55 protein-coding genes and 1 tRNA gene (2 of these 56 only partly in view) are annotated in these 56193 nt (G+C 70.8%); 24 read left to right on the top strand and 32 right to left on the bottom strand.

The features are described from left to right. Positions 1-1236, bottom strand: the start of a protein-coding gene (locus tag EHO50_RS36140) for a SpoIIE family protein phosphatase (protein WP_128435458.1). The gene continues 1734 nt to the left of window position 1, outside the view; the window shows 1236 of its 2970 coding nt (coding positions 1-1236); the start codon lies at positions 1234-1236; its stop codon lies off the left edge, out of view. 174 nt (positions 1237-1410) lie between these two features. On the opposite strand from EHO50_RS36140, the gene rutA reads away from it, so the two are divergent. Together rutA and EHO50_RS36130 are read left to right on the top strand one after the other, a co-directional pair. Then, positions 1411-2478 (top strand): pyrimidine utilization protein A, encoded by a 1068-nt coding sequence (gene rutA / locus EHO50_RS36135; RefSeq protein ID WP_128435457.1) that lies wholly within the window; start codon positions 1411-1413, stop codon positions 2476-2478. Continuing rightward, on the top strand, positions 2475-3215 hold the full coding sequence (locus tag EHO50_RS36130; protein ID WP_128435456.1) for an isochorismatase family protein: 741 nt from the start codon (positions 2475-2477) through the stop codon (positions 3213-3215). The genes rutA and EHO50_RS36130 overlap by 4 nt, the downstream gene beginning before the upstream one ends. A gap of 74 nt (positions 3216-3289) precedes the next feature. Here the strand turns inward: EHO50_RS36130 and EHO50_RS36125 are convergent, their stop codons facing one another. Further along, a complete protein-coding gene (locus tag EHO50_RS36125) occupies positions 3290-3907 on the bottom strand; it encodes a GtrA family protein (protein ID WP_246101740.1) in 618 nt (205 codons plus the stop codon). 332 nt (positions 3908-4239) lie between these two features. Beyond that, entirely contained in the window at positions 4240-4623 is a 384-nt protein-coding gene (locus tag EHO50_RS36120; protein WP_128435455.1) for a hypothetical protein, read from the bottom strand. Between the two features lie 131 nt (positions 4624-4754). On the opposite strand from EHO50_RS36120, the gene EHO50_RS45430 reads away from it, so the two are divergent. Next, positions 4755-5681, top strand: coding sequence for a hypothetical protein (locus EHO50_RS45430; protein ID WP_246101738.1), 927 nt, complete (start codon positions 4755-4757; stop codon positions 5679-5681). A 9-nt stretch (positions 5682-5690) separates the two neighbouring features. On the opposite strand, the gene EHO50_RS36110 is transcribed toward EHO50_RS45430, so the two are convergent. Further along, entirely contained in the window at positions 5691-6518 is an 828-nt protein-coding gene (locus EHO50_RS36110) for an NAD(P)H-binding protein (protein ID WP_128435601.1), read from the bottom strand. Positions 6519-6647: 129 nt separating this feature from the next. Between EHO50_RS36110 and EHO50_RS36105 the strand changes: the two genes are divergently transcribed. Continuing rightward, complete coding sequence (locus tag EHO50_RS36105) at positions 6648-7040, top strand: winged helix-turn-helix transcriptional regulator (RefSeq protein WP_128435454.1); 393 nt, start codon at positions 6648-6650, stop codon at positions 7038-7040. On the opposite strand, the gene EHO50_RS36100 is transcribed toward EHO50_RS36105, so the two are convergent. After that, entirely contained in the window at positions 7041-7523 is a 483-nt protein-coding gene (locus tag EHO50_RS36100; RefSeq protein WP_128435453.1) for a MarR family transcriptional regulator, read from the bottom strand. Between the two features lie 86 nt (positions 7524-7609). Between EHO50_RS36100 and EHO50_RS36095 the strand changes: the two genes are divergently transcribed. Both EHO50_RS36095 and EHO50_RS36090 read left to right on the top strand, forming a co-directional pair. Then, positions 7610-7990 (top strand): HGxxPAAW family protein, encoded by a 381-nt coding sequence (locus tag EHO50_RS36095; protein WP_128435452.1) that lies wholly within the window; start codon positions 7610-7612, stop codon positions 7988-7990. 126 nt (positions 7991-8116) lie between these two features. Continuing rightward, positions 8117-8995 carry a DUF2797 domain-containing protein gene (locus tag EHO50_RS36090; RefSeq protein ID WP_128435451.1) on the top strand — a complete coding sequence of 293 codons (879 nt, stop codon included), beginning with the start codon at positions 8117-8119 and terminating at the stop codon, positions 8993-8995. Positions 8996-9030: 35 nt separating this feature from the next. Here EHO50_RS36090 and EHO50_RS36085 read toward each other — a convergent pair whose 3' ends face one another. After that, positions 9031-9216: a DUF397 domain-containing protein gene (locus EHO50_RS36085; protein WP_128435450.1), complete on the bottom strand. Its 186-nt coding sequence runs from the start codon at positions 9214-9216 to the stop codon at positions 9031-9033. 5 nt (positions 9217-9221) lie between these two features. After that, positions 9222-9374: a hypothetical protein gene (locus EHO50_RS36080; RefSeq protein WP_246101736.1), complete on the bottom strand. Its 153-nt coding sequence runs from the start codon at positions 9372-9374 to the stop codon at positions 9222-9224. Positions 9375-9657: 283 nt separating this feature from the next. Between EHO50_RS36080 and EHO50_RS36075 the strand changes: the two genes are divergently transcribed. The 6 genes from EHO50_RS36075 to EHO50_RS36050 all read left to right on the top strand — a co-directional run bounded on the left by EHO50_RS36075 (position 9658) and on the right by EHO50_RS36050 (position 18328). Beyond that, a complete protein-coding gene (locus EHO50_RS36075; RefSeq protein ID WP_164905048.1) occupies positions 9658-10398 on the top strand; it encodes a response regulator transcription factor in 741 nt (246 codons plus the stop codon). Beyond that, positions 10395-12050: a sensor histidine kinase gene (locus EHO50_RS36070; RefSeq protein ID WP_128435448.1), complete on the top strand. Its 1656-nt coding sequence runs from the start codon at positions 10395-10397 to the stop codon at positions 12048-12050. The genes EHO50_RS36075 and EHO50_RS36070 overlap by 4 nt, the downstream gene beginning before the upstream one ends. 14 nt (positions 12051-12064) lie before the next feature. Then, complete coding sequence (locus EHO50_RS36065; RefSeq protein ID WP_128435447.1) at positions 12065-13537, top strand: bifunctional glycosyltransferase family 2/GtrA family protein; 1473 nt, start codon at positions 12065-12067, stop codon at positions 13535-13537. Further along, positions 13534-15789: an ArnT family glycosyltransferase gene (locus EHO50_RS36060; RefSeq protein ID WP_128435446.1), complete on the top strand. Its 2256-nt coding sequence runs from the start codon at positions 13534-13536 to the stop codon at positions 15787-15789. The genes EHO50_RS36065 and EHO50_RS36060 overlap by 4 nt, the downstream gene beginning before the upstream one ends. 129 nt (positions 15790-15918) lie before the next feature. Then, the gene (locus EHO50_RS36055; protein ID WP_128435445.1) at positions 15919-17412 is read left to right on the top strand and encodes an MFS transporter; all 1494 of its coding nucleotides are present in this window, start codon (positions 15919-15921) and stop codon (positions 17410-17412) included. A gap of 148 nt (positions 17413-17560) precedes the next feature. Beyond that, positions 17561-18328 (top strand): TetR/AcrR family transcriptional regulator, encoded by a 768-nt coding sequence (locus EHO50_RS36050; protein WP_128435444.1) that lies wholly within the window; start codon positions 17561-17563, stop codon positions 18326-18328. 279 nt (positions 18329-18607) lie between these two features. Here EHO50_RS36050 and EHO50_RS36040 read toward each other — a convergent pair whose 3' ends face one another. The 4 genes from EHO50_RS36040 to EHO50_RS36025 form a co-directional block, all read right to left on the bottom strand. Further along, entirely contained in the window at positions 18608-19078 is a 471-nt protein-coding gene (locus EHO50_RS36040) for a PPOX class F420-dependent oxidoreductase (protein WP_128435443.1), read from the bottom strand. Between the two features lie 97 nt (positions 19079-19175). Continuing rightward, the gene (locus tag EHO50_RS36035; RefSeq protein ID WP_128435442.1) at positions 19176-20009 is read right to left on the bottom strand and encodes a YceI family protein; all 834 of its coding nucleotides are present in this window, start codon (positions 20007-20009) and stop codon (positions 19176-19178) included. Positions 20010-20121: 112 nt separating this feature from the next. Next, entirely contained in the window at positions 20122-22563 is a 2442-nt protein-coding gene (locus EHO50_RS36030) for an MFS transporter (RefSeq protein WP_164905059.1), read from the bottom strand. A 97-nt stretch (positions 22564-22660) separates the two neighbouring features. Continuing rightward, positions 22661-23110 (bottom strand): MarR family winged helix-turn-helix transcriptional regulator, encoded by a 450-nt coding sequence (locus tag EHO50_RS36025; protein ID WP_128435440.1) that lies wholly within the window; start codon positions 23108-23110, stop codon positions 22661-22663. A gap of 206 nt (positions 23111-23316) precedes the next feature. On the opposite strand from EHO50_RS36025, the gene EHO50_RS36020 reads away from it, so the two are divergent. Then, positions 23317-23508, top strand: a complete 192-nt coding sequence (locus EHO50_RS36020) for a hypothetical protein (RefSeq protein ID WP_128435439.1) — start codon at positions 23317-23319, stop codon at positions 23506-23508. 24 nt (positions 23509-23532) lie between these two features. Here EHO50_RS36020 and EHO50_RS36015 read toward each other — a convergent pair whose 3' ends face one another. The 9 genes from EHO50_RS36015 to EHO50_RS35975 all read right to left on the bottom strand — a co-directional run bounded on the left by EHO50_RS36015 (position 23533) and on the right by EHO50_RS35975 (position 28843). Then, a complete protein-coding gene (locus EHO50_RS36015; protein ID WP_128435438.1) occupies positions 23533-24267 on the bottom strand; it encodes a hypothetical protein in 735 nt (244 codons plus the stop codon). A 49-nt stretch (positions 24268-24316) separates the two neighbouring features. Further along, positions 24317-25228, bottom strand: coding sequence for an RNA polymerase sigma factor SigF (locus EHO50_RS36010; RefSeq protein WP_128435437.1), 912 nt, complete (start codon positions 25226-25228; stop codon positions 24317-24319). 268 nt (positions 25229-25496) lie between these two features. Continuing rightward, positions 25497-26363 (bottom strand): RNA polymerase sigma factor SigF, encoded by an 867-nt coding sequence (locus EHO50_RS36005; protein ID WP_164905047.1) that lies wholly within the window; start codon positions 26361-26363, stop codon positions 25497-25499. Positions 26364-26573: 210 nt separating this feature from the next. Further along, a complete protein-coding gene (locus EHO50_RS36000; RefSeq protein ID WP_128435436.1) occupies positions 26574-26867 on the bottom strand; it encodes a Dabb family protein in 294 nt (97 codons plus the stop codon). Between the two features lie 9 nt (positions 26868-26876). Then, positions 26877-27056: a hypothetical protein gene (locus EHO50_RS35995; protein WP_128435435.1), complete on the bottom strand. Its 180-nt coding sequence runs from the start codon at positions 27054-27056 to the stop codon at positions 26877-26879. Positions 27057-27141: 85 nt separating this feature from the next. Further along, positions 27142-27226 (bottom strand) — tRNA-Ser (locus EHO50_RS35990). Positions 27227-27306: 80 nt separating this feature from the next. After that, positions 27307-27738, bottom strand: coding sequence for a tRNA adenosine(34) deaminase TadA (gene tadA / locus EHO50_RS35985; protein WP_246101756.1), 432 nt, complete (start codon positions 27736-27738; stop codon positions 27307-27309). Positions 27739-27803: 65 nt separating this feature from the next. Continuing rightward, positions 27804-28334: a tRNA adenosine deaminase-associated protein gene (locus EHO50_RS35980; RefSeq protein WP_128435597.1), complete on the bottom strand. Its 531-nt coding sequence runs from the start codon at positions 28332-28334 to the stop codon at positions 27804-27806. A 314-nt stretch (positions 28335-28648) separates the two neighbouring features. Continuing rightward, on the bottom strand, positions 28649-28843 hold the full coding sequence (locus tag EHO50_RS35975; RefSeq protein WP_128435433.1) for a hypothetical protein: 195 nt from the start codon (positions 28841-28843) through the stop codon (positions 28649-28651). Between the two features lie 96 nt (positions 28844-28939). Between EHO50_RS35975 and upp the strand changes: the two genes are divergently transcribed. Then, on the top strand, positions 28940-29575 hold the full coding sequence (gene upp / locus EHO50_RS35970) for a uracil phosphoribosyltransferase (RefSeq protein ID WP_128435432.1): 636 nt from the start codon (positions 28940-28942) through the stop codon (positions 29573-29575). Positions 29576-29682: 107 nt separating this feature from the next. Here the strand turns inward: upp and EHO50_RS35965 are convergent, their stop codons facing one another. From EHO50_RS35965 to EHO50_RS35940, 7 genes are all read right to left on the bottom strand, one after another. After that, positions 29683-30306, bottom strand: coding sequence for a LytR C-terminal domain-containing protein (locus EHO50_RS35965; RefSeq protein WP_128435595.1), 624 nt, complete (start codon positions 30304-30306; stop codon positions 29683-29685). A 134-nt stretch (positions 30307-30440) separates the two neighbouring features. Beyond that, positions 30441-30737 (bottom strand): type II toxin-antitoxin system VapB family antitoxin, encoded by a 297-nt coding sequence (locus EHO50_RS35960; protein WP_003999914.1) that lies wholly within the window; start codon positions 30735-30737, stop codon positions 30441-30443. Between the two features lie 478 nt (positions 30738-31215). Then, complete coding sequence (locus tag EHO50_RS44310; protein ID WP_164905046.1) at positions 31216-31359, bottom strand: hypothetical protein; 144 nt, start codon at positions 31357-31359, stop codon at positions 31216-31218. 62 nt (positions 31360-31421) lie between these two features. Further along, the gene (locus EHO50_RS35955) at positions 31422-31760 is read right to left on the bottom strand and encodes a hypothetical protein (RefSeq protein ID WP_128435431.1); all 339 of its coding nucleotides are present in this window, start codon (positions 31758-31760) and stop codon (positions 31422-31424) included. Positions 31761-31846: 86 nt separating this feature from the next. Continuing rightward, the gene (locus EHO50_RS35950) at positions 31847-32527 is read right to left on the bottom strand and encodes an HdeD family acid-resistance protein (RefSeq protein WP_128435430.1); all 681 of its coding nucleotides are present in this window, start codon (positions 32525-32527) and stop codon (positions 31847-31849) included. A gap of 460 nt (positions 32528-32987) precedes the next feature. Next, positions 32988-33581, bottom strand: a complete 594-nt coding sequence (locus EHO50_RS35945) for an HhH-GPD-type base excision DNA repair protein (RefSeq protein WP_128435429.1) — start codon at positions 33579-33581, stop codon at positions 32988-32990. Between the two features lie 57 nt (positions 33582-33638). Continuing rightward, positions 33639-34361, bottom strand: coding sequence for a siderophore-interacting protein (locus tag EHO50_RS35940; RefSeq protein ID WP_128435593.1), 723 nt, complete (start codon positions 34359-34361; stop codon positions 33639-33641). 77 nt (positions 34362-34438) lie between these two features. Here EHO50_RS35940 and EHO50_RS35935 point away from each other — a divergent pair, with 77 nt between their 5' ends. The 10 genes from EHO50_RS35935 to EHO50_RS35885 all read left to right on the top strand — a co-directional run bounded on the left by EHO50_RS35935 (position 34439) and on the right by EHO50_RS35885 (position 47366). Beyond that, entirely contained in the window at positions 34439-36613 is a 2175-nt protein-coding gene (locus EHO50_RS35935) for a penicillin acylase family protein (RefSeq protein ID WP_128435428.1), read from the top strand. Next, positions 36606-37229, top strand: a complete 624-nt coding sequence (locus tag EHO50_RS35930) for a GNAT family N-acetyltransferase (RefSeq protein ID WP_128435427.1) — start codon at positions 36606-36608, stop codon at positions 37227-37229. The genes EHO50_RS35935 and EHO50_RS35930 overlap by 8 nt, the downstream gene beginning before the upstream one ends. Beyond that, positions 37226-37699, top strand: coding sequence for a cupin domain-containing protein (locus EHO50_RS35925; RefSeq protein WP_128435426.1), 474 nt, complete (start codon positions 37226-37228; stop codon positions 37697-37699). The genes EHO50_RS35930 and EHO50_RS35925 overlap by 4 nt, the downstream gene beginning before the upstream one ends. Beyond that, the gene (locus tag EHO50_RS35920; RefSeq protein WP_128435425.1) at positions 37696-38463 is read left to right on the top strand and encodes an SDR family NAD(P)-dependent oxidoreductase; all 768 of its coding nucleotides are present in this window, start codon (positions 37696-37698) and stop codon (positions 38461-38463) included. The genes EHO50_RS35925 and EHO50_RS35920 overlap by 4 nt, the downstream gene beginning before the upstream one ends. A 420-nt stretch (positions 38464-38883) precedes the next feature. Then, entirely contained in the window at positions 38884-40641 is a 1758-nt protein-coding gene (locus tag EHO50_RS35910; protein ID WP_128435423.1) for a copper resistance CopC/CopD family protein, read from the top strand. 213 nt (positions 40642-40854) lie between these two features. Then, on the top strand, positions 40855-42168 hold the full coding sequence (locus EHO50_RS35905; RefSeq protein WP_128435422.1) for an ABC transporter substrate-binding protein: 1314 nt from the start codon (positions 40855-40857) through the stop codon (positions 42166-42168). 5 nt (positions 42169-42173) lie between these two features. Then, on the top strand, positions 42174-43151 hold the full coding sequence (locus EHO50_RS35900) for a carbohydrate ABC transporter permease (protein ID WP_128435421.1): 978 nt from the start codon (positions 42174-42176) through the stop codon (positions 43149-43151). Further along, a complete protein-coding gene (locus EHO50_RS35895) occupies positions 43148-44032 on the top strand; it encodes a carbohydrate ABC transporter permease (protein ID WP_128435420.1) in 885 nt (294 codons plus the stop codon). Before EHO50_RS35900 ends, EHO50_RS35895 begins: the two co-directional genes overlap by 4 nt. A 26-nt stretch (positions 44033-44058) precedes the next feature. Beyond that, positions 44059-45372 carry a glycoside hydrolase family 36 protein gene (locus EHO50_RS35890; RefSeq protein WP_128435419.1) on the top strand — a complete coding sequence of 438 codons (1314 nt, stop codon included), beginning with the start codon at positions 44059-44061 and terminating at the stop codon, positions 45370-45372. Further along, positions 45369-47366, top strand: a complete 1998-nt coding sequence (locus EHO50_RS35885; RefSeq protein WP_128435418.1) for a beta-galactosidase — start codon at positions 45369-45371, stop codon at positions 47364-47366. Before EHO50_RS35890 ends, EHO50_RS35885 begins: the two co-directional genes overlap by 4 nt. Positions 47367-47492: 126 nt before the next feature. Here the strand turns inward: EHO50_RS35885 and EHO50_RS44305 are convergent, their stop codons facing one another. The 5 genes from EHO50_RS44305 to EHO50_RS35865 all read right to left on the bottom strand — a co-directional run. Then, positions 47493-47633: a hypothetical protein gene (locus EHO50_RS44305; RefSeq protein WP_164905045.1), complete on the bottom strand. Its 141-nt coding sequence runs from the start codon at positions 47631-47633 to the stop codon at positions 47493-47495. A gap of 277 nt (positions 47634-47910) precedes the next feature. Beyond that, positions 47911-49845 carry a hypothetical protein gene (locus EHO50_RS35880; RefSeq protein WP_128435417.1) on the bottom strand — a complete coding sequence of 645 codons (1935 nt, stop codon included), beginning with the start codon at positions 49843-49845 and terminating at the stop codon, positions 47911-47913. After that, on the bottom strand, positions 49842-52022 hold the full coding sequence (locus tag EHO50_RS35875) for a serine/threonine-protein kinase (protein ID WP_128435416.1): 2181 nt from the start codon (positions 52020-52022) through the stop codon (positions 49842-49844). The genes EHO50_RS35880 and EHO50_RS35875 overlap by 4 nt, the downstream gene beginning before the upstream one ends. Then, entirely contained in the window at positions 52019-54859 is a 2841-nt protein-coding gene (locus EHO50_RS35870; protein WP_128435415.1) for a hypothetical protein, read from the bottom strand. Before EHO50_RS35870 ends, EHO50_RS35875 begins: the two co-directional genes overlap by 4 nt. Beyond that, positions 54856-56193, bottom strand: the 3' portion of a protein-coding gene (locus tag EHO50_RS35865; RefSeq protein ID WP_246101734.1) for a tubulin-like doman-containing protein. The gene runs 2310 nt beyond the window's last position; only the last 1338 of its 3648 coding nucleotides appear in the window; its start codon lies beyond the right edge, outside the window; its stop codon occupies positions 54856-54858. The genes EHO50_RS35870 and EHO50_RS35865 overlap by 4 nt, the downstream gene beginning before the upstream one ends.

The raw sequence follows: 56193 nt of genomic DNA, 5'->3' as shown, positions 1-56193 counted from the left end.
CACCGCCCGTTCGGTGGCCGCGCGCTCGGCGGACCGGCGGTCCTCCTCCAGGCGCCGCTTCTCGGTGACGTCCGTGAAGTAGATGGTGCGGCCGTCGGGGCCCGGCACCAGCCGCAGGTGGCACAGGCGCCCGTTCGGCAGCCGTACGTCGAAACTGACCGACTTCTCCGCGGCCGCGGCCTGCCGGCAGCGGATCTCCAGCCCCGGCACCTGCTGCGCGGCGGGCAGGTCCCACAGCAGGCAGCCGAAGAGCTGCTCCTCGGAGTAGCCCAGGGTGCGCTCCGCCTCCAGGTTGGCGAAGGTGATCCGCCAGTCGTCGTCCAGCGCGAGGAAGCCGTCGCTCATATGCCGCAGGGCCCGGCTGAGCGCGTCCCGGGCGGAGCGCGGTTCGGCGCTGTCCCAGCCCACGCCGATCATCCGGTGCGGCTCGCCGTTGTCGTCGTACGTCGTCCTGCCGCGGGCCTGGGTCCAGCCCCAGCTGCCGTCCAGTTTCCGTACCCGGTACTCGGCCTCGAAGACGCCGCCTTCGCGGATCGCCCGGTCCGCCGCCGCCAGCGTCGGCGCGAGGTCGTCGGGGTGGACGCACCGCATCCAGTCGTCGACCTTGCCGGTGAAGTCCTGCGGCCGGGTGCCGTAGAGCTCCAGGGCCGCCTCGTCCCAGATCAGCTCGCCGGTGCGGATGTTCCAGTCCCAGGAGCCGACGCTGACCTCCTTCAGCGCCTGGCGCACGCGCTTGCTGCTCGGCGAGTCCATCTGCGAGGGCCCCGTCGGTGGCCGTGCGTGGACCATACGGTCCTCAGCCCAGGCGATGACGGCCCGGAGGAACTCCCAGTGCTCGGGGGCCGGTTCGCCCCGGTCGCCCATCAGGACGCTGAGCGCGCCGGTGGTGCGGTTGCCGCTGTACATCGGTAACGCGACGAGGCCGGTGCCGGGCCAGCAGCTCTCTGCCGTAGTCGTCTCGGCCGGCTTCAGCGGGACCCACACCCCGCTGCCCTCGTGCAGTGCTCGGGCGGGGGCCAGTGGGCCCTCCTGGTCGATGATCTCCCAGGCGCGGGTGAGGGCAGGAGGAAGCCCGGCCGTCGACACCAGGCGCAGCGCGGACATCGGGCCGCGGAGGTGGATCATGCCGCCCAGGGCTCCCAGCTCGCCCACCGCATGCTGCAGGGCCAGCCGGAAGACCTCACTTTCCGCGACACCGGGGGCCACCGTGCTGAGCAGTGTCAGCCGAGCGTTCATGCCGGGGACCTTACCGGCACAGCCGTAACCGATTCGATGGTTCGCAAGATCCTCACGCCTCTCACCCGGCCGCTCGACAGGCCGTCAACAGCCAAGACTTAGCGTCGAGTTGATGTCGACGGCTTAGCATCACCCGGGGCCCGACCCCCCACCCCCGACACGCTGAGGAGCGGCATGGACATCGGTGTCTTCATCCCCATCGGCAACAACGGCTGGCTCATATCGAAAAGTTCACCGCAGTACCTGCCGACCTTCGAGCTGAACAAGGCCATCGTGCAGAAGGCCGAGGAGCACGGTCTCGACTTCGCGCTGTCGATGATCAAGCTCAAGGGGTTCGGGGGCGAGACCGAGTTCTGGGACCACTGTCTGGAGTCGTTCACACTGATGGCGGGCCTGGCCGCGGTGACGGAGCGGATCAAGCTGTACGCCTCCACACCGATCCTCGTCCTGCCCCCGGCGATCGTCGCCCGCATGGCCACGACGGTCGCCTCCATCGCCCCCGGCCGCTTCGGCGTGAACATCGTCACCGGCTGGGCGCCCGGCGAGTACTCCCAGATGGGCCTGTGGCCCGGCGACGAACACTTCGGCAACCGCTACGAGCGGGCCGTCGAGTACGTCACCGTGATGAAGGAGCTGTGGCGCGAGGGCGTCAGCAACTTCAAGGGCGAGTTCTACGAGATGGACGACTGCGTGCTGTCGCCGCGCCCGGCGAACGGGCACATCGACATCGTTGCCGCGGGCCAGAGCAGCACGGGCATGCGGTTCGCCGCCGAGCACGCCGACTACAACTTCATCCTCGGCAGCGGCGTCAACACCCCGCTCGCCTTCTCGGACAGCACGGCCACGCTCGTCGAGGCGGCGCGGGAGAGTGGCCGGGACGTGGGCGCGCTCTCCCTCTTCATGGTCATCGCGGACGAGACCGACGAGGCCGCGCAGGCGAAGTGGCAGGACTACCACGACAACGCCGACCGCGCGGCGCTGGCGTACATGGCGGGCGAATCGGCCTCGGACACCACCGCCGACGACTCCTCGACGGCCCGGACCATCGTGCTGCCCGAGGGCGCGGTGAACTTCAACATGGGCACGCTCGTGGGGTCGTACGAGACCGTCGCGAGGATGCTCGACGAGATCGCCGAAGTCGACGGCACCAAGGGGATCATGCTGGTCTTCGACGACTTCCTGGCGGGCATCGAGAACTTCGGCACGCGCATCCAGCCGCTGATGAAGTGCCGGCGGGCATGAGCGGGTTACGGCGGCGGGAGGAGAACGGTGAGGGGGGCCGTGAGGGGGACCTTGAAGAGGACTACGAGCGGGAAGAGGACTACGAGCGGGAAGAGGACTACGAGCGGGAAGAAGACTACGAGCGGGCCGGCTTAGGTGGCCGACTCACCCCCGGCACCTCCCCTGCCCTGCTCCTGGTGGACCCCGCCCGGGCCTATGTGGACCCCGACAGCCCGCTCTACGCCGGGGTCGAACCGGCCGTGGCGGCGATGAAGGCGCTGCTGGCGGGCGCACGCCGAGCGGGCATCCCGGTGGTCGTCACGCGGGTGCGGTTCCGGGCCGACGGCCGCGACGGCGGCGTCTTCTTCCGCAAGGTGCCGACGCTGAAGGTGTTCGCCGAGGGCAGCCCGTACGGCGACTTCATCGACGGACTGGCCCCGGCGGCGGACGAGTTGACGGTCACGAAGCAGTACCCGAGCGCCTTCTTCGGCACGTCCCTGGCGGCGTACCTCACGGCCCACCGCATCGACACCCTCCTCATCGGCGGCCTGTCCACGAGCGGTTGCGTGCGCGCCACCGCGCTCGACGCGATGCAGCACGGCTACGTGCCGGTCGTCGTGGAGGAGGCGGTGGGCGACCGGGCTCCGGACGTGCACGCGGCGAACCTCTTCGACATCCGGCACAAGATCGGCGAGGTGTGGCCGATGGCCAGGGTCGAGGAGTACCTCGACGCGGTGCGGGCAGGTGAACGCCATTGACACCGGCGGTGGTTGCGGGCTGATGGAGCTCGGCGCGATCGCTCCCGCACCGGGCTGCACCCGAGGGACAGCTGCTATACGAGCGACGGGAGCATCGCGGAGTGCGCGGGACGCTGGGCACCGGTGCTGAGGACGCCGGCGGCGGTGGACAGGACGCCTCGGGACTGAACCGGGACCGCCGGTGCCTCGATGGCCTCCGGGGCCCCCGGCGACTGCGGGGACCGCGGTGCCGCCTCCTTCCTCCGCTCGGCGAACACGAACAGCCGCAGGACCAGGAACCTGCCGATGCCGGCCAGCCCCGAGGCGGTGAGGTAGACGGCCTGCTCCCAGAGCACGGTGGGCGACGGCTGCACGGCGTGCAGTACGAGCATCGCGGCGGTCGTGGCCAGGTACGCGGCGACCGCCGACCCCGAGGACTGCAGGTGCTGCCGCCGGCCGGGACGTCGTCCGGTGCCGAAGGTGAACAGGGCGTGCAGCTCGGTGCACAGGAGGGTGGAGGCGACGGTGATCAGGGCGTTGGCAAGGGCCCAGGGCATCGCCGCGGCCAGCAGCGGTACGGCCGCGCTGGAGAGCAGCCCGACACCGCCGCCGCACACCACGAACCGGGCGAAGGAGGAGAGGGGGCCCGGCGTCGACGGGGAGAAGGGAACCGGCTTCGACGGGCTCGGCTTCGACGGGCGCTGCGACTCCATGGCGGCTTCCTTCCGGGCTGACCTGAACCTGTGAGGGGCTCAGCTCATCCCGGCGCGGCTTCAGCGGGGCCTCAGTCGGGCTTCAGCCGGTATCGACCGGGCTTCAGCCGGTATTTCAGCCGGGATCAACTGAGGCCAACGATGCCGTTGTCCGCACGTCGGAACGATGGAGTGACCTACCGGACCGAAGGTGGTGCAGGCTCCACCACGCAGGGTCGGGCCGGCCGGCCCCGAGCTCGGGTCAGTAACTCCGGTCAGGAGCCCGGCTCAGCGGCCCGGCTCAGCGGCCCGGCTCAGCGGCCCGGCTCAGCGGTTCGGCTCTGCGGCTCGGCTCAGTTCATGATCCGCACGAAGCCGCCCCGCGAGGTGCCCGAGCCCAGCAGGTGGTCCCAGTCCAGCACTTCGGGTATCCGGTCCACCGACAGCACCACAGCCCCACCGGCCCGCTCGGCATCCTCACACCAGGCGCCCATGTCACCGGCCCCGCCCGCGTCGAGCACCGGTGCGGCGAGCGAGGGAACCATGAGGCCGTACTCCCCCGGCCCGTCCACGACGCACAGGGTGAGCTTGGGCACCACACCCCAGCCCGCGCACAGCGGCACCTGCCCGTCGGAGGCGGTCAGGCCCGGCAGGGCGTCGTGGACGGAGGCGCCGGCCAGCAGCAGGACGGGAGTGGAACCCCGTACGAAAAGGGTGTTCTCGGGCTCGTGCAGCATGGGCAGGCCGCCTCCTCAAGTCGCGCAATGTGACTGCTTCGCAGGCTCATGCGTTTCCTTCGGGATCCGTAGTGATGTGTGTTCTTCGCGGGCGTCATCTCGTGTGCCTGGTGCCGAGGTTGGCGTCGTATGTGAGTGCTGAGATCGAATGCGTGACCTTTTCGCGGGGTGTCGTTGATCGGATGACAGCACAGCACAGCACGACGGGCGGGAAGGGGGTACCGGTGAGTCGGAAGCTGCCGCTTGGTGAGGGCGAGAGATCCCGTACGGCCTGTGCCCGTGGTCTGCTGCGGGCGGGTGTCGTGGAGAAGACGGGCGAGGTTCTGTCGGCTGCTGCGCTTGCGGAGCGAGTGGACTGGGCGGCCGCTCTGGTGTCCAGCATGGCCACCGAACTACTGGCCGCGCACTGGAATGCCACCGACGTGGGCGTGCTGGCCTCGGGTGTGGACGCCGGTGGGCGGGCGCTGCCGGCGAACGCTTGGATGGCACTGCGGCGTCTGGGCTGGAGTGTCGCGCCACCCGAGGGGCTTCGTGTCAATGACCGGATCGTGCGCATAGCCCAGGAGAGCGCCGGGCGCATCCTGCGGTCGGCTGCGTGGCGGGCCGATGTGACTGCGGGAATTCTGGCGACCTGGCCGGCTGATCCGGCGAAGCGCACCCGAGAGGAGTGGGACGCCGTACGCGACGCCGTTCCTGGCGGTGAGCATCTGCCGTCCAGCGTCATAAAGTCCCGCACCCGGCAGGTCGCCGCGTTCCAGCGAAGGCATGGCCGCCTTCCTGTGGATCTGTTCGAAGTTGAGACCGAGCCGCGCCCCAGCCATCCGCAAGGACGGGCAGGTCAGCGTCCGGAGGGGCACGCTCACACGGACCGGAGGCGGCTGCCCCGCGCAGCCCACCGGCACCAGGGCGTGAACACGTTGGTCAAGCACACCCACCAGCCGCACAGGCCGCGAGGAGCAGCACTGGGCGCGGGTTTCTACCTGCACGCTCACGCTTCCCCTCCACGGTGGGCAGAACCCACGCCAGACGCTACGTCGTGCATGGGATTGCTTAACTGATCAGAGACGCTATGCGAAGGCACTGACATTGCGTCCGGCCCAGTCCGCGAACGCACGCGCCGGCCGCCCGAGGACGTCCTCCACGTCCGGGCTCACCCGCCGCAACGCGGCCGGCGGAGCCCCCAGCATGTCGAGCGTGCTCTCGACGACCGGCTCGGGCATGAACCCCAGCATCCGCTCCCGGGCTTCGGCGCGGGACAGTTCAACGAACCGGACAGCCTCACCCACGGCGTCCCCGATCGCGGCCGTCTGCTGTCGGGGTGAGACGGGCGCGGGGCCGGTCAGTTCGTAGACCTCGCCGTCGTGCCCCGGCTCGCGCAGCGCCACGGCCGCGACCTCCGCGATGTCGACCGGGTCGACGGTCGGCAGGGCCACGTCGCCGAAGGGAGCGGCCACCTCCCGCCGGGTGCGGATCATGTCGGCCCACTGGAGGGCGTTGGAGTGGAAGCCGCCCGGGCGCAACATCGTCCACTCCAGCCCCGATGCCTTGACGGCGTCTTCCAGGAACGAGGGGTGAGCCCCGGTACCGACGCCCTGGGACGACAGCAGGACCACACGCCGTACGCCCGATCCCCGTACGACATCAAGCAGTGGCCCGAGATCACCGCCGGCCGCCATGAAGTCGCCCGAGGTCAGCACGAACAGGGCCTTGGCCCCGTCGAGGGCGGGTGCGAGTCGCTCGGGTTCGGTGAGGTCGGCCGGGTGGTGGCGGGTCCCCTCCGGCACGTCCCGCGCGGAGATCCGGCGGGAGACCGCCGTCACCTGCTCGCCCGCTTCGACGAGGGCCCGCACAAGAGGCCGTCCCACATTGCCCGTTGCTCCGGTCACCACGATCATCATCGGTCTCCGTTCCGAGGTTCGGCTCTCACGCCTCGTATCTCGTTCTCGTTCTCGTCTCGCACGGCGACGCTACTGTTGTGGAGGTAGTAGGTACCTAGAGGAAAGTATTGGCGGACGGGGGCAGTTGTGACCGAGGACACAGGTGAGCCGAAAAGGCGGGCCCCGCGTGGCGGCGATCCCGAGAGTGCCTGCCCGATCGCACCCGTCGTCGACATCGTCTTCAGCCGCTGGACCACCCCGATCCTGTGGGCGCTCCACGAGTACGGCCGACAGCGCTTCGTCGAACTGGAGCGCCGTATCGCCACGATCACACCGAAGGTGCTGACCCAGCGACTGCGGCAGCTGGAGCGGGACGGTCTGGTCGTGCGCACGTATCACCGCGAGGTGCCACCGCGCGTGGAGTACGAGATCAGCGAACTGGGCCGCAGTCTGGCACCGTTGTTCGCCGCGCTCTCCGAATGGTCCGTGAATCTGGACGAGGTCGAGCGGTCACGGGTGGAGTACGACGCCCGTCAATGATCAGGTCTTGTCCTGGTCGCGCAGTTCGTCGATGTAGGTCTGCGCGAGTCCCGTCGTGCGGGTGAACCAGTCCGTCAGTACGGCGATCTCGTCGGCGGAGTAGCTGGCGAAGAGGGCGTTGAGGCGGGCGTAGTAGGGGCCGTAGAGCTCCTCGGCCCGGGTGACAGCGGCCGGCACGGCGGCCACGCGGACGCGACGGCGGTCGGCCGGGTCCGGGCGGCGGGTGATGAAGCCGGCGCGTTCGAGGCGGTTGAGGATGCCGGTCATCGCGCCGGTCGTGACGTGGGCGTGCTCCGCGAGTTCGCCCGCCGTGAGCAGGTTCTCGCCGGCCTTCAGCACGCAGGCGAAACAGAGCAGGTCGGTGATGTTCAGGCCCAGCCGCTGGGCCATCTCCTGCTGGCCGAGCAGGTGGGCCGCGATGAGGGAGTCCATCGCCTCCAGCGCCTGGGCCGGGGTGGCGGTGGGGCGCGGCTTGGCTTGCATCTTCCTGATTACCTTAGCTTGCGAGAGATTTAGTGCCTAAACTTCTCACGACGTGAGAGATTCTCGTAATGCTCGGGAGGTAGCACGTGAGTCAGTATGACGAGGGGCACACGGTCGCGGGGTGGACCGGAACCGCGATCGCGAGCATCGGCTCCGCCGTGCTGGGGGCGGGGATATGCACGGTCTCGGCTGTGCTGATGGTGGGCGGGCTGGGGATCCTGGCGGCGAGCGTCCTCGTCACCTGGGCCCTGCACCTGTCCGGTTGGGGCAAGCCGCCGGGCGTCCGGCCTCGGGGCCAGTGGTCCATGGGGGCGCGCGACATGACGGCTCGGGACGGGCATGCGGAGTGCTGGGGATGCCGGTTGGCGGGGCGCGGTCGGCGTACGGCCGCGGTGGCGTCCGGGGCGGTGGAGGTGGCCCCCGTGACCGGGAATCCGGAGCCCGCCGCCGCTGAAGCCGGCCGCTGAAGCCGACTGCCGAGGTCGGTCGCGGAACCATCACCACAAGTGATCGTCAGTGATCGCCGGTGGTCGCCAATGGTGGCCAGTCGCCGAACCGCCGTTGTCAGTGCCTGCCCCTAGTCTCGAAGAGCGATGGCACAGGCATGGAGATGCAAGGGGCTGCGGTGGTCGGCGGACGGCCCCGAGCTGGCGTGGGACGGCGGTCGGCGCTCCGCGCTGACCTGGGGGAAGCGGGTGGCCTTCGGGGTCGCGGAAGGGGGAGTGCGGACATGCGTGGGAGCGCGGGGGCATGCGTGTCCGGTGCGGGCGGTCGTGCCGGGGCGGAGTACGGGGGCGCGGTGCGAGGAGTGCGCGCGGCTGGACCGGGCGCACTCGGTGGCGGCCGACACGATCGCGGACGATCCACGGCCGTACCACGTATATCTGGCGTGGTTCGGGCCCGGGATGACCAAGGTCGGAATCACCGCCCTTGAGCGCGGCTCGGCACGGCTGCTGGAACAGGGCGCGGTCTGCTTCAGCTGGCTGGGCGTCGGCCCGCTGATGGCCGCGCGGCGCACGGAGGAGCTGCTGCGGGCGGCCCTCCGGGTGCCGGACCGGATTCCCTACGTCGACAAGCGCGCCGTACGTTCCGTGCTACCGCGCTCGGCGGACGAGCGGTCGGCCGAGGTCGAGGACCTGCACGCCCGGGCCCTGACCCTCCCCGGCTGGCCGGAGTCGCTCTCCCGCGAGCCCTGCCAACCCGTCGATCACGCGGGGGTGTTCGGACTCACCGACCTGCCGACGGCCGTCGGGGAGGTGACCGAGCTTGTCGCGGGCGGGGTGGTGAGCGGGGGGTTGGTGGCGGCTGCGGGGCCGGATCTGCATCTGGCGACCGATGCCGGAGTGGTCGTGGTCGACACGCGGTTGATGACGGGCTGGGAACTGGTGCCCGCAGGCGGGGACAGTGGACTCGCCCTGCCGATAAGGGAGTTCAGGAGAGCGGAAGCAGTCGTGCAAGACGAGTTGTTCTGAGCGTGCCGCACCCGGACGCGTAACGGATCTGCCTATCACTGCCCGGGGGTTTCCTTGAGGAAGGCCGCCCAGGCTCCCGGCGATATCCGGAGTATCGACCCGTCCGCCTCCTTGGAGTCCCGGACGGCGACGCTGCCGGGGATGTTGCGGGCGACTTCGACGCATTCCTGGCCGGCGTTGCCGCCGCTGTAGCTGGACTTGACGAACTCGTATGCGGGCACGCCGACTACATCTCCTTCAGGATCCCGTCGATCAGTCTGACCGAGTTCCGCTGCGCGAGGCTCAGCCGCGTGATGCGATCGAAGAGGGCGTTGTGGTGGTCGGCATCAGTATTGCTCTCCAGCCAGACGGTCGACGAGGTGGTATCCGCGTGGACCACGTGGGCAACAACCCTGACCGCGGACGGACCATCACGAGGCGATCAACTCCCTCGCCCTCAACCCCGAACCCGACACGAGCAACAAGCTCGGTACCACCAACCTGCGGCGGCTGCGCGTCGGCGTCTACCGGGCAACGTACGAGATCGGTCTGACGGAGGGGGCTGAAGGGGCCGGGCCGCATCCGCATACCCAGGAGTTCCCTGAGACTCTCCTGTGCGTTTCTTAGGTAATTCACAGGTTTCAGAAAGCGTGTTCTCAGAGGACCCCGACATCGTGTCCACCATGACCACGACCTCGCCCCAGGGGCGCACCGAACTGCTGAGGCCGGACGGGAGCCCCGTCCGAGTGCTTGTGGTGGACGACGAGATGTCGATCACCGAACTTCTGTCGATGGCCCTTCGCTATGAGGGCTGGCAGATCCGGAGTGCGGGAGATGGCACGGGTGCCATCCAGACCGCACGCGATTTCCGGCCCGACGCCGTCGTCCTGGACATGATGCTGCCGGACATGGACGGGCTGACCGTTCTCGGGCGGCTGCGGCGGGAGCTGCCGGACGTGCCGGTGCTCTTCCTGACCGCCAAGGACGCCGTCGAGGACCGTATTGCCGGGCTCACCGCCGGTGGCGACGACTACGTCACCAAGCCGTTCAGCCTGGAGGAGGTCGTGGCCCGGCTGCGTGGGCTCATCCGGCGCTCGGGTGCGGCCGACCGGCGGTCCGACTCCGTGCTCGTCGTGGGTGACCTCACGCTCGACGAGGACAGCCACGAAGTCTCGCGGGCCGGGGAGGGCATCCACCTCACCGCCACCGAGTTCGAGCTGCTGCGCTTCCTCATGCGCAATCCGCGGCGTGTGCTCAGCAAGGCCCAGATACTCGACCGCGTGTGGTCGTACGACTTCGGCGGGCAGGCCAACGTCGTCGAGCTGTACATCTCCTACCTGCGCCGGAAGATCGACGCCGGTCGCGAGCCGATGATCCACACCCGGCGTGGTGCCGGCTATCTGATCAAGCCCGCGGCCTCATGAGCGGGCGACGACGGCCGCGTAGGCCGCAGCAGCGGCGGCGGGTAGGACAGCCGCGCACCCTGCGGACGCGGCTCGTCGTCGCGTCCGTGGTGCTGATCGCCGTGGTGTGTGCGGTGATCGGTACGGTGACGACGCTGGCGTTGCGGTCTCATCTGTACGAGCAACTGGACAAACAGCTCATCGAGGCCGCCGGCCGCGCCGCCGGCTTCGGCAAGCCACCCGGCGACGACCCCAGCAAGAACGACCCCGACGACCAGCCCAGCACGAACGACTCGCCCGCCAAGGCCACCCAGCCCTTCGACCTCGGTGAGTTCGTCAAGCGGGCCGGCGGCCCGGGGTCGTCCGGCACGGTCATCGCCCTCGTCCAGAACGGCGTCATCACCGAGGCCAAGGTCGGTGAGAAGGACGAGAACTCCGACGACATCAGCGGCATGAAGCCCAAGGACCTCACCAAGGCCCAGGAAGCGGCGCTCAACCAGGTCGCCCAGGACGACGACAAGCACACGGTCGACCTGGGCAGCCTCGGCGAGTACCGCGTCAAGTACCAGACCAGCGCCGACGGCACCCGCAGCTACTACGTCGCCATCCCCACCAAGGACGTCAGCAGCACCCTCAACACCCTCATGCTCATTGAGCTCAGCGTCACCGCCGCCGCCCTCGTAGCCGCCGGTATCGCGAGCTCGGTCCTCGTCGGCGTCGCCACCCGCCCCCTCCGCCGAGTCGCCGCCACCGCCACCCGCGTCTCCGAACTCCCCCTCCACACCGGCGAGGTCAACCTCAGCGAGCGCGTCCCCGAGTCCGAGACCGACCCGCACACCGAGGTCGGCCGGGTCGGTGCCGCGCTCAACCGCATGCTGGACCATGTCCACGGCGCTCTCCACTCCCGCCAGCAGAGCGAAATGCGCGTCCGGCAATTCGTGGCCGACGCCAGCCACGAGCTGCGCACGCCCCTCGCCTCCATCCGCGGCTACGCCGAGCTGACCAGACGCGGCAGGGAGGAGGTCGGCCCGGACACCAAGCACGCCCTCGGCCGTATCGAATCCGAGGCCGGGCGCATGACCCTCCTCGTCGAGGACCTCCTCCTGCTCGCCCGGCTCGACGCGGGACGCCCCCTCCAGTTCGAGCAGACCGACCTCATCCCGCTCGTCGTGGACACCATCAGCGACGCCCGCGCGGCCGGCCTGGACCACAACTGGCGCCTCGACCTGCCCGACGAACCTGCCCTCGTCTCCGGGGACGCGGCCCGCCTCCAGCAGGTGCTCATCAACCTGCTTGGCAACGCACGCAAGCACACTCCACCCGGTACGACCGTCACCGCCCGTGTTCAGCGGCGAGGCCCATGGATGTGCGTGGACGTGGAGGACAACGGCCAGGGCATCCCGCCCGATCTGCTCCCGCACGTCTTCGAACGGTTCGCGCGCGGCGACTCCGCGCGCTCCCGCGCCACCGGCTCGACCGGCCTCGGCCTGGCCATCGTGCAGGCCGTCGCCACCGCGCACGGCGGTGCCGTGACCGTCGACAGCGTGCCCGGACGCACCGTCTTCACGGTGCATCTGCCCGCGCTCGCGCCGCTGCCCAGCCCCGAAATGAACTGGCAACAGCACTCACAGGCACAGCACAGTGTCACCACATGGGCGGAACAGGGCGCCTGACGAAAGTCGGTTCCATGCGAACCGACCTTTCTCCCGGCACCCTGCCGGCGCGGGAGCACCTCCCGGCCGCAGCCGCCGGTACGCCTGTCCTGGACGTAGTGATCCCCGTCTACAACGAGGAGAAGGACCTCCAGCCGTGTGTGCTGAGACTGCACGAGCACCTCAAGCGCACCTTCCCGTACGCGTTCCGCATCACGATCGCGGACAACGCGTCGACGGACACCACCCCGCTGGTGGCGTCGCGGCTGGAGGCGGAGCTCGACGAGGTCAAGTCCTTCAGGCTGGAGCAGAAGGGCCGCGGCCGGGCGCTGCGGACCGTCTGGTCCGCCTCGGACTCCCCGGTCCTCGCCTACATGGACGTGGACCTGTCCACCGATCTCAACGCCCTGCTGCCGCTGGTGGCACCGCTGATCTCCGGCCACTCGGACCTCGCGATCGGCTCCCGGCTCGCCCGTAGCTCACGCGTGGTGCGCGGGCCCAAGCGGGAGTTCATCAGCCGCGCCTACAACCTCATCCTGCGCGGCTCGCTCCAGGCCCGCTTCTCGGACGCCCAGTGCGGCTTCAAGGCCATCCGCAGGGATGTGGCCCAGGTGCTGCTGCCGCTGGTGGAGGACACCGGCTGGTTCTTCGACACCGAGATGCTGGTGCTCGCCGAGCGCGCGGGCCTGCGTATCCACGAGGTGCCGGTGGACTGGGTCGACGACCCCGACTCCACGGTCCACATAGTGAAGACGGCGACCGACGACCTCAAGGGCGTGTGGCGGGTCGGCAAGGCCCTGGCCACCGGCTCGCTGCCACTGGACCGGATCACCCGCCCCTTCGGCGACGACCCGCGCGACCGCGAGATCAAGGACGTACCCAAGGGCCTGGCCCGCCAGCTCGTCGGCTTCTGTGTCGTCGGCGGCCTGTCCACCCTGTTCTACCTGCTCCTCTACAGCGGCTTCCGGGTCTTCTCCGGCTCGCAGACAGCCAACGCGCTCGCCCTGCTGGTCTCCGCGATCGCCAACACCGCGGCCAACCGGCGCCTCACCTTCGGGGTACGCGGCCGCGGCGGCGCCGTCCGGCACCAGGCGCAGGGCCTGGTCGTCTTCGGCATCGGCCTCGCCCTGACCAGCGGTTCCCTGGCCGCCCTCAACGCGGCCACGTCCGACCCCGCGCACTCCACCGAACTGGCGGTCCTCATCGCCGCCAACCTCGCGGCGACGGTGCTGCGCTTCCTCCTCTTCCGGGCGTGGGTGTTCCCGGACCGACAGGACACCCCGTCGACGGTGGTCGCCTCGCACAGCCCGTCCTCGCCGACCTACTCCACTCAGCAGCTCCCGCAGAACTACGGCCCGCTGCCGCAGCGCACACCCCAGTACACGTACGAGACCGCTCAGTTCCGCGCCGGTGAAGCCGCGGACGCCGCGAACGGCACCTGGCGGGACGCCACCATGCAGCTGCAGCCGGTGCGCCCGCACGACACCGACTCGAGGGACTCCCGATGACGATCCACTACGACCAGTCGACGCAGGACAGAGAAACGAGTCCCGACGCTTGGGGCCGACCCCCGACCGGCGCCCCGACAACCTCCCAGCCCGCCACCCCGGCCCCCGACGCCGGTGAACCCGAGCAGCCCTTCGTACGGCGGCTGTGGCGCGGTCGCCCCGAGGACCCGCGCTGGGCCCGCCCGGCCTTCCTCGGCCTCCTCCTCGCCACGCTCCTCCTCTACCTCTACAACCTGAGCGCCTCCGGCTACGCCAACTCCTTCTACTCGGCGGCCGTCCAGGCAGGCAGCCAGTCCTGGAAGGCCTTCTTCTTCGGCTCGCTGGACGCGGCCAACGCCATCACCGTCGACAAGCCGCCGGCCGCCCTGTGGCCGATGGCCCTGTCGGTGCGCCTCTTCGGCCTCCACTCCTGGGCGATCCTCCTCCCCGAGGTCCTCATGGCCGTCGGCACGGTCGCCGTCGTCTACGCGGCCGTACGCCGCCGGTTCAGCCCCGCGGCCGGCCTGATCGCGGGCGCGGTGCTCGCGCTCACCCCCGTCGCGGCGCTGATGTTCCGGTTCAACAACCCGGACGCGATGCTGGCCCTGTTGATGGCCGTGGCCTGCTACTTCGTCATCCGAGGGCTGGAGGACGGCCGTACGAAGTGGCTGGTGTGGGCGGGTGTCGCGATCGGCTTCGCGTTCCTCGCAAAGACCCTCCAGGCCTTCCTCATCCTGCCGCCGCTGGCCCTCGTCTACGGCGTCTGCGCCCCGGTGACGGTGAAGAAGCGGATCGGCCAGCTCGCCGCGGGCCTGGCCGCGATCGTCGTCTCCGGCGGCTGGTGGGTCGCCGTCGTCGAGCTGTGGCCCGCCTCCTCCCGCCCCTACATCGGCGGCTCGCAGAACAACTCCTTCCTGGAGCTGACCTTCGGCTACAACGGCCTCGGCCGGCTCAACGGCGACGAGACCGGCAGCGTCGGCGGCGGCGGTGGCGGCAACGGCGGCGGCAACTGGGGCGAGACCGGCTGGGACCGCCTGTTCAGCTCCAGCATCGGCGGCCAGATCTCCTGGCTGATCCCGGCCGCGCTGATCCTGCTGATCGCGGGCCTGGTGGCCACACTCCCCCACGCTCGAACGACCTCGCGCGGGGGGACCCCCATGGCAGGCCGTACGTCGGTGACGCGCGGTTCGTTCCTGGTCTGGGGCGGCGCGCTGATCACGACCATGCTGGTCTTCAGCTACATGCAGGGCATCTTCCACGAGTACTACACGGTGGCCCTCGCCCCCTACATCGCCCCGCTGATCGGCATGGGCGCGGCCAAGCTCTGGGAGGAGCGCGGCAAGATGTGGGCGTCGCTGTCCCTGGCGGCCGCGATGACGGCCACGGCGGTCTGGGGCTACGTCCTGCTCAACCGCTCCTCCGACTACCTGCCCTGGCTGAAGTGGCTGGTCCTGGTCGGCGGTCTGACGGCGGCGCTGGGCCTGATCTTCGCCGGCAAGCTCGGACGTCAACTGACCATGGCGGTCGTCGGCCTGGGTCTCACCGCCGCGCTGGCCGGCCCGACCGCGTACACCCTCACCACACTGAACGTGGGCCACACCGGCTCGATCGTCACCGCCGGCCCCGCTGTCGCGGGCGGCCGTGGCGGCCCCGGAGGTGGCGGCGGTGGCGGAGGCATGGGCGGCCCCGGTGGGGGCGGCATGCCCGGCCAGAACCAACAGAACCAGCAGGGTCAGAACAACCAGCAGGGTGGCCAGAGCCAGCAGAACGGCAACGGCTTCCCCGGCGGCGGCATGCCCGGCCAGCAGAACCAGCAGAACGGCAACGGCAACACCCAGAACCAGCAGGGCGGCATGCCCGGCGGCGGGAGGGGTGACGGCGGCGGTGGCGGCATGGGCGGTCTGCTCAACGGCGCCAGCGTCAGCGACGAGGCCAAGAAGCTGCTGGAGACCAACGCCGACGACTACACCTGGGTCGCCGCGGCCATCGGCGCCCAGAACGCCGCGAGCTACCAGCTCTCCACCGGCGACCCGGTCATGGCGATCGGCGGCTTCAACGGCACCGACCCGTCCCCGACGCCGGCGCAGTTCAAGAAGTACGTGGCGGAAGGCAAGATCCACTACTTCATCTCCAGCGGCTCCGGTGGCGGCGGCATGGGCGGCAGCAGCAGCGGCACGTCCTCGCAGATCACCGAGTGGGTCGAGGCCAACTTCAAGCAGGTGACGGTCGGTTCGGCGACCTTCTACGACCTGACGCAGAAGGCGAGCAGCTGACGTAACCGGTGCAGTAGCCGGTGAAGCAGCCGGAGACAAGAGGGCGGTGGCCGTGCGTGGCCACCGCCCTCTCTCCTGTCCGAGAATCTCCGTTGTACAGCGTATGGGAGGTGTTCTACGGTGTACGGCATGTCGACGTCCCCCCAGGAAAAAGCCCTCGTCCCGGCCCAGGGCGGCCACCCCCAACGCTGGCTGATCCTCGGCGTCATCTGCCTCGCCCAGCTCACCGTGCTGCTCGACAACACGATCCTGAACGTGGCCATCCCCTCGCTGACCAGCGAACTGGGCGCCGCCACCTCGGACATCCAGTGGATGATCAACGCGTACTCGCTCGTGCAGTCCGGCCTGCTGCTGACCGCGGGCAGCGCCGCCGACCGCTACGGCCGTAAGAAGATGCTGGTCACGGGCCTCGCCCTGTTCGGGATCGGCTCGCTGGTGGCGGGGCTGGCGGACAGCTCCGGCCAGCTGATCGCCGCACGGGCCGGTATGGGCGTCGGCGGCGCACTGCTGATGACCACGACGCTCGCCGTGGCGATGCAGATCTTCACCCCCGAGGAGCAGCCGAAGGCGATCGGCATCTGGGCGGCCGTGAACTCGCTGGGCTTCGCGACCGGACCGCTCATCGGCGGCTTCATGCTGAACCACTTCTGGTGGGGAGCGATCTTCCTGATCAACCTGCCGGTCGCGGCGCTCGGCCTGGTGGCCGTCGTCGCCTTGGTCCCCGAGTCGAAGAACCCGCAGGGCGACCGCCCCGACCTGTTCGGCGCCCTGTTGTCCACGATCGGCATGTCCTCGCTGGTCTTCGCGATCATCTCCGGACCCGAGCACGGCTGGACGTCCGGCCGGGTGCTGGTGTCGGCGGCCGTCGCGGTCGTGGTGCTGGCCGGCTTCGCGTACTGGGAGAGCCGGATCCCGTACCCCATGCTCGACATGCACTTCTTCAGGAACCGCCGTTTCACGGGAGCGGTGGCGGGAGCGGTGCTGATCACCTTCGGAATGGGCGGTTCGCTCTTCCTCCTCACCCAGCACATGCAGTTCGTGCTCGGCTACGGCCCGCTGGAGGCGGGGCTGCGCACGGCGCCGCTGGCGTTGATGATCGTGGTGCTGAACTTCACCGGTCTGTCGGCCAAGTGGTCGGGCAGGCTCGGGACTCCCGTCTCCATCGGGCTGGGCATGACGGCGATGGCCGCCGGCCTCGTCTCGATCGCGACGCTCACCGAGCACGGGTATCCGGGCACGTTGCTGGGCCTGGTGCTCATCGGCGCGGGCGCCGCGATCGCCAGCCCGGCGATGGCGCACGCGATCATGAGCTCGATTCCGCCGGAGAAGGCCGGGGTCGGCGCCGGCATCAACGGCACGGTGGCGGAGTTCGGGCAGGGGCTGGGCGTCGCGGTGCTCGGGGCGGTGCTCAACTCCCGCTTCGCCGCGCTGATTCCGGTGGCGGCGAGTTCCCTGCCGGGGGCGTTGGCTGGGGCAGGGTCGGTGGAGGAGAGGGCACGTATTACTGACGCCTTCGCCTCCGGGCTGGAGACCAGTCAGTTGGTGGGGGCGGTGGCTGTGCTGGCCGGGGGTGTGGTCGCTGCGGCGTTGCTTCGGCGTGCTGAGCGGGCAGAGTCCGCCTAGGAGCTCGGGGCATACGGTTGGAGGGCGACTGCGGGGCCGTTGTGGCTGGTCGTGCCCACGCGGCGGAGCCGCAAAATGAGTACAGCCCCGCGCCCCTGAAGGGGCGCGTCCCGTGACCGGCGTTTCGAATGTCTAGGAAGGGTGCGCGATGGTGAGGGCAGCCCGGCAGTCCGCGCGGACCAGCGTCTGGCTGGAGGGCAAAGAGCGTCGAGGTGGGCGCGGCGGGGGCCAGCCCTCCGGGCTCGACCGTGACCGCATCACCGCGGCCACCGTCCGGTTGCTGGACGCCGACGGGCTGGCCAAGTTCTCCATGCGGCGGCTTGCCGCCGAGCTGAACGTGACCGCGATGTCCGTCTACTGGTACGTCGACACCAAGGACGACCTCCTCGAACTCGCTCTCGACGCCGCGTTCGGCGAACTGACGCTGCCGGACCCGGAGGCGGACGAGGACTGGCACGACCAGCTGCGCGCACTGGCCCGCGGCTACCGCGACCTGCTGGTCCGTCACCCCTGGCTGTCGCCGCTGATCGGCACGTACATCAACATCGGCCCGAACAGCCTCGCCTTCTCCCGCCACGTCCAGCGAGTCATCCGCAAGACCGGCCTGCCCGCGCACGGCCTGGTCGCCGCCATCTCCGCCGTCTTCCAGTTCGTGTACGGCTTCGGCACGATCGAGGGCCATTTCATCGCCCGCAGCACGGCGTTCGGCATGACCCCGGACGCCTACTTCCAGCACGCCATGACCACGGTGACACAGGCCCCGGAAGCCGCCGAGATGGTCCAGGAGTCCGCAGAACTCATGGAGGCCCGCGGCGGCGACACGGTCGAGGAGATGTGGGAACGGGACTTCGAGTTCGCCCTGGACCTACTGGTCGCCGGCATCGAGACGATGGTGACGCGAACCAAGGACAACTAAGAGCCCCCTCCTTCCAGCGCCGGCCCAGGCATTCCAGCCCGTCCGGTGTTTGAGGACGAGGCCGTCACCATCCCGATCCCCCACCCACCCGCTGGGGGCTTCGCTTCTCAGCGCCGGCCAGCATCATCCAGCCCGTCCGGCGTTTGAGGACGAGGCCCCTTCAGGGCCGAAGCGGGGGTCTGGGGGCGGCAGCCCCCAGAAGGCGGGGTCGAAGGGGCGGCAGCCCCTGGAGGACGGGACGGGTAGGGGCGGCGGGGGCGAGAAACGCAGGCCTCGCACTCACCCCTGCGGAACAAGCCGCGCCGGGAACCCACCCGTCGCCACCGGCCCCCACTTCTCCGGCGTGACCCGAATGATCGACTTCCCCTGCTTCACCATCGCCGCCCGGTACTCGTCCCAGTCCGGATGCTCCCCGGCGATGTTCCGGTAGTACTCCACGAGCGGCTCCACGGACTCCGGCGAGTCGATGACCTCGGCGGCACCGTCGATCTGCACCCACGGCCCGTTCCAGTCGTCGCTCAGCACGATCAGGCTCACCCGCGCATCCCGCTTGGCGTTCCGCGTCTTGGCCCGCTCGGGATACGTGGACACCACGATCCGCCCCGAGTCGTCGACCCCACAGGTCAACGGCGAGGCCTGCGGGCCCCCGTCCGCCCGCCGGGTGAGCAGGATGGCGCGATGACGGGGACGTACGAAGTCGAGCAGCTCGTCGAGCGATACGCGCGTATTGGTCGCGATGTTCGGTGCCATGGCGTCAGCCTAGGGCCGGGTCAGCCCGCTCAGCGTGACCCTGCCGTGCTTACCCTCGCTTCTCACCCATGCTTCTCACCCATGGCTTCTCCCTCGCTCACCCTTGCGGCAAAGACTCCCCCTGCACCGCCTGGATGTCCAGCTCCACCTTCAGCGTCGTACCGATGGCCGCGATGCCCGCCTGCACCACCTGGTTGTAGTTCATGGCGAAGTCGTCCCGATGCAGTTCCGCCGTCGCCCGGAACGCCGCCCGCGTCCCGCCCCACGGGTCGGCCCCCGTACCGAGATAGGCCAGGTCCAGGTCCACGGGCCGTACGACACCGTGCATGCCCAGCTCGCCATGCACCGTCCAGCGATCCGAGCCCGTGGCCGCCGTGACCCCCGTCGACCGATACGTGATCTCGGGATACTTCTCCACGTCCAGGAAGTCCGCCGACTTCAAGTGCCCGTCCCGCATCGCGTTCCCCGTGTCGATCGAGTCGGCCCGGATCACCGCCTCCACCCGGGACTTGGTGACGTCGTCCGGCGCGATCTCGATGGCCGCGGCGAAGTCCGTGAACCGCCCGTGCACGCTGGAGATCCCCAGGTGCTGGGCCACCGCACCCACCGTGGAGTGCGCCGGGTCCACGGTCCAGGGACCCGGCGGCGGCAGCTCGGTCCCGCCCTGCCGGGCCAGCGTCACCGTGCCGACCTCGGCCCGCCCGCTCGCCGTGACGATCGCACTCGCGGCGGCGGGCGCGTAGCCGACGGCGGTGACGATGACGGTGTACGCCCCCGGGGGGAGGGGATTCGCGTCCCGTACGGCCCCCTCCGCGTCGGCCTCCGCCCGAAGCACCTGCGCGCCGGTCATGTCGGTCACCGTGACGACCGCGTGCGACACGGCCCATCCGTCCCGGGTGCGGATCCTCGCGGTCAGTCCCGTCAGCCCCATCCCGTCCAACTCCCTGCAAAGACTTACAAATTGGCCATAAAAGAAGCCGACCCGTGGCGGGCGGACACACCTCCGCTCAGAGCGCGCCGCCCGCCACGGGCCGGGGTTTGTGTTACTCGCCGGGGTGGGCGAGTTCGATGTCGTGGTCGTCGACGCCGCGGCCGGTCACCGTCAGGGCCGTGGCCACCGGCGGGTAACCCGTCGCGATGACCGTGTACTCGCCGCCGTCCAGGTCGGTGAAGGCGTACGCCCCGTCTGGACCGGTCGTCGCCGTGCCCACGACGTTGCCCGCCGCGTCGACCAGGGTCACCCGGGCGTCGGCCAGCGCGCCGTACGGTGCCCGGACCACGCCCTGGACCTGGGCGCCCGACTCGAGGTCGACCTCGATCCGGGTGACCCCGGTGCCGCCGATCTCGACGGGCAGGGCGCGCGGCCGGAACCCGGCGGCGTTCACCGCGACGGTCACGGCACCCGGCACCAGCTCGGCGAAGCTGAACTCGCCCTGCTCACCGGTGGCGGCGGTGGCCAGCAGATCGCCGCGCACATCGGTGACGATCACCATCGCGTCCTTGACCGGCAGCGCGCTCTGCGCCGTCCGGACGACGCCGCTCAGGCCGCTGGTGCCGCTGAGCAGGACGTCGTACGACACCGGCTCGTCGCCGTTCACGACGATCGTGGAGGCCTGCGGCTGGAAGCCGTCGGCGGAGGCGATCAGGACGTACGAACCCGCACCCGGCGCGTCGACCGCGTACGAACCGTCGGCCTGCGCCACCGACCGGCCCAGCTGCCGACCGGCGAGCGAGATCAGCGTGACCGCCGCCTGCGGCACGGGCGCGCTCTCGGCGCCCCGCACGAAGCCGCGGACCGGGACGCCGCCGGACGCGCCGGTGGTCTCCTCGGGGCGGGCCACCGTGGCGACGGCGGCGAGCTTCTGGGTGCCGTCGGGAGCGGCCTCGGTGTCGGAGGTGGCGGCGGCCCAGCTCGGGACCCGCTCCTGTGCGGCGGCCGGCGCGGCAGCCTCGGCGGGCTGCGGCGTCGCGGGCTCACTGCCCTCGGCGGCCTGGGCCAGGGCGCCCTTCGTCTTCAACGGGACCTCCTTGATGAACAGGGCGAACAGGAGGGCGAGGAAGGCGATCGGCGCGGCGTACAGGAAGACGTCCGCGACGCCGTGGCCGTACGCGCTCTCGATGACCGTGCGGACGGGGGCGGGCAGCGCGTCGAGGTCCGGGATCTCCCCGTGGCCCGAGGAGCCCTGTACGCCGAGCTTGGCGAGGCCCTCCTCGGCGTAGTGGGTGATGCGGTGGCTCAGGACCGCGCCGAGGGCCGAGACGCCCATGGCGCCGCCCAGGGACCGGAAGAAGTTCACCACCGAGCTGGCGGCGCCCAGGTCGCTCGGGTCCACCTGGTTCTGCGTGGCCAGGACCAGGTTCTGCATCATCATGCCGACGCCGAGACCCAGCAGGGCCATGAAGATCGCGACGTGCCAGTACTCGGTGTCGTAGCGGATCGTGCCCAGCAGTCCGAGGCCCGCCGTCACCAGCACACCGCCGGCGAGCAGCCAGGCCTTCCAGCGGCCGGTGCGGGTGATGACCTGGCCGGAGACGGTCGACGAGATGAACAGGCCGACGATCATCGGGATGGTCAGGACGCCGGACATGGTCGGCGACTCGTTGCGGGCCAGCTGGAAGTACTGGCTGAAGAAGATCGTGCCCGCGAACATCGCGATGCCGACGAAGAGGGAGGCCAGCGAGGCGAGGGTGATGGTGCGGTTGCGGAACAGGCGCAGCGGGATGATCGGCTCGCTCGCCTTGGACTCGACGAAGATGAAGATCAGCAGCAGCGCGAGCGCGCCACCCGTCATCGCGTACGTCTGACCGGACACCCAGTCGTACTTGTCACCGGCGAAGGTCACCCAGACCAGCAGCAGGCAGACCGCGGCGGTGATGAAGAAGGCGCCCGCCCAGTCGACCTTGACCTTCCGGCGCACGACCGGGAGGTGCAGGGTGCGCTGGAGCACGATCAGGGCGATGACGGCGAAGGGCACGCCGACGTAGAAGCACCAGCGCCAGCCGAGCCAGTCGGTGTCGGTGATGACGCCGCCGATCAGCGGGCCGCCGACCATCGCGGTGGCGAAGGTGGCGCCGAGGTAGCCGTTGTAGCGGCCGCGCTCACGCGGGGAGATCATCGCGGCCAGGATGATCTGGGCCAGCGACGACAGACCGCCCATGCCGATGCCCTGCACAGCGCGGAACGCGATGAGCATCCCGGCGTTCTGCGAGAGACCGGCCAGCGCGGAGCCGGCCACGAAGATGACGAGGGCCAGCTGTATCAGCAGCTTCTTGGAGAACAGGTCGGCGAGCTTGCCCCACAGCGGGGTGGACGCGGTCATCGCCAGCAGCGACGCGGTGACCACCCAGGTGTAGGCGCTCTGGCCGCCGCCGAGGTCCTTGATGATGTCGGGCAGGGCGTTGGAGACGATCGTCGACGACAGGATCGCCACGAACATGCCGAGCAGCAGCCCGGTCAGCGCTTCCATGATCTGCCGGTGCGACATCGGAGCGCCGTCGGCGGACGGCCCTCCTGAGTGCTTGGCGTGGGCCCGCACACCGGCTGGTGTGGTCGTTGCCATGGGCTTCCTTCTCTTACGGCTCTTACTGGGTGATCGCGGGTGTACGGCAGTCGTCAAAGCTGGCCCTCAGCCGGGCCATGAGTCGGGTGAGCGCGGCGACGTCGTCGTCGGTCCAGTCGCTCAGCCGCTCGGCGAGCAGCTGCGTGGTCCGCCGGGACATCTCCCGCACCCGGCCCTCACCGGCCGGGGTGAGGCGGAGGATGCGGCTTCGCTTGTCCGCCGGGTCGGGGGAGCGCTCGATCCAGCCGCGCTCGGCGACGTGGGCGACATGGCGGCTGGTGACCGACATGTCCACGGCGAGCAGCTCCGCGAGCTTGCTCATGCGCATCTCCCCGTGGCGGGCCAGCAACGTCAGTACGGCGGCGGAACCGGAGGGGCAGTCGGACGGCAGCGTCCGTCCCATCTCCCGTTTCACGGCGCCGAAGGCGCTGAACTGGCGCACCAGCTCCTCGTACTGCGCCTGCTCGGCCATCACACCTCCGTCATTTGTTGCTTAGGGCAACCATAGGAGTTATTGGTTGCTACAGGCAAACAAAACGGGCTTCGCGTGCCGCAAAAACTTGGCAAAGGCAAGTATTGCGACCGTAAATGTGCAGGTGGGGTGGGTCCTGTGACCCCCTGTGCAGGGCGGGAGCCCCCACTTGGGCCGAACGGGCGGATTCGCTAGGGTCTCAGGCCATGGCTAACACCCAGGGCCCCCAGGGCAACCACGACCCCGCCGGCAACACCCAGATGTTCCGCGCGTTCGTCGACGAGGCCCCGCAGGGCCGGCAGCAGCAGGCCTCCTCCGGCCCGCGCCTCGGTCTGATCGTCGGCGTGATCGCCGCCGTGGTGATCGTGGCGGCGGTGGCCTGGCTGGCGCTCAAGTAGTCGCTGCCCAGTTCACTTCCACGTTCACTTCCACCGGACGGTGACGTCCCGCGTCTCGATGTGCATGCCGAGCGGCACGCGCCAGGCGTCGACGCACACCGTCCAGGTCTTCTCCTTGCGCGCCCCGGCCCCGATCGGCGCCGGGAGTTCCTCCGTCGACTCCACCGTCGTCCAGTCGATGCCGAGCGCGCCGATGACGTGGGTGCCGAAGGTGACGGTGCCCGAGCGCACGGCCGTGCCGCCCGCGTTGTGGAAGTCGAGGGTCACCTTCTCGCACCAGCGCTTGTCGGTGGGCTCCCGATCGGGGGCGCTCACGGTGAGCTTCGCGGGCGACGGGGTGGTCGCGGGGGCCGAGGGTACGGGTGAACTGCCCGGCGGTGCGGCGGAGTCAGCCGGCGTGACTGCGGGGGCAGGGGTGTCGCTCGGGCGTTGCTGAGCAGGGCTCCGCATTCCCTCGCGCTCCGTTCCCCCGGGGGAAACCGGCCCCTGACTCTTCTCCCGTCCAGGGGAGTTGCTCCACTCGCCGCCACCGCTCTGCGGCTCGTCGAGCGGCACCAGTGTCACCTCACCCGTCGGCGCGACCGCCGTACCGGACACCCTCGGTGGGCCGCCCGCCGCCCCCGTCGCGACGTACCCGTCACCGCCTCCGCCGCCTCCGCATGCGGCCAGCGCCCCGCCCAGACAGACGACGGCCGCCGACGCGCCCAGCAGGGCGCACCGACGGCCATGTGTCCATGTCGTCCATGGTGAGCGAAGCATCCGGCCATGGTGGCTGACGCTCCGTCAAATATGAAGGGGACGGAAGGGGTCAGTCGGAGATCAGGCCCTCGCGCAGCTGCGCCAGTGTCCGGGTCAGCAGTCGGGAGACGTGCATCTGGGAGATGCCGACCTCCTCGCCGATCTGCGACTGGGTCATGTTGGCGAAGAAGCGCAGCATGATGATCCGGCGCTCGCGGGGCGGGAGTTTGGCGAGGAGGGGCTTGAGGGACTCGCGGTACTCGACACCCTCCAGTGCGGTGTCCTCGTAGCCGAGCCGGTCGGCCAGGGAGCCCTCGCCGCCGTCGTCCTCCGGGGCCGGGGAGTCCAGCGAGGAGGCCGTGTACGCGTTGCCGACCGCGAGGCCGTCGACGACGTCCTCCTCGGACACGCCGAGCGCGGCGGCGAGTTCGGTGACGGTCGGGGAGCGGTCGAGCTTCTGGGAGAGCTCGTCGCTGGTCTTGGTGAGGGCCAGCCGCAGTTCCTGGAGCCGGCGCGGGACGCGCACCGACCACGAGGTGTCGCGGAAGAACCGCTTGATCTCGCCCACGACCGTCGGCATCGCGAACGTCGGGAACTCCACGCCCCGTTCGCAGTCGAAGCGGTCGATCGCCTTGATCAGGCCGATGGTGCCGACCTGGACGATGTCCTCCATCGGCTCGTTGCGCGAGCGGAAGCGGGCCGCCGCGTAGCGCACCAGCGGGAGGTTGAGCTCGATCAGGGTGTCCCGGACGTATGCGCGCTCGGGGCTGTTCTCGTCCAGGGCGGCGAGCCGCAGGAACAGGGAGCGGGAAAGGGTGCGGGTGTCGATATTCGCCGTGGTCGGCCAAGCCGGGACGTCATCGGCCGGGACGGCCGGTGCCGGAACGGCCTCGAGGGCCGGTACGTCGTCGAGCGCGGCGTCGGGCGCGGACTCGCTCTTCGTGAGCGTGAGCACCTTCGAGCTGCCCTGGTCTGCGGACATGCCACCCCCTTTGGGTCGCGGGACGGTCGTGGCGAACGCTCCGATCGAGGAACGCCAGCCTTCACCTGAATACCGGAGCCGAAGCCACGGCAAACGCGCTTCCCGAAGAATGTCACATGTCGGCAACACGCTGTAGTGACATGTCGACATGTGAGACTTGAATCCGCCCTGGATAAAGGGGGTCTGACGGTGTTTCAACGCAGAACTGTCGGGATCCGCCCTGGTGAGCGATTCGCTCGTGACGGTTACCGGTCGCTCCTGTTTGCGGTTACGCGTCGATTCGGTTCGCCGAACGCAGTCGCTGGAAGCTACGCGCGAGTAGCCTCGAAACGTGCATCTGGGAGACCCCGAGTTCCGCACTGATTTGCGACTGGGTGAGGTTGCTGTAGTAGCGCAGGAGCAGGATTCTCTGCTCGCGTTCGGGGAGTTGCACCAGCAGATGCCGGACCAGGTCCCGGTGCTCCACGCCGTCCAGGGCGGGGTCCTCGTAGCCGAGCCGGTCCAGTAGCCCCGGCAGCCCGTCGCCCTCCTGTGCGGCCTCCAGCGAGGTGGCGTGGTACGACCGCCCGGCCTCGATGCAGGACAGCACCTCGTCCTCGGTGATGCGCAGCCGCTCGGCGATCTCGGCGGTCGTCGGGGTGCGCCCGAAGGCCGTCGTCAGATCCTCGGTCGCGCTGTTGACCTGGACCCACAGCTCGTGCAGCCGGCGCGGGACGTGGACCGTGCGGACGTTGTCGCGGAAGTACCGCTTGATCTCGCCGACGACCGTCGGCATCGCGAACGTCGGGAACTGCACGCCCCGGTCCGGGTCGAAGCGGTCGATGGCGTTGATGAGCCCGATGGTGCCGACCTGGATCACGTCCTCCATCGGCTCGTTGCGGGAGCGGAAGCGGGCGGCCGCGTAGCGCACGAGCGGGAGGTTGGCCTCGATGAGCGCCCCGCGCACGCGGTTGTGCTCCGGCGTGCCCGGCTGCAGCTCCTTCAGCTCGCCGAAGAGCACCTGGGTGAGCGCGCGGGTGTCGGCGCCGCGACTGCGGGGCGGTGTGGGCGCGGGCGGGTCCGCGGGGATGTCCTCCTGGGCCGGGGCTTGAGGCGCAGTACTGGCCGGCACGGTCAACTCCACCTCGTGATCCATCAACTCACATCAACTCATCCGTCAAAAGCGGTCATAGCATCACAAGACATGTCCACCGTGTGCAAGCACCGCATAACGCCGTGTTGGGGATGGATCCGGGGGTGGAACCGGAGGATGAATCCGGGCTGAGGCACGCGAAAGCCCCCCGCCGTCCGGCGGAGGGCTCCAGGAAGATCCGGATGGGCCCGGGTGGATCCGGGACGCAGTGGCTCAGTATTCGTAGTCGGCGATCACCCAGGTGGCGAACTCCCGCCACAATGTGACGCCCGCCTGGTGCTCGGGGTGCTCCGCGTAGGTGCGCAGGGCGGCCGCGTCGTCGAAGGCGGAGTTGATCGCGAAGTCGTAGGCGATGGGGCGGTCGCTGATGTTCCAGCCGAGCTCCCAGTGCCGGATCTCGGGGATCTTGCCCTCGAGCGAGCGGAACGCCTCGACGCCCTCGACCACCCGCGGGTCGTCGCGCTCGACGCCCTCGTTGAGCTTGAAGAGGACCAGGTGGCGGATCATGAGCACTCCCTAGCTGTCGCCTCCGTCGGCGATCCACGTCATGAAGTCGCCGATGGCCTTGGCGGCGTCCGATATGCCCTCGAACCCTATCTGCACGTAGTCCGCGGCCTTGCTCGGGTCCGTGATGATCACGTAGAGCACGAAGACCACGAGCACATAGACGGCGGCCTTCTTCGAATTCACCGCCATCGCGGCCTCCCCAGTCACATTTGCCCCATCGACCGCACATGATCGCACGAAGGGCCCCGTCTTTCGACGGGGCCCTTCGGGAGAGCGGTAGCGGAGGGATTTGAACCCTCGGTGACTTGCGCCACACTCGCTTTCGAGGCGAGCTCCTTCGGCCGCTCGGACACGCTACCGAGGGAGACCTTACAGCACGGTCGGCCGTGCTCTGAAATCCGTTTCCCCTCCCGTCCCCGGTCAGGGGTGCGGCACCGGGTCAGCGGGCGCGGAAGAAGTCGGTGAGGACCCGCGCGCACTCCTCGGCGAGCACGCCCTCGATCACCTCGGGCCGGTGGTTGAGCCGCCGGTCGCGGACGACGTCCCAGAGGGAGCCCGCCGCGCCGGCCTTCTCGTCGCGGGCGCCGTAGACGACCCGGTCCACCCGGGACTGCACGATCGCGCCCGCGCACATCGTGCAGGGCTCCAGCGTGACGACGAGCGTGCAGCCGGACAGCCGCCACTCCCCGACCTTCGCCGCGGCCCGCCGGATCGCCAGCACCTCGGCGTGGGCGGTCGGATCGCCGGTCGCCTCACGCTCGTTGTGACCGACGCCGAGCACGGTCGTACCGTCGGCGGCCAGCACGACGGCGCCGACGGGGACGTCCCCGCCCCGGACGGCCAGTTCGGCCTCGTCCAGGGCGAGCCGCATCGCGGCCCGCCAGCGGTCGCGTACGGGGTCGGGCACCTCGGGTGCCGACCTCCGGTCGAACGAGGTCAGCGGACGGTCTCCAGCACCTCCGAGGCGCCCAGCGCCTCGGCGATCGTGCCCAGCGCGTCCTCGGCGTCCAGGGCCTTCAGCTCCTTCTCGCTGACGCCGAGGTCGTCGAGGATCTCGGTATCGCCGACGGGGCTGTGCGGAACGGCTTCCGCGGAGCCGCCGTCCTCGTCGTCGTCGGAGTCGCCATCGGGCTCCTCGGTGCCGTCGAGGTCCAGGGCGTCCAGGTCGGCGCTGTCGTCGCCGGGCTCCCTGCCGAGCAGTTCGTCGGTGAGCAGGATCTCCCCGTAACTGCTGCGGGCTGCGGCGGCGGCGTCCGAGACGTAGATCCGAGGGTCGTCCTCGCCGTCGATCCGGACGACGCCGAACCAGGCGTCCTCCTGCTCGATGAGCACCAGCACCGTGTCGTCCTCGGGGGAGGCTTCACGGGCCAGTTCGGCCAGGTCCGACAGGGTTTCCACATCGTCGAGCTCTGTGTCGCTCGCTTCCCACCCGTCTTCGGTGCGCGCGAGCAGTGCGGCGAAGTACACCGTGACTCTCCCACTGGTCATAGGCGTGCCGGTTGGGGGTCCCCCCGGCGGAGGTTGGGGGTGGGGAGAGCTGTGCTCCGAGCCCACCCACTCGGAATCGTGGCAGAAACAAGGCGTTCAGGGGACGTCTTCGGCTCCCTGTGTCCGGCAGTTTTGATCGCGTTGTCCCGAGAGAGGCGCGAGCACCTCCGTAAAGGACCGACCAGCACAGTCGTTGCTGCCACGTGCGGATCGTACGCGGCTTTTCCAGGTGTCCAAGCACGACCACCGCCGCAACGCACCCGAGGACCGCGGATCTTCCCCGGCGCCTCCCTCTACCAGCGGAACGTCCGCATACGCATCGCGTGGCGCAGGCGGGCCGCCTTGGCGCGGCGCGGCTGGACGCGGTCCCGCAGTTCGCGGGCCTCGGCGAGGTCCCGCAGGAACTGGGCCCGGCGCCGTCGGCGCGCGGCGTCGGGCTCCTCCGGTGTGTCCTGCGTGGGATCCGCCGGCGACTCAGGATCAGGCATAGGCTCACCACCCCCGGTACGTCCCTCCCACTTTCCCTCCGATGGGCGGTTTGACGCCAACACGAGGGGGACCTGAGCACCGTTACTGTTGTGGACATGCGTCTCCACGTCGTCGACCACCCCCTGGTCGCCCACAAACTCACCACGCTGCGCGACCAGCGCACCGACTCCGCGACCTTCCGTCGGCTCGCCGACGAGCTGGTCACCCTGCTCGCCTACGAGGCCACGCGGGACGTGCGTACCGAAGCGGTCGACATCACGACCCCGGTCACCGAAACCACCGGCGTCAAGCTCTCCCACCCGCGCCCCCTGGTGGTGCCGATCCTGCGGGCGGGCCTGGGCATGCTGGACGGCATGGTCCGGCTGCTGCCGACCGCCGAGGTGGGCTTCCTGGGCATGATCCGCAACGAGGAGACCCTCGAGGCCTCCACATACGCCTCGCGCATGCCGGAGGACCTTTCCGGCCGTCAGGTGTACGTGCTGGACCCGATGCTGGCCACGGGTGGCACGCTGGTCGCGGCGATCCGGGAGCTGATCAAGCGCGGCGCCGACGACGTGACCGCGGTCGTGTTGCTCGCCGCGCCCGAGGGCGTTGAGCTCATGGAGCGGGAGCTGGCGGGGACGCCGGTGACGGTGGTGACGGCCGCGGTGGATGATCACCTCAACGAGCACGGGTACATCGTGCCGGGGCTGGGGGACGCGGGGGATCGCCTGTACGGCGCGGCTGAGTAGGGGCCTGAACGGCGAACGCCTGTTCGTCCGTGGGGGTGCGGTGGTTTGGCGGCTGCGGGCCGGCTGTGGCTGATCGCGCAGTTCCCCGCGCCCCTTAAGGGCGTTGCTCAGCAGCCATTCTGAGAAGAACTGGACGTCGGCTCCGGGCTGGCCAGTGCGGTCAGCGCCTTGTCGGCGTCCGGCTTCTTCGTCAGCTCTTTGAACTTGTCGCCGATGATCAGGTCGACGGCCGCGCCCTTGCGGGCGGCGTCGGTGCGGAGTTCGGCGGTGCTGAGCTGGGTGGCGAGGACGGGCAGCGAGGTGTCCAGGGCCGCGCCCGGGCCGAGCAGTAGACCGGTGCCCTTGACCTTCTTGTCGAACTGCTTCGTCGCGTTGCCCACGTCACCGATCTTGAAGCCGCGCTTCTTCAACTCGTCCGCGGTCTGCTTGGCGAGGCCGCTGCGGGTCGTGGCGTTGAAGACGTTGACGGTGATCTTGTCCGGCTTGGGCAGTGCCGCCCTGGCCGTGGGCGTGGCCGAGGGGGTCGCGCCGGCCCCGCAGTCGGCCTTCGTACCGGCCGCCGAAGCCTTTCCGCCGCCCCCGGTGAACAGGTCGATGAGCTGCAGTGTGCCCCAGCCGATCATGCCGAGTACGGCGACGGAGGCGACGGCGATGACAACGAGCCTGCCGCGCCGTCGGCGACGGCGCATCCGGGGGTATTTGTTCCCCTTGATGCGGTACTGGCCGCCCATGCCTTGGGGAGTCAGCATGCTCATGAGCGCAGCGTAGTGCTCCCGGGCGGCAATGCCTACTAGATGATCATTCGACGCCGCTCAGTCCAACCCGAAAGGGGCAACTGGGACGGCGCGGGGGTGTCGGCCCGGGGTCAGTCCAGTTCCAGGACTCGCGCGTGCAGCACCTGGCGCTGCTGCAGCGCCGCGCGCACCGCGCGGTGGAGGCCGTCCTCCAGATACAGGTCGCCCTGCCACTTCACGACGTGCGCGAAGAGGTCGCCGTAGAACGTCGAGTCCTCGGCGAGCAGGGTTTCCAGATCGAGCTGACCCTTGGTCGTCACGAGCTGATCGAGGCGGACCGGGCGCGGCGCGACGTCCGCCCACTGCCGGGTGCTTTCCCGGCCGTGGTCGGGGTACGGCCGGCCGTTTCCGATGCGCTTGAAGATCACACGGAAAGCCTACCGGTCAAGACCTTCCGGGCGCAGCCATGGCGACGGAGTGCGGCGCTGGAAAAGACGCGACAAAAGTGGACAGACCGGGTAGGGGTGCGGGAACGGCGGTCGGATCGGAAGCCGGAATGGACCCGAATGGACGTCGCGTGACGTGGATCCGGGCCTGCGGCGGGGGCGAGTCGGTCGTGCGCGGAGCCGGGGCCTGAGTAAGGCGGGTCCGGGGCCGTGGCACCGGCTGAACACGCAGACCGTGCGTCTGATTCGCCCGAAAGGGGGCGGTGTACCGGCGAGGCCGCGGTGACGGTGCTGTACGGGCGGTATGCACAGGCTGTGGACAGGGAGTCGGCGCGCAAGAGGCTACCGGCGTCCTGCGGGGCAGGGGAACAGGGGCCGGGGAACACAGGGCGGCGGGGGGGGGGGGGGGGGGGGGGGGGGGGGGGGGGGCCCCCCCCCCCCCCCCCCCCCCACGCCGGCGTCAGCCGCGCTCCCGTTCCTTCGAGGGCCGCTGCGGCTTCTCCTTCTGCGCCTGCATGTGCACCTGCGCCTGCGGTTTCGGTGTGTTGCGTGCAGCCTCCGCGCGCAGCAGGGCGCGCAGGACCGCGTAGTGGTCGATGGGCATGGCTGTGCTCCTTGTGTCGTACTGGCTGACCTCGTCGCGGGGGTCTGTCACGCGGAGGTCTGTCAGCAGCGCAGGACCACGGTGCGCAGGATGTGCGGAACGTGCGGTGGCCGCGGCGGCGCGGGGCTGGGCGGGCATGCCCCGACGCCGGGCGGCGCCGGCTTCGGCAGGGGTGCGGGACGCAGCCGTACGGTGTTGCGCCGGTCGGGGCGGGCCGGTGGCCGCAGGACCGTGTCGAGGACGTCGTGCTCGGCGACCTCGCCGGAGGAACCGGAGGCACCGGACGCCATGTGCGTGGCGTGCGCCTGGGCGTGTGCGCCCGGCACCAGCAGGACGAGCAGCAGCACGAGGGCCCGCAGCCAGGCGCGGCTGCGCAGGGGGCGTCGTGCAGCGGTGCTCACGGAAGGTCATCTCCCCGGCGGCCGTACGGCGTTCATCCCGTCGGAGGTGAGATCCGCCCGCACGGCGTATCGGTCGGCGGCGCGTATCACAGCTCGTGCGGGACCTGGCGGGCCCGCTTCCGCATCCGGATGCCGGTGACGATCTCGACGATGCCGACCGCCACGAGCCACCAACCGGCGAGCAGCATGAGCACGGTGACCGACTCGATCGGGGAGTCGATCAGCACGATGCCGCCGACGAAGGTGATGACACCGAGGAAGATGTGCCAGCCGCGGGCCGGCATGGACTTGTCGGAGGCGGCGGCCAGGGTCTGGGTGATGCCGCGGATGAGCCAGCCGATGCCGATCCACAGGGCGAGCAGCAGGATCGACTGCATCGGGCGGCGGAAGCAGAACAGGCCGAGGACGACGGACAGGGAGCCGCTGATGAAGGCCAGTACCCGCAGCGAGGTCGTCCGGTGTGTGCCGAAGGCGGAGACCAGTTGGAGCACGCCGCTGATCAGGAGGTAGAGGCCGAACAGGACACCGGAGACGAAGAGCGGGGCGCCCGGCCAGACCAGGACCAGGATGCCCAGGGCCAGCGAGGCGACACCGGTGAGCAGGACGATCTGCCAGGCGGCACGGGAGAGGGCGTGCAGCGGTCCCTCGAAGGGCGGCTCGGGCTCATGGGACGGCCCCGGCCCGGGCGGCCCGGGCGGGTGACCGGAGTGCACCCGGCGGTCGTCGTAGTCCCGGCCGTAGGGAGAGCCGGTCGGTGCCTCACTCATGCTCCATGCTGGGAACGCCCCGGCCCACCCCGCCATCTGGAGCGGGCCAGTCGACTGACGGCTGCCGGAGGGGCTGCGGGCGGGGCGGATGGCTGCCGCCGGGCTGTTTGCGGAGTGGAGTGCTTGCCGCCGGCTGTTCCTGGGCGGGGCTGCCGCTCCCGGGCTGGACGGCTGTCGCCGGGCCGCTTTCGGGCCTGAGGGTTGTCCGCCGGGTTGATCCCGGCCGGGACGGTTGCCGCCGGGCTGGCCCCGGGGCGGGTGGCGGGCCTGGGCTGCTCGTGGGTGGGTTCTGGCTCCCGGCCGGGACGGCTGTGCCGCGCCGCTTGCGCGCCGGACGGCTGTCGCCGGGCTGCTTCCGGATGGGGCGTTGCCGTCGGGTCGGCGGGCTGTCGCATCCCGGGCAGGTGGTTGTCGCCGCGCCGTTGGGTTGGAGCCCCTCCGTCGGATGGCTGTCGGCGGGTTACTTGCCGGCTGCCTTCGCTGCCTTTGCCGCTGCCTTCATCTCCTGTTTGTGGGCTCGTACCTTGGCCAGGGAGTCGGGGCCGGTGATGTCGGCGACGGAGCGGAAGGACTTGGGCTCGCCGTAGGCGCCCGCGGCCTCCTGCCAGCCCTTGGGGCGCACCTGCAGTTGCTTGCCCAGGAGTGCCAGGAAGATCTGTGCCTTCTGCTTGCCGAAGCCGGGTAGGGCCTCCAGGCGGCGTAGCAGTTCCCGGCCGTCCTCGACGCCCTTCCAGACGAGCTCGGCGTCACCGTCGTAGTGCTCGACGAGGTACTGGCACAGCTGCTGGATCCGCTTGGCCATCGAGCCCGGGTAGCGGTGCACCGCCGGCTTCTCGGAGAGGAGGGACGCGAAGGTCTCCGGGTCCTGGACGGCGATGTCGTGCGCGTCCAGGTCGTTCGCGCCGAGGCGGTCCGCGATGGTGCGGGGGCCCTTGAACGCCCACTCCATCGGGACCTGTTGGTCCAGCAGCATGCCCACCAGCGCGGCGAGCGGGCTGCGGCCGAGGAGCGCGTCGGCCTCGGGGTCCTGGGCGAGGTGAAGGGTGACGTCCATGGCCCCGATCATGCCCCTGCACGCCTCAGTTCTCCACGTGAGGACTCCTCGGCGGGGTCAGGGCCGCCAGTACCCCAGCGCGTTCACCCGCTGCTTCGGCAGGCCCAGCTCCTTGCGGACGTACGACGTGAGGGCGCGGGTCGTCGCCGTGTCGCAGGCGATCCAGACGTACGGGTCCGGGGTGCCGTCGAGGAGGCCGGGCAGGGCGTCCTTCACCTGGGCGACCAGGTGGGCGCCGGAGTCGCGGCGGGGGACCTTGCGCACTTCGTGGCGGGACGGTTCGGTGCGGAAGGGCAGGTCGTCCTGCTCGCCGCCCTCGAACCAGACCGTCACCGGTGCCGAGTCCAGGGTGGTGAGCAGGGAGTTGAGGGCGGGGAGGGAGGCGGGGTCGGCGACGGCGAAGACGTGGGAAGGGGCGGGGTCGGGGTCGGTGAACCCCGTGCCGTGGATGGTCGCCTCGATCGTGTCGCCCGGCTTTGCCGCCCGCGCCCAGTCGCTGGCGCAGCCCTCGTGCAAGGCGAACTCCAGACTGAAGGTGCCGGCCTCCGGGTCCGGGTCGACCAGGGTGTAGGCGCGCTGATGGGGCTTGCCCGCGTTGTCGAACCACAGCCGGACCCACATGGTCGGGTGCACGCCCGTCGCCGCCAGCATGCCGCCGTCCGTGAGGTGGACGCGGCGGTAGTGCTCGGTGACGTCCTCGGCGCCCGTCACCGTGAACACGAAGTCCTTGGCGCGCAGCAGCTTCAGGACCGCGCCCTCCCAGCCGTGCCCCTGCCCCATGGCTTGTTCACCCTTCACGTACCATTCCTGCACCAATGACTTAGGCAAGGCTAACCTAAAGCAAAGGAGGGGCACAGGTGACCGGCGAGATCTTCCGTGATGCCTGGGGCATTCCGCATCTTCGCGCGGGCGACGCGATGGCACTCGCCCGGGTGCAGGGCCGCGTCACCGCCCTCGACCGGGCCTGGCAGCTGGAGGTGGAACGGCACCGCTCCCAGGGCACGTCCGCGTCCTTCCTCGGCGCCGAGGCCCTGCCCTGGGACCGGTTCGTCAGACGGGCCCGCCTCGACGACACGGCGAGACGCTGCTTCGCCGAGTTGGAGAGACGGGACGCGGAGACGGCGGGGTGGGTGCGGGCGTACGTCGACGGGGTGAACGACGGGCTGGCCGAGGGCGCCCGCCGTACGCCGGAGTTCGCGCGGACCGGGCTCGCCCCCGGCCGTTGGGAGCCCTGGACCCCGCTCGGTGTCTGGCTCGGCATCCACATCCTTTTCGCGGGCTTCCCGGCCAAGCTCTGGCGCGAGCAGGTCGTACGGCATCTCGGCGCCGACGCGGTGGGGTTGTTCGCCGCCGACGGCCCCGGCACCTCCGGCAGCAACGGCTGGCTGGTGAGCGGGGAGCGGATCGTCACCGGACACGCGATCATCGCCGGTGACCCGCACCGCTTCATCGAGGAGCCCGGCGTCTACCAGCAGATCCACCTCTCCTGCCCCGAGTTCGACGTCATCGGCCTCGCCGTCCCGGGCATCCCCGGCATCGCCCACTTCGGCCACACCGGCACGGTCGCCTGGGCCATCACCAACGCCATGGCCGACTACCAGGACCTGTACCGGGAGCGGCTGCGGCGTACGGGGGCGGGGGTGGAGGCCCTGGGCCCGGACGGGGTCTGGCGCCGTGCCGCCCGGCACACCGAGGTGGTGGAGGTCGCGGGGGAGGCGTCGGTCGAGGTCGAGGTGATCGAGACGGAGCGGGGGCCGGTGATCATCGGGGGGCCGGAGGGGTTGCCCGAGGGGTTGCCCGAGGGGCTGCCTGCGGGGGTGCCTGAGGGGCTGAACGACGGGCTGGACGGCGGGCTGGACGAAGAGGTGCAGGAAGGTTTCTTCAGTGACCCTCTTGCCGTCGCCCTCCGCTACCCGCCCCGCGTCACCGCCGACCTCGGTTTCAGCGCCCTCCTCCCCCTTCTGCGCGCCCGCCGGGTCGCCGACGTGGACGCTGCCGTCGACCTGTGGGCCGAGCCCGTCAATGTCTTGCAGGCCGCCGACACCGAGGGCGGCCTGCTGCACCGCGTCGCCGGGAAGGTGCCGGTGCGCTCCGAGGCCAACCGCACCCGGCTCGTGCCCGCCTGGGAGCCCGGCCACGACTGGCACGGCCGGCACGAGACGCCGCGCGGCGGGCTCACCGACGGCGTCGCCGCCATGGCCAACCAGCGCGGTCTCGCCGCACCCCTGGGCGTCGAGTTCGCCCCGCCCCATCGCGCCGACCGCATCACGGCGCTGCTGGGGGAGAAGGAGCGCTGGTCGGCCGCCGACATGCCGGCGATCCACATGGACACCCAACTGGCCTCCGCAGCACCCCTGTTGGACATCCTGAGCTCCCTCGACACCCTCACCCCCGAGGCCGCCCGCATCCGGCAGACCCTCCTGGCCTGGGACCGCCGCATGGACGCGAGCAGCGAGGCCGCGGCCGTGTACGCGGCGGTGCGCGGGGAGGTCGTACGCCGGCTCGCCGCTCACCCGGCCTTTGCCGCGCTGTCGGCTCCGCCCGCCTATCCGGAGGTCCTCCTGCCCTGGCTGGCTCTGCTCCCGCGCGTCGGATTCGCCCTCGAACACCTGCTGCGCGCCGAGGAGTTGGAGGAGTCGTACGGCATCGACCGCGCCGAGACGGTCCGCGCGGCGGTGGAGGACGTGGCCGCCCAGCAGCCCACCGGAACCTGGGGCGACACCCATCGCCTCGCCCCCTGGCGGGCGCTCCCCTCTGATGCTCACGACGAACCCGGCCTCTCCGGCGACCACGACTGCGTGCTGTGCACCTCCGCCGTACCCGGCCTCACCGACCTGAGCGCACGCGGCCCGGCCGCCCGCTACGTCTGGGACCTGGCCGACCGCGAGGCGAGCAGCTGGGTGGTCCCGCTGGGCGCGTCCGGCATCCCCGGCTCACTCCACCACCGCGACCAACTCCCCTTGTGGCTCAAGGGAGATCTGGCCCCGGTCGTCACCGATTTCACCAAGCTCGAGAAGGAGTCCGATGTCTGAGCTGCCGGCGGTCGTCCGCGAACCCGTCCGCGAACCGGTCCACGAGGAAGCGGTCGACGGCTTCGGTACCGTCCGCGTCCTGCCCCTCGACCCGCCCGCCGACGCCGAGGTGATCCACGGCTGGGTCAGCGAGGAACGGGCCGCCTTCTGGGGCATGAACGGCCTGACCAGGGACCAGGTGGCCGAGATCTACGCCCACATGGACACCCTCGACACCCACCACGCCTTCCTGGTCGTGCGGGACGCCGACCCGGTCGCGCTGCTCCAGACGTACGAGCCGGAGGCCGACCGCGTGAGCGAGTGCTACGACGTCCGCCCCGGCGACATCGGCGTCCACCTGCTGCTGGCCCCCGCCGGCTCGCAGGGCGCACGGCCGGGCTGGACCTCGGCGCTTCTGACCGTCATCACGTCGTACGTCTTCCGCACCCTGGACCGGCAGCGGGTCGTGGTGGACCCCGATGTGCGCAATGAGAAGGCCATCGCCCGTTTCCTCAGGCAGGGCTTCACGGCGGGGCCGGCGGTCGTGCTGCCGGAGGTCGATCTCCCGGACGTGTACATCCCGCGGAAGAACGCCCAACTCGCCTTCCTCGCCCGGGAGGTAGCCTTCCCGGCGTGACCCCCGAAGAGCTCGTCGCGCACTATGCACTGGAGCCGATCCCGCGCGAGGGCGGGCTGTTCCGTCGCATGTGGGCGGGGCCGGAGCTGGCCGACGGGCGGCCGCAGGGATCCGCGATCGTCGTCCTGCTCACCGCGGACGACTTCTCGGCCCTGCACCGTCTGCCGTCCGACGAGGTGTGGCACTTCTATCTGGGCGACCCCCTGGAAATGCTGCTCCTCGCCCCCGACGGCACGTCACGCACCGCCGTACTCGGCCCCGACATACTGCGCGGCCAGCACATCCAGCTCACCGTCCCCGCCGGCACCTGGATGGGCGCCCGGGTGGTGACGGGCGGGTCCTGGACCTTCTTCGGCTGCACGATGGCACCCGGCTTCACCTACGAGGGCTACGAGCACGGCGACTTGGCGGAGCTGACGGCGCGCTATCCCGCCGAAGCCGCCCGGATCGCGGGACTGTGCCGCCCATGAGCGGACTCCTCGAAGGACAGGTCGCCCTGGTCACGGGCGCGGGCGGCGGCATCGGGCGCGGGATCGCGGTGCGGTTCGCCCAGGAGGGGGCGGCGGTCGTGCTCCACTGCCGTACGGCGGTGGAGGCGGCGGGTGAAGTGGCGCGGGGTGTCCGGGCGTCGGGCGGGCGGGCCGTCGTGCTGCAGGCCGACCTGACCGACGAGGACGCGTGTCGGCGGCTGGTCGCCGAGGCCGCCGAGTGGGGGGACGGGCGGCTGACCGCGCTGGTCAACAACGCGGGCGTACAGCCGACGCGGGAGCTGCCCGGGATGACGGTGGCGCAGTGGCGGGCTGTCGTGGACACCAACCTGTCGAGTGTCTTCGCGTGCACGCAGGCTGCGGCCGAGATCATGCGGGGGCAGGGCGGGGGCGGTTCGGTGACCCACATCGCCTCCATCGAGGCGAGCCGGCCGGCTCCCCTGCACGCCCACTACTCCGCCTCCAAGGCGGCGGTGGTGATGCACGCCCGCTCGGCCGCCCTGGAGTACGGCCGCTTCGGCATCCGCGTCAACACGGTCTCGCCCGGGCTGATCGACCGGGAAGGGCTGGAGGGGGCGTGGCCGGACGGGGTGCGGAGGTGGCGGGAGGCGGCGCCCGTGGGGAGGCTGGGGCGGCCGGAGGACGTGGGGGACGCGTGCGTGTTCCTGGCGTCGGGGCTGGCGTCCTGGGTCACGGGGCACGACCTGGTGGTGGATGGCGGGGTGTCGGCTCGGCCGACGTGGTGAGGCTTTCTCGCCCCCGCCGCCCCTACCCGTCCCGTCCCTGGGGGCTGCCGCCCCCAGACCCCCCGCTTCGGCCCTGAAGGGGCCTCGTCCTCAAACGCCGGACGGGCTGAAATACCTGGACCGGCGTCGAGAGATGAAGCGCCCTGGTGAAATCAGCCCCTCCGGCGTTTGAGGAGCGGGGGTCCAGGGGGCGGAGCCCCCTGGCGGGGTTGAAGGGGCGGAGCCCCTGGAGGACGGGAAGGGTAGGGGCGGCGGGGGCGAGAACCATGCCGGTGCGCCCGGTGAGCGTAGAGCGCCCCGCGTCCGTACGTATCCCCGAGGCGGCAAGTCCGACGACGGAGATGTGTGACTGACGTGGGGTGCGATGACGGACGACGACCGCGGGGCCGAACCGGCTCGCGGCGAGGAGTTCAACGGCTGGTGCTGCTGGGCCCCCTGCTGGTCCTGCTCCTCCTCGGCGGCACAGCACCCGCGTCGGCCCACGCGGCCCTCCGCGCCACCGACCCCGAGGACGGAACCCTCCTCAAGTCGGCCCCCCGCCACCTCACCCTGACCTTCACGGAGTCCGTCGGCCTGCTCGACGACTCCTTCCGCGTCCTGGACCCCGACGGCCGCCGCTTGCGCACGGGCGAGCCGACGCACGCGCAGGACGGCGGCGGCGACACGGCCCGCGTGACCCTGCCCGCGAAGCTGGCGCAGGGCACCTACACCGTGGCCTGGCGGGTGGTGTCGGCCGACAGCCACCCCGTCTCCGGCGCGTTCACCTTCTCCGTCGGCAAGGCCTCCCTCACCACGGCCACCGTGGACACCGGCCCCACCGAGGACCCGGCGACCAAGAGCCTCTACAACATCGCCCGCTACCTGGCCTACCTCGCCGCCGCCCTGCTCATCGGCACAGCCACCTTCATGGCGCTCTGCCGTCCGCTGGACGCCCCTGTGCTCCACAGGCTGCTCAAGGCGAGCTGGTGGACCCTTCTCGCCGCCACCCTCGCTCTGCTGGTGCTGCGCGCCCCGTACGAGACGGGAGAGGGCCCCCTGGGGTCCCTGAGCGCCGACTCCCTCACCCGGACCCTGACCAGCCGCCCGGGCGCGGTCCTGCTGGCCCGGCTGGGCCTCCTGGTCGTGGTCGCCCTCCATCTCGTACGGCTGTCCCGGCGCCGTCAGCCCTACGGCTGGTCCGGCGCCGCCCTCGCCGTCGGCCTCGCCATGACCTGGGCGGCCGGCGAGCACGCCTCCGCGGGCATCCAGGTGCCGGTGGCGATGACGTCCTCGGCGCTGCACCTGCTCGCCACGGCGGTGTGGCTGGGCGGCCTCACGGCCCTGGTCGTGACGCTGTACCGGGCAGACCACCTGACCCCGGCCACGGTCACCCGCTTCTCCCGCCTCGCCTTCGCCTCCGTGACCGTTCTGGTCGTCACCGGCGTCTACCAGTCCTGGCGCGGCCTCGGCTCCTGGGACGCGCTCACCGGCACGACGTACGGCAGGCTCCTGACCCTCAAGCTGGCCGCGGTGGCCCTGCTCCTCGGGGCGGCGGCCCTCTCACGTCGCTGGACGGCGCGGCTGGCGACGGTCGACGCGGGTGCGGTCGTAAAGGAACGCGAACGCGAGCGGGAACGGGAACGGGTCCCGGAGACGGTCGGTGGTCCGGCGTCGCCCGAGCAGGCGCCACCGGCCGACGTTCCGCCTTCCACCGGCCCGCACCGCCGCGCCCTGCGCCGCTCCGTCCTCGCCGAAGTCGCCGTCGGCGCCGCCGTGCTCGCGGTCACCACGATCCTCACCAGCACGCTGCCCGGCCGGGCGGAGGCCGAGGCGGCGGCGGCCGGTGCGCCCGCCGTCATCGGTGCCTCCGTCACCACCGTCCCCTTCGACGTCGGCACCCCCGGCGGCCGTGGCAAGGTGCAGATCACCCTCGACCCGGGCCGGGTCGGCGACAACTCGATCGAGGCCCTCGTCTACGGCCCCGACGGCGGCGTCTCCATCGTGCCTGAACTGCGCATCTCCTTCACCCACCCGGCCAAGGACATCGGCCCCCTCGACGCCGAGCTCGCCGACAAGGGCGGCTACTGGGGCAACAGCTTCCTCAACCTGCCCATCGCCGGGACGTGGAAGATGAAGGTCACCGTACGGACGTCGGAGGTCGACCAGGTGAGCGTGACCAGGTCGGTCGTCGTGCGCTAGCAGCGCACCTCCACAATTTCGATCATCCCGGGCATCAAGATCGGTTCGAGATATCGGTCACGTTTCCGAAACGGCCATCGACATCTCTTGACGCATGACCTGACATACGGCTGTTATTGCGCCAACGTGTTCGGTCAAGTTGATTTCTGATCGGTTACGACGGACTTCACCTAGCCCACCCTCGTGATCGAACCCTGTCATCAGGAGCCGTAGATGCAGCACTTCTCCCCCTCCGGTCTCTCACTGCCCTCGCCGAGTCGCCGCACCCTGCTGCGCGGCGTCGGCGGCGCAGCCGTTCTCGGCGCCGGCATCCCGCTGCTCAGCGCCTGCGGCGGAAGCGGTACGGCGAGTGACCCGAAGACCGTCACCCTCGGCTCCAAGGCGTCCGACCCGGTGCCGAAGAAGGCGTTCGCCGACATCTACGCGGCCTACCAGAAGAAGTCCGGCATCACGGTCGACGTGAACACCAAGGACTCCAACACCTTCCAGGAGCAGATCAACTCCTACCTCCAGGGCACGCCGGACGACGTCTTCACCTGGTTCGCCGGCTACCGGATGCAGTTCTTCGCGGCCAAGGGTCTGGCCACCCCGATCGACGACGTGTGGAAGACCATCGGGGGCAACTTCCCCGAGGCGATGCACAAGCTCAGCAAGGGCGAGGACGGCAAGTACTACTTCGTGCCGCTGTACACGTACCCGTGGGCGATCTTCTACCGCAAGAGCGTCTTCAAGGAGAAGGGCTACGAAGTCCCCACCAAGTGGGACGACTTCGTCGCCCTGTGCAAGCAGATGAAGAAGGACGGCCTCGTCCCGATCGCCTTCGGCGACAAGGACGCCTGGCCCGCGCTCGGCACCTTCGACCAGATCAACTTCCGCGCCAACGGCTACGACTTCCACGTCGACCTGATGGCGGGCAAGGCCGCCTGGACCGACGCCAAGGTGCGCAAGGCCTTCGACCTGTGGGCGGAGATCCTCCCCTACCACCAGGAGGGCGCCGTCGGCCGCACCTGGCAGGACGCGGCCCAGACGCTGGCCTCCAAGAAGGCCGGCATGTATCTGCTCGGCACCTTCGTGGCCCAGCAGTTCACCAACAAGGCCGACCTGGACGACCTGGACTTCTTCGCCTTCCCGGAGATCGACCCGGCGTACGGTCAGGACACCGTCGAGGCGCCGACCGACGGCTTCATGATGAGCAAGAGCCCGAAGAACAAGGCCGAGGCGGTCAAGCTGCTTCAGTACCTGGGCACTCCGGACGCCGAGGACATCTACCTCAAGTCCGACCCGAGCGTGGTCCACGCCTCCACCAAGGCCGACACGTCGTCGTACACGCCGCTGCAGAAGAAGGCGTACGACATGATCTCGGGCGCCAAGTCCCTGACCCAGTTCATGGACCGCGACAGCCGGCCGGACTTCACCTCCACGGTGATGCAGCCCGCGCTGCAGAAGTTCGTCCGCGATCCCAAGGGCGTCGACAGCCTGCTCTCGTCGATCGAGCGCCAGAAGAAGACGATCTTCGCGTCCGGCTGATCGATATGACCACGGAAACCACCAAGGAGACCCCGGAGGCGGCCGCCGTGCCGCCTTCGGGCGCTGCCCCCGCCAAGAAGGTGCCCCAGGGGCACCGCCGTCTGCTGACCCGCCGCGACCGGCTCACCCTCGGTCTGATGGCGGGCCTGCCCACGATCCTGCACGTCGCCCTCGTGTGGGTGACGGCCCTCGCCTCGATCGCGCTGGCCTTCACCACCTGGGACGGCATCGGCTTCGACTCGATCAAATGGGTCGGGCTGCAGAACTTCAAGGAACTCTTCGAGCAGAACCCGCAGTTCTGGCCCGCCGTCCAGCACAACGTCATCTGGTTCGTCGTCCTGATCCTGATCCCGACCCCGCTCGGCCTCTTCCTGGCCGTGCAGTTGGACAAGAAGATCCGGTTCAGCCGCGTCTACCAGACGGCGTTCTTCCTGCCCGTCGTGATGTCGATGGCCGTCATCGGCTTCGTCTGGCAGCTGATCTACAACCCCGACACCGGCCTGATCAACAGCATCATCGGGGCCAACGAGCCGGGCAAGTACATCGACTGGATCGGCGACCCGGACCTCAACCTCTGGGCCATCCTCGTCGCCGCGTCCTGGCGCCACGCCGGCTACATGATGATCCTCTACCTGGCCGGCCTGAAGGGCGTCGACCCCTCGCTGCGGGAGGCGTCCGCGCTCGACGGGGCGAGCGAGTGGCAGACGTTCAAGAACGTCATCTTCCCGACGCTGCGCCCCACCAACACCGTCGTCCTGGTCGTCACCATCATCGAGGCCCTGCGCGCCTTCGACCTGGTCTTCGTCTTCAACAAGGGCGCCGAGGGCACCGAGCTGCTCTCGATCCTGGTCACCAACAACATCATCGGTGAGTCCAGCCGCATCGGATACGGCTCCGCCATCGCGGTCGTCCTGCTGCTGATCTCCCTCGTCGTGATCATTCCCTACCTGGTGGCCACCTTCCGGAAGGAGCGGCGCGCATGAGCACCACCGTCGTGACCAAGGTCCGCGCGCCCATCCGCCCGGCCCGGATCCTGCTGCACCTCTTCCTCGCGGGCGCCGCACTGTCCTGGCTCGCGCCGCTGCTGTGGGCGCTGTACTCGGCCATGCGGCCGTACGCGGAGACGAGTGAGAAGGGATACGTGTCCTGGCCGGACACGCTGAACTTCGACAACTTCACGAACGCGTATCAGCAGTCGGACATGAGCCACTACTTCGTCAACACGATGATCATCGCCGTCCCGGCGGTGCTGTTGACGCTGTTCCTGTCGTCGATGGTCGCCTTCTACGTCAGCCGCTTCGACTTCCGCCTCAACCTCGCGCTGCTGCTGGTCTTCACGGCGGGCAACCTGCTTCCGCAGCAGGTGATCATCACCCCGCTGTACCGGATGTTCCTGCTGATCGATCTGCCCGGCATCACGATGAGCGGCAAGCTCTACGACTCCGCCCTCGGCCTGGTCCTGATCCACGTCGCGTTCCAGTCGGGCTTCTGCGCCTTCGTGCTCAGCAACTACATGCGCACGCTGCCGCACGAGCTGACCGAGGCCGCGCTGGTGGACGGTGCCTCGGTGTGGCGGCAGTACTGGCAGATCGTGCTGCCGCTGTGCCGCCCGGCGATGGCGGCGCTGGCGACGTTGTTGTCCATCTGGATCTACAACGACTTCTTCTGGGCCCTCGTGCTGATCTCCACCGGCGAGAACATGCCGATCACGTCGGCGCTGAACAACCTCTCCGGGGCGTACTTCACGGACCCCAACCTGGTCGCCGCGGGCGCCCTGCTCACCGCGATCCCCACCCTGATCGTGTACTTCGTGCTCCAGCGGCAGTTCGTCAGCGGTCTGACGCTGGGCGCCAACAAGGGCTGACGGCCCCTTTTTCGAAAGAGACACCCGTGCACCACCCCTTCACCCCCGTCGCCTCCGTGCCCGTGGACGAGGCCCGTGCCCGCGTCCACGAGGAGGGCTGGCAGTCCTGGAGCCCCAGCGGCGCCTACGCCCTCGGTGACAAGCCGTACCGCCCGACCAACGACAACTGGGCGACGGTCTGTTACCGCCCCGGCGTCACCGTCCCCGAGGGCACGTTCCAGGGCGAGGGCCTGCTGGCGCTCGACCCGGGCGACGGCTCACCGGTCCGTCTGTGGGCGGCCGTGGACCCGACGCGTGAGGTCCCGTCGATCCGGCTGGTCGTGACGGACGGCCGGGCGGAGGTCGGCGCCGACGGCCCGGTGAAGGAGTGGACGGGCGCCACCGTCCAGTCGGTGCTGGCCGACTGGGCCGACAGCCTCCAGCTGCCGGCCCCGCGCCCGGCCCCGACGGTCTGGTGCTCCTGGTACGAGTACTTCACGCAGGTCACCGAGGACGACATCCACGAGAACCTCCGTGCGATGGAGACCCTCGACCTGCCCATCGACGTCGTCCAGATCGACGACGGCTACCAGAAGGCCCTCGGCGACTGGCTCACCCTCTCCGGCCGCTTCCGCTCCCGCGCGGGCATCGCGGACGCGATCAGGGCGCGGGGCCGCCGGGCCGGCATCTGGACGGCCCCCTTCCTGGTCGACCCGGCGAGCGACCTGGCCGCCGAGCACCCCGAGTGGCTGGTCCGCGACGCGGACGGCGGCTTCACGCACGCCGGCCGCAACTGGGGCCACGACCTGCGCGTTCTGGACACCACGCACCCCGAGGCGGCGGCGTATCTGACGGACGTGTTCCGCACGCTGCGCGCCGAGGGCTACGACTACTTCAAGGTCGACTTCCTCTACGCGGGCGCCCTGGACGGCGTAAGGCACTCCACCGTCGACCCGCTGACGGCGTACCGCGAGGGCATCCGGCTCATCCGCGAGGCGATCGGCGAGGACGCCTACCTGCTGGGCTGCGGCGCCCCGATCCTTGCCTCCATCGGCCTGTTCGACGCGATGCGGGTCAGCCCCGACACGGCCCCGCACCGCCGCCCCGAGGCCGACGACTACAGCCAACCCGGCCAGGACCCGGCCGAGTTCACCGGCGTCGGCCGCCAGTGGCAGCACGGCCGGTTCTGGATCAACGACCCCGACTGCCTCATGGCCCGCCCGGCCGTCGAGACACGGGAGCGGTGGGCCGCGCACGTCGAGGCGACCGGTGGCCTCATGGCCTCCAGCGACCGCCTGCTGTCGCTGGACGAGTGGGGCGTGGCCACGACGCGCCGTCTCCTCGGGGGAGCTGACCGATGAAGCGCGAACTGTCCGTCCCCGGCATCGCCTACGGCGGCGACTACAACCCCGAGCAGTGGCCCGAGGAGGTCTGGGCCGAGGACATGCGCCTGATGCGCGAGGCCGGGGTCACCATGGTCAGCGTCGGCATCTTCTCCTGGGCCCTGCTGGAGCCGGCCGAGGGTGAGTACGACTTCACCCTCCTGGACCGCGTCCTCGACTTGCTGCACGAGAACGGCATCGCGGCCGACCTGGCGACCCCGACGGCGGCGCCTCCGGCATGGTTCTTCAAGGCCCACCCGGAGGCGCTGCCGGTCGACAAGGACGGCCGCGGACTGTCGTACGGCAGCCGCCAGACGTTCTGCCCGTCGAGCCCCGCCTACCGTAGGGCGGCCCTGCGGATCACGGCCGAACTGGCGCGGCGTTACGCCGGCCACCCGGCGGTCTCGATGTGGCACGTCCACAACGAGTACGGCTGCCACAACGCTGCCTGCTACTGCGACACCAGCGCGGAGGCGTTCCGCGGCTGGCTGCGGGCCAGGTACGGGGACCTGTCGGCACTGAACGACGCCTGGGGCACCACCTTCTGGAGCCAGTGGTACTACGACTGGGACGAGATCCTGCCGCCGCGCGCGACGGGCGCCGTACCCAACCCGACGCACCAGCTGGACTGGCACCGCTTCTGCAGCGACGAACTGCTGTCGCTGTACGTGGCGGAACGGGACGTGCTGGCGCAGGCGGCCCCTGATATCCCCGCCACCACCAACTTCATGGTGATGTACAACTTCGACGCCCTCGACTACTGGCGCTGGGCCCCGAAGCTGGACATCGTCTCCAACGACCACTACCTCCAGTCCGCCGACCCCGAGTCGCAGATCGACATCGCCCTCAGCGGCGATCTGGTCCGCTCCCTCGCGGGTGGGCCGTGGCTGCTGATGGAGCACTCGACGGGTGCGGTGAACTGGCAGCCGGTGAACCGGGCGAAGAGCCCTGGCGAGCTGCGCCGCAACGCGCTCGCCCATGTGGCCCGCGGCGCGGACGGCATCGCCTACTTCCAGTGGCGGGCCGCCAAGGCCGGCGCCGAACAGTGGCACTCGGCGATGCTCCCGCACGCTGGCACGGACAGCCAGATCTGGCGTGACGTCGTCCGACTGGGCGCGGACCTGGGAGCGCTCGCCGAGGTACGCGGCAGCGTCGGCACGGCCGAAGTGGCCGTCGTCTGGGACTGGAACGCCCGCTGGGCCATGGAACTCCCCTCCCAGCCGAGCGGCGAACTGCGCTTCCAGGACCTCGTCCGCGCCTGGTACGAGCCGCTGTGGCGCTCGGGCGTGGCGGTGGACTTCGTACGCCCGGACGCGGATCTGTCGGGGTACCGGGTGGTGTTGGCCCCCAGCCTGTACCTGGTGGACGACGAGGGCGCGGCGAACCTGGCGTCCTTCGCGTCGGGCGGCGGCACGCTTGCGGTGGGCTTCCACAGCGGGGCGGTCGACGAGAACTGTCACGTCCGGCTGGGCGGTTACCCGGGCGCGTTCCGGGAGACGTTGGGGGTCAGGTCGGACGAGCTGTTCCCGCTGCTGCCCGGCGAGTCCGTGGGGCTCAGTGGTGGCGGTACGGGGGCGCTGTGGTCGGAGCGGGTGCGGCTGGCCGGTGCCGAGGCGGTCGAGTCGTACACGAGCGGCCCGCTGGCGGGCGTACCGGCGGTGACGCGCAACTCGTATGGCGCGGGAGTGACGTGGTACCTGGCGACGCAGCCGGACCCGGCGACCCTGGCAGGGCTGCTTGACCGCATCCGTGCGGAGGCGGGCGTGGAGCCGGTCCGTACGACCCCGCAGGGCGTCGAGGCGGCCCTGCGCCGGGGCACCGACGCCGACTACCTCTTCCTGATCAACCACACGGACCGCCCGGCCGAGGTCCCGGCCGAAGGCACCGAACTGCTCACCGGTAAGCAGGTGTTGGGCTCGGTCATCGTCCCGGCGGGGGAGATCGCGGTGGTACGGGAGCCGCGCGGGGACTGAGCACCCCTGGCAGCGCCGCGCCGGGGCGAACTCGGCGCGGTCTCACCCATCCGCCGAGGGAAGCGGCGGGGGCCGGCCGGATAGGCAGTCGTTGCCGTCAACGTTGCCGTCATTTCTCCCCGGGCCTCAGCCGCCCGTGAGCCATCCGACCAGATCGTAGACGGCCGAACAGTACGGATCCGGGGCGTCGTCGTTGCGCATGGGCTCCAGCTCGCCCGTCTCCAACAGCGTCGGCAACGCGGCAGAGGCACCGGTGACGCCGACCATCACAGCGCCCTGTTCGTCGCGCAGCGGGAGGTCGATTCCGATGGGAGGAAGATCCTCCGAATCGGGAGTGTCCAGGTACAGGCGAGATGCTCAACGAAGTCGTTCACATCGCCCGTCCCACAGAACCACCCGCCCGATGCCAGACCGGCCACTGGGTTCCACGACTCCACGGACGAGCCGACTCGCCTTGCCGGGCATCCCTGGCTCCCTGAGCAAACCTCGTTCAACGCATCGGGGCACTTGTGTATAGCGCCGTACTGCCGCCGGGTACGCCGGGTCAGCTGAAGAACCACGCGATCGTCACGAGCGCGCCGATGAGGCAGAAGCAGAGGGCGGATCCGATCACCCGGCCCGGGTGCTCGTTCGCCAGGTCGGAGAAGCGGCCCGTCCAGGTGCGTGATTCAGGGGCGAGGGGCGACAGCTGTGGCGGCGATGAGGGAAGCGGGGGCGACGGGGGCGCGGTGGATTGTCTGTCGGGGCGGCTGAGTGCGTCCCGCAGCAGCTGGCTCCACAGTTCCGGCGGCAGGTTGGGGACCTGGCCGTTCGCCGGTTCGATGATGCTCTTCTGGAGCCAGTTGAACGCCGTGGGGTGGGTGCTCAGGCTGATGAGGTGCAGCACCTCCCCGAGTGCGGGCAGATGGCGCCGGTCCTGGGCCAGGGGAGCTACGGCCCAGGTGAAGAGGTGGGCTGCGTTCTCGGCCTCGGCCATCTTCGAGGTGTGTTCCGCGGCGGGTCCCTGCGGGGCGAAGTACAGACCCCGCTGGAGCACCTCCGCGCACAGTGCGTGCTGCATCTCCGGGTGGCGTCCGTCGATGCGGTCGGGCTGTCCCAGTTCCTTCAACACCAATTGAAGGGACTCCGGCGGCAGTTCGCCGGAGCGCAGTTCGTCCAGGAGCACGTCGTCGGGCTGCTCGCCCAGCCGGGCCATCAGGAGGCTGCGCCGCATGCCGTCCCCGTGGTGCCGGGTGTCGAGCAGGTCCCGGTGGAGGGCGTAGACGTCGTGGCCGTTCGGGGAGGCGGGCGACTGGAGGGGCTGCTGGTAGGGCTGAGGGGACGGCTGCTGGAGGGGCTGTGGAGGCGTGTGCGGGGGCGGCGGGGACGTTGGGGTGTGGCTCGGGTGCGGGTACCGGTGCTGGTGCTGGTGCTGGTGCTGGTCCGGGTTCGTGTACGGCGTCCCGTAGGGGGCCTCGTACGTAGTCGCCTGGTACGCCTGCGGGGCGGTCATGGCGGTTTGGGACGGTTCCCCGGCCCGGTCCGGCTCCCGGTCCCTGGTGGTCGGCATCGTGCCGGAGGTGCGGTCCGCGCCGAGGATGTCCTTGAGGTGGGCGCGGCGGCGTTCCCAGTTCAGGGACGCGCCATCGGGGAGTTCCTCGACCAGCTGCGGTACACCGGCGCCTTGCTCGGGGTGGGCGAGGAGGTGCTTCACCAGTTCGGCCGCCGCCCAGAGCTCGAACCTGCGGCCCGACGGCTTGCCCGCCATGACCCGGGCCAGCGGGCCGGGCCCGCCGGCGTCCGCCTCCCAGCGCGGGACGGACATCAGCCGCAGCGGATGGGTGTCCGCCGTGTCGTACGTGGCGAACGTCCACTCGTGGCCCGGCCAGGCTCCGAAGAGCAGGAACAGCCCGAGGTAGACCAGCGGAACCGCGTCCTGGTCCGGCCAGCCGGGGCGCTGCTTGTCCTCCACGAGCAGCGACATCCGCTGCGCGGGATCGCGGAGCCACTCCGCCGCCATATGGGTCAGCGCATGCTTGACCGTAGGGAGTTGCTCCACCATGGTCGGCAGCCGGCGCAGCGCCACCGCGTCGAGTTGCGCGCACTCGATCATGTCCTGTTTCCCGGTGACCGTCTCGGCCTTCTCCCGGCTTCCCCAGCCGCGGTACGCGAGCCCGAGGCACTGACGGACCTTCAGGGTGCCGGGGGCGCCGATCAGGACATGGCTGACCGTGCTGGGCCGGCCGCCCGGGTCGGTGGTGGGCCAGCGCCTCACGAGCAGCACCTCGCCGTCCCGGGACAGTGTGCGTACGACGCTCGGGCGGGCGGCTGCCGCGCCGGAGACCCACAGCAACGGGCCCAGTTCCCGGCCCAGTTCCTCGGCGCGGTCGGCCTCGCAGGAGTGGGCGACGGCGTTCATGCCGGTGCCCTGGCGGCCGTGGTTGCCGTCCCACCGGAAGACGACCTGGTGCACCGAGCCCCGGTCCTGGAAGTCGTTCACTGCAGTTCCCTTCCCTCGGATCCATCGGGCTCCTCCGGCCCGTCAGACCTCTCGAAAGACCTCTCGAACCGCTCGGGTTCCTCGGCTCCCACGGCGTCCGCGGCTTCCTCCCACGGCACCGCTTCGAACGCCGGTGCCTCTCCCACCGCCAACGCCTCCGCGCCGCCCGGCACTTGCACCAGCCCGTGCATGGCCAGCAGCGCCACCAGCGGCTCCAGCACCCGTCGGGGCCCCGCGCCTGCCGGATAGCGGCCGTGGTCCTCCTGGGCGCCGGTGGCGGACGCGATGTGCAGGGTGCACCGGCGGATCGCGTCGAAGGGGCGCAGCCACGCCTGGCCCGCGTGCCGGCGCAGCAGCCCGTAAACGTCCCGGCTCTCCTCGCGGATCAGCGCGGGGTCCAGCGAGGTGGCCGGCGGCCGGCTCAGCCAGCGGTCCACGGGCGGCTGGAACCTGAGCAGGTCGGCCTTGCCGAGCACCATCGCGGCCGGCACGTCCAGATAACCGCCGTTCTTCGGCAGCCGGTCCAGGACCGTGCCGAAGGCGAGGTCGCCGTCCCGGTTCACCTCCACACCCCAGCGTTCCCGGGCGTGGTCCAGCTGCGGCAGCGGCAGGGCCAGCGCCGGGTCGACGACGAAGATCAGGGCGTCGACCCCGAGCAGGAACCTGAGCGCCGCGTCGGTGCGTACCAGGTCCTCGCCGCCCAGGTCGAAGAAGGCGACCGGACGCACCTGCCCCCGGGCGTCGGTGATCAGCAGGGACTCCACGAAGCGGGCGAAGTCGTCCATGCCCAGCGCCGCCGTGTGGTCCAGGACCTTGCCGCCCCGCAACGGCTGCACCCGGTCCCGTACGTACCGTGCGTGCTGTTCCGGATTGACGGACTGCCACTTCAGGCCGAACGGCTCCAGACCGCCGTCGGTGATCGCCGCGATCATCTGGGCCAGCAGATGACTCTTGCCGGTGGAGGACTGGCCGACCATCGCGACGGTCAGCGGGCGGCCGTACGTCAGATAGGGCACCGGGATGTAGTGGACCGGGAACTCCGGGTCCGCCGTGCACTTCTGGACGGCACCGCGCATGACGTCCGTGCGCCGCACGGGGTTGTTGATGCCGTTCACGTTCAGCGGCTTGTACTGCATCCGGCTGTCGGTGACGAAGAGCTTCGTGAGGTCGAGCCGGATGGTCTCCAGGCAGTACGGGCAGAGCACCTCACCGTCGGTCGACCCCGACCCCGAGCCGTTTTGGGGCCGGGCTGCGGGGGCCTGCCGCTTGAGCCGCAGCGCCTCCTCGAAGGCCTCGTGGTGCGGGCGCGTCTCGTCGGGGGGCACGGCGAGCCGGACGCGGCGCGCGGCACCCGGCGCCACCAGGTCGAGCACCTGGGCCGGCGTCGGCCGCTCGGCCGCCCTCGGGGCGAAGGCGTCCCGCAACGTCTGGTCGAGCTTGCGGTGGTCGCCGAGGTCGGCGGGCGGCCGGTCGGCGGGGCCGGTCCGTCCGGTCACCAGCTGGTAGAGGACCTGGGCCGCGCTCCACACCGCGTCCCGCGAGTCGGCGAGGGCCTCGCCCCGACGCTGTTCGGGCGAGCAGAACGGCGAACGGCCCCACGGGCGCCGCGGACGGCCGGTCCGGGTCACCGACTCCAGCCCCCAGAGCTGGACCCTGGCGCCGTCCCAGAACACGGTGGCGGGCGAGACACCGCGCGGCACCAGACCCTGGCCCTCCAGCAGGCGCAGGGCCAGCATCAGGTCCCGGGTGAAGACCTCCTGGTCGGTCGCGGACATCACATGGATCCGCGCTACGGCCGTACCGCGCGGCGGGTCGTACAGCAGGAACGGCTCGGCCGTGTCCAGCTCGTAGCCGACGATCCTCGGGAAGAGCGTCGCGTACTCCGTGTCGCCCAGCACCTGGTTGAGCCGCAGCGCGGTGCCCGCCTCGGTGTCCAGCAGGGCGCGCGCCGCCGGGTTCGCCGCGTCCTTGGCGCTCAGGCGTACCTGCACGCACTGCTGTCCCTCGTCGTCGAGCACGGTCTTGCGGATCAGCTGGGGCAGCAGCTTGTCGCGGCGGAACTCGCGGCCCACGCGGACCGGGGTGACGCGCCGCCGCCCCGACGGCACGGTGAACGCGAGCTTGTCCGGAGCCGGTCCGCCCGGCCCCGACAGGGGGGAATGCGTGGTGCTCGTCACCAGCGGTCGCCGTCCCCTCGGTCGTCGCCCTGCGTCCAGTCGCCCGAGCTCAGCCAGTCGTCGGAGTCCGTCCGGTCGTACGACGCCGACGGTTCGTGCGCGGCCGGCGGTTCGTAGGAGGCCGTCGCCTCGTAGGGGTTCGCCGGCTCACCCCGGCCGTACGGTTCGGTCCGCTCGTACGGGTCGGTCCGCTCGTACGGCTCCGTTCGTTCGTACGCGTCTGTAGTGCCGTACGTCTCCATACCGTCGGCCCTGCCCACGTCCCCGTCCGCGTCCATCCCGTCCGGACCGGCGCCGTGCCGGGGCCGGACGGTGTTCACCACGCCCATGCGCAGCGGGGTGAGGCGCACCAGGCCGGCGTACCGGCCCGACGACGTCCACAGGACCTCCTCCGGGGGGACCGAACCGCTTGTCCGCCAGGCCTTCTCGACCTCGTCGCGTACGGCCCTCGGGGCGAACCTCAGCCATACCGCGGCCGCCGGGTCGCGGCTGAGCAGCGTGCCCTGCTCCGGGGTGGACAGCTGCACCACGGCCTGCCGCTCGGCCTCCGCGCCGACCAGTTCGGCCGGTCCCTGCGGGTCGGTGCCGAGCAGGTTGGCCGAGGTGGCGCGGACGCGGCGCGGGGCGGCGAACGGGGGCGGGGCCAGTACTCCGTTGTGCTGGAGGTGATGGCGGGCCGTCGACAGCAGCTCGCGGACCCGCTCCTCGGTGCGCAGAACGGCACGGGCGCCGGCCTGGCCCCGTTCGACGGCACCCCAGTACTGCTTCATCGCCTCCAGGGCCGCATCCGTCAGGTCGGCGGACAGGGTGGCGACCAGCTCGGGGCCGCCCTCACCGCTCTCCCGCTCCAGCCAGCGCGGCACAACTCCCTTGCCGCGCCGCCCGCTCGGGGCGCCGCCGCTCTCCCGGCCCGGCTCCTTGCCCTTCTCCTCTGCCGCCGGCTCGTCCTCCCAGGCGTACACGCTCGCCCAGTCGCCGTCGTCGGAGTCGGCGAGGGCGTCGTCCGGCTCCAGGTCCGTGTCGTCGAAGAGCCAGCCGCCCTCGACCGACGCCCCGCCGCCGGACGCACCGAAGCCCGCGGACGCCCCGGCGGCCACGAGCCGCTCCGGCCCCTCCGGCTCGGGCACCGCCTCCGCCTCCGCCGCGGCCGCCGTCGCCCGCAGCATGCCGGCGACGGAACGGGCGGCGTCGGCGCAGTACAGCCGCTCCTCGACGGCCCAGTGCTCCCGGACCGCCTCGGCCAGCAGCGCGTCCAGGCCGTCAAGTGCCTTGCGCAGTACGGCGGTTGCCTGGCCCGGGGCCCAGGCGGCGGCCGCCGCGCGCCAGAGCCGGCGTACCGTCTCCACCGCGACGCCGAGTCCGAGCAGCAGCCCGATGGTGCCCACCCAGACCGGCGAATCGGTCGCGTACCCCACCGCCGCCCCGACCGCCGCGCCGCCGACCGCCGCGACCCTGGGGGCCACGGCCCAGCGGCCCGGGCGTCCCGCACCCTTCAGCCGGACCGATCCGAGCATCGCCATTGCGACGAACAGCAGCGGTACGACGACGGCCAGCGCGAGGAACGGGCCCGACCACAGCGCACCGAGCAGTCCCGCCCCGGCCGCCGCCAGGGGGCCGGCCACCGGGACTCCGGGGACCTCGGCGCCCGCCGTGCCCGCCGCGCCGGTCTGCCGGGCCACGGCCTCGGCGGAGTGGGGGGCGAGCTTCGGCAGCAGCGCTGACCCGGGCAGCGGCTCCACCCGCCCGGCGAGGCCGGTGAAGCGCTGGGCCACCGACCGCAACGCGAGCTGCTGGCCCAGCAGTTTGTGGGCGAACTCCCGCAGGCCCTCGCCGATCCGCTCGCCCATGCCCTCGGCCGACGGCACCCGCAGCCCGAGCGCGGCAAGGCGGGTCGCCGACTCGGCGGCCGACGGTGCGCTGCCGCCGCCACCGCTGCGCAGGGCCGTGGCGACGAGATCCCGGTAGTTGTCGAGCGCTTGGCGCGCCTGGTCGACGTCCGCCTCGAACGCCTCCCGGCGGGAGGAGCGCAGCAGGCCGGGCAGGGTCCGCAGCCCGGCCAGCGCGTTCTCGGCGTAGTCGAGGGAGTCCGCACAGGCACGGTAGGCGTCGTCGGCCACGCCGCCGGGTTCCCGGTGCCCGAGGTCCCGGCCGGCCCGGCCCGCGACCAGGCCGCGCAGCGGTTCCGGCAGATCGGCTCCGGACGAGGCGGTCAGCAGCACGTCGGGGGCGAGGTCGGTGTCCGCCCCGGCGAACCGGGTGAGCGCGTCGCGCCAGGCCCGGTCGCGTACCTCCGGCGGCAGGTCCTGCTCCAGCAGCCGTACGCCGGGCGCGGCGACGGCCTCGGGAAGCGACTGGATGCGCTCCAGCACCTCGAGGTAGACGTCCGGGACCGACAGCACGTCCACCAGGACCGCCAGCGCGTCCGGGTCGTCGGGCTCGGGCTGCTCCAGCGCGGTGCGGGCGGCGCGCAGATCGCCGGCCCACAGCAGTGCGGTGCCCGAGGACCGCAGCACCGAGGGCCGCAGCAGCCGGCGGTCGGGCTGGAAGCCGCCCTCCGCACCGGCGAACGCGCCCGGCGCGCTGCCGACCAGCAGCACCAGCAGCCTGACCTCGCCCACCGCCCGGTAGCCGGTGAGCAGCTCGTACTGCAGCTGGTGGTCGGTGAGCCCGGCCGGGGTGTCGACGACCAGGAACAGGGGTTCGTCCGGCTCGGGCAGCCCGGCCCGGCCCAACTCCTGGGCGACCCTGGCGCGCAGGGCCGACGGACTGTTCAGCGCCGCCGCCCCGGCGCGCAGGTCCAGATGGATGACCGTACTGAAGTCCTGGGACCGGCTCACTGCGCGTCACCGTCCCAGGGGGCGCGGCGACCGGTGTCGCCGGGCTCGTCGACGTCCCACGACGGCCGCGGCGGGTCGCCGCCGTCCCGGCCGGACTCCCATCCCCGGTCGACCCGGCTGTCGCGGCCTTCCGCGTCCCTGCGGCCGTCCGCGTCCCTACGGCTGTCTTCGTCCCTACCGTTGTCCCCGTCGAACGTGTCGTAGCCGCCGCGGCGGCGGTCACTGTCGGGGTCGGGCCTGCCGTAGGTGTCGTAGGCGTCGTACTCGTCGTGGCGGCCGTCGGTGCGGGTGCCGGATTCGCCGTCCCGGCGGGTGTCGCGGCCGTCGCGGCCCTCCCGGCCTCCCCGGTCCTCTTCGCCGCGTTCGCTGCCGTACGGCTTGTCGTAGTCGTCGTAGCGGTCCCTGCCGCGCGGGGTGACCGGTGCCGTTCCCCAGTCGTCGTCGTCCGCGACGGGGCGCCGGGGTTCGCCCAGGTCCTCGCGGGTGCGGGTCGGGGTGCCGCCGCGGATGTGTTTCAGCAGGTCGCGCAGGGTCGGCTGGACGGCGCGCTGGTCGCCGAACTGGGTGTCCAGGGCTGCGGGGAGGGTCTCCGCCCAGAACTCCCAGAGCGGGCGTACCCAGCCCTCGACCCGCTCGCCGCCCCGCTCCCGGCGCTCCGTCAGCAGCTCCAGCTGGCGCGGGGCGACCCTCTCGATCAGGTCGACGAAGAGCGGATGCGGTTCGCTGCCGGTCCGGGCCAGGCCCAGCGGCTGAGCCCGCATCAGCTCGCGGCAGTAGTCCTCGACGATCCGCTCGTCGTCGAGGACCGTCCAGCGTTCGTACGAGCGCAGCAGCTCGGCCCAGCTCGACACGCCCCCGGGGTAGTCCCCCAGCCGCAGCCGTACGCCGGGGATGTCCGTGCCCTTGTCGGGGGAGAGCCGCAGCCGGACCCGGTCCGGCGACGCCGGGTCGCCGTCCACCACGTCGACCTGGCCGTTCCACATGCAGCACAGCAGGCGGTGCAGGATGACGCGCCGGTCCTCCTCGCTGCTGACCATCCAGCTGTCCCGGTAGCCGAGCCGCTGCCGCCACCGCAGTACGTCCTGGGCCTGCTCGTTGTCCTTCGCGCGGGCCCACTGGCGCAGCACCTTGCGGGCCTCGGGCACCTGGGTGAGGCTCATCTCGCTGCGGAAGAGGACCACGGTGATCGAGTCGCTCTCCACGCCCCGGTACTCCACGGAGTTCTTCGCGTCCGAGGGCAGCCGCAGCGTCTTGCCGAGGAACTCCTGCACCTCCTCCACGGCCTGCACCCGCGGATAGGTCACCAGGACCCGCAGTATCCCGGTGCCCTCCGG

Origin of the sequence: Streptomyces cyaneus (assembly GCF_004028635.1) — a bacterium.
Taxonomy (GTDB): domain Bacteria; phylum Actinomycetota; class Actinomycetes; order Streptomycetales; family Streptomycetaceae; genus Streptomyces; species Streptomyces cyaneus.
The sequence above is the reverse complement of the archived record's forward strand: the minus strand, read 5'-3'. Positions and strand labels throughout refer to the sequence as shown.

Excerpts from the sequence above, each read along its gene's own strand:
- rutA (WP_128435457.1), top strand. The coding sequence starts at position 1,411 with ATGGACATCGGTGTCTTCATCCCCATCGGCAACAACGGCTGGCTCATA.
- EHO50_RS36130 (WP_128435456.1), top strand. The coding sequence starts at position 2,475 with ATGAGCGGGTTACGGCGGCGGGAGGAGAACGGTGAGGGGGGCCGTGAG.
- EHO50_RS36125 (WP_246101740.1), bottom strand. The coding sequence starts at position 3,907 with ATGGAGTCGCAGCGCCCGTCGAAGCCGAGCCCGTCGAAGCCGGTTCCC.
- EHO50_RS36120 (WP_128435455.1), bottom strand. The coding sequence starts at position 4,623 with ATGCTGCACGAGCCCGAGAACACCCTTTTCGTACGGGGTTCCACTCCC.
- EHO50_RS36110 (WP_128435601.1), bottom strand. The coding sequence starts at position 6,518 with ATGATCGTGGTGACCGGAGCAACGGGCAATGTGGGACGGCCTCTTGTG.
- EHO50_RS36100 (WP_128435453.1), bottom strand. The coding sequence starts at position 7,523 with ATGCAAGCCAAGCCGCGCCCCACCGCCACCCCGGCCCAGGCGCTGGAG.
- EHO50_RS36090 (WP_128435451.1), top strand. The coding sequence starts at position 8,117 with ATGGCACAGGCATGGAGATGCAAGGGGCTGCGGTGGTCGGCGGACGGC.
- EHO50_RS36075 (WP_164905048.1), top strand. The coding sequence starts at position 9,658 with ATGACCACGACCTCGCCCCAGGGGCGCACCGAACTGCTGAGGCCGGAC.
- EHO50_RS36070 (WP_128435448.1), top strand. The coding sequence starts at position 10,395 with ATGAGCGGGCGACGACGGCCGCGTAGGCCGCAGCAGCGGCGGCGGGTA.
- EHO50_RS36065 (WP_128435447.1), top strand. The coding sequence starts at position 12,065 with ATGCGAACCGACCTTTCTCCCGGCACCCTGCCGGCGCGGGAGCACCTC.
- EHO50_RS36060 (WP_128435446.1), top strand. The coding sequence starts at position 13,534 with ATGACGATCCACTACGACCAGTCGACGCAGGACAGAGAAACGAGTCCC.
- EHO50_RS36055 (WP_128435445.1), top strand. The coding sequence starts at position 15,919 with ATGTCGACGTCCCCCCAGGAAAAAGCCCTCGTCCCGGCCCAGGGCGGC.
- EHO50_RS36050 (WP_128435444.1), top strand. The coding sequence starts at position 17,561 with ATGGTGAGGGCAGCCCGGCAGTCCGCGCGGACCAGCGTCTGGCTGGAG.
- EHO50_RS36040 (WP_128435443.1), bottom strand. The coding sequence starts at position 19,078 with ATGGCACCGAACATCGCGACCAATACGCGCGTATCGCTCGACGAGCTG.
- EHO50_RS36035 (WP_128435442.1), bottom strand. The coding sequence starts at position 20,009 with ATGGGGCTGACGGGACTGACCGCGAGGATCCGCACCCGGGACGGATGG.
- EHO50_RS36030 (WP_164905059.1), bottom strand. The coding sequence starts at position 22,563 with ATGTCGCACCGGCAGATCATGGAAGCGCTGACCGGGCTGCTGCTCGGC.
- EHO50_RS36025 (WP_128435440.1), bottom strand. The coding sequence starts at position 23,110 with ATGGCCGAGCAGGCGCAGTACGAGGAGCTGGTGCGCCAGTTCAGCGCC.
- EHO50_RS36020 (WP_128435439.1), top strand. The coding sequence starts at position 23,317 with ATGGCTAACACCCAGGGCCCCCAGGGCAACCACGACCCCGCCGGCAAC.
- EHO50_RS36015 (WP_128435438.1), bottom strand. The coding sequence starts at position 24,267 with ATGCTTCGCTCACCATGGACGACATGGACACATGGCCGTCGGTGCGCC.
- EHO50_RS36010 (WP_128435437.1), bottom strand. The coding sequence starts at position 25,228 with ATGTCCGCAGACCAGGGCAGCTCGAAGGTGCTCACGCTCACGAAGAGC.
- EHO50_RS36005 (WP_164905047.1), bottom strand. The coding sequence starts at position 26,363 with ATGGATCACGAGGTGGAGTTGACCGTGCCGGCCAGTACTGCGCCTCAA.
- EHO50_RS36000 (WP_128435436.1), bottom strand. The coding sequence starts at position 26,867 with ATGATCCGCCACCTGGTCCTCTTCAAGCTCAACGAGGGCGTCGAGCGC.
- EHO50_RS35995 (WP_128435435.1), bottom strand. The coding sequence starts at position 27,056 with ATGGCGGTGAATTCGAAGAAGGCCGCCGTCTATGTGCTCGTGGTCTTC.
- tadA (WP_246101756.1), bottom strand. The coding sequence starts at position 27,738 with ATGCGGCTCGCCCTGGACGAGGCCGAACTGGCCGTCCGGGGCGGGGAC.
- EHO50_RS35975 (WP_128435433.1), bottom strand. The coding sequence starts at position 28,843 with ATGCCTGATCCTGAGTCGCCGGCGGATCCCACGCAGGACACACCGGAG.
- upp (WP_128435432.1), top strand. The coding sequence starts at position 28,940 with ATGCGTCTCCACGTCGTCGACCACCCCCTGGTCGCCCACAAACTCACC.
- EHO50_RS35965 (WP_128435595.1), bottom strand. The coding sequence starts at position 30,306 with ATGGGCGGCCAGTACCGCATCAAGGGGAACAAATACCCCCGGATGCGC.
- EHO50_RS44310 (WP_164905046.1), bottom strand. The coding sequence starts at position 31,359 with ATGCCCATCGACCACTACGCGGTCCTGCGCGCCCTGCTGCGCGCGGAG.
- EHO50_RS35950 (WP_128435430.1), bottom strand. The coding sequence starts at position 32,527 with ATGAGTGAGGCACCGACCGGCTCTCCCTACGGCCGGGACTACGACGAC.
- EHO50_RS35945 (WP_128435429.1), bottom strand. The coding sequence starts at position 33,581 with ATGGACGTCACCCTTCACCTCGCCCAGGACCCCGAGGCCGACGCGCTC.
- EHO50_RS35940 (WP_128435593.1), bottom strand. The coding sequence starts at position 34,361 with ATGGGGCAGGGGCACGGCTGGGAGGGCGCGGTCCTGAAGCTGCTGCGC.
- EHO50_RS35930 (WP_128435427.1), top strand. The coding sequence starts at position 36,606 with ATGTCTGAGCTGCCGGCGGTCGTCCGCGAACCCGTCCGCGAACCGGTC.
- EHO50_RS35920 (WP_128435425.1), top strand. The coding sequence starts at position 37,696 with ATGAGCGGACTCCTCGAAGGACAGGTCGCCCTGGTCACGGGCGCGGGC.
- EHO50_RS35905 (WP_128435422.1), top strand. The coding sequence starts at position 40,855 with ATGCAGCACTTCTCCCCCTCCGGTCTCTCACTGCCCTCGCCGAGTCGC.
- EHO50_RS35900 (WP_128435421.1), top strand. The coding sequence starts at position 42,174 with ATGACCACGGAAACCACCAAGGAGACCCCGGAGGCGGCCGCCGTGCCG.
- EHO50_RS35895 (WP_128435420.1), top strand. The coding sequence starts at position 43,148 with ATGAGCACCACCGTCGTGACCAAGGTCCGCGCGCCCATCCGCCCGGCC.
- EHO50_RS35885 (WP_128435418.1), top strand. The coding sequence starts at position 45,369 with ATGAAGCGCGAACTGTCCGTCCCCGGCATCGCCTACGGCGGCGACTAC.
- EHO50_RS44305 (WP_164905045.1), bottom strand. The coding sequence starts at position 47,633 with ATGGTCGGCGTCACCGGTGCCTCTGCCGCGTTGCCGACGCTGTTGGAG.